Source organism: uncultured Cocleimonas sp., from assembly GCF_947495625.1.
GTDB lineage: Bacteria > Pseudomonadota > Gammaproteobacteria > Thiotrichales > Thiotrichaceae > Cocleimonas.
Genome location: NZ_CANLZW010000037.1, coordinates 1 through 48,995 on the forward strand (window position 1 = coordinate 1; position 48,995 = coordinate 48,995).

Consider the following 48,995-nt stretch of genomic DNA (forward strand, 5'->3'; position numbering starts at 1 on the left):
GAGAGATTCTAAAACCAGATCCTCCCAGACATAAGAAAAGCGAGCCTCAGATGAAGTTCGCTTTCTAATGGTAAACTATGGGACAGCAGTGAAGTCACCCCCCTACTTATAGGGCATTTTATAGAGCCGTTTGAATATAGTTATGTTGAAGAAGACAATAAAAACCCCCTGAAAGTAGGGGGGTGACTTTAACTATATAGAAGCAGTTATTCTTTGCTAAGAGTCGCGTCAATCACTTTTAATTGTTCAATTGCGCTATCTGTGAGTTGTACAAGATTAGTTTCATCCAATTCCTTAGACTCAGCTTCACTGTGTTCTCCAGCAATAAATACCGGCATCTTGAGGCTATCCGCAACGGCTTTGATAGAAACCATCATTTCAGTTGTTTGGGTTGATCCGCCCTGATCGGATTCGGGTGAAGCCTGTGAAACAGGCGCGGCAGAGTAAATTATCAAAGCATCGCTCCCTGCTCGAGACAGTGTCATTGGGATAGCATCAAATGGAATATCGCTACCCAGAACCACCACGCGATAACCGTGAGTGAGAAGAGGAAGTCCAAATAACATCAATTCAACATTGGCTTTACTGTCGCCATAAGCCATCAATAGAATCTTTTTGCCACGATTCTGCAAGGTGCTTTTTAGAAATAATCCACCTATCCGCTGTTGCAGGAATTGCCAGTAGAAATGATAGTTGCCAGATAGCGATTGAAGTTGCTCTGCCTGATTTCGAAGATCAGTTAATACCGGCCGTAATAAGCTACGACTTATAATTTCCAGGGGATAAAGTGAAAATATTTCGTGATGCAATCTTTCAAGCTGCTCTAAATCGTAGCTGTTAACTGCATCCAATAATTTTTCACTATAGGTTTTCCACTGATCTTCAGAAGGTGCTTCCTTAAATTGCTTTGTTAATTCGTTATCATTATTTTTATTATGACTGTTCTTATTTAGTGTTTTGCCGGAATTACTTTGCATGGTTATATCTGCAAGGTCTTCTAACTCGGTTTCATTTTTTAATGCATTAGAAACGCGACCAATAGACACGCCCTTTTCTAGTAACTGTAAAACCTGCTGAATGCGTAAAATATCTTGCTGGCTGTAGAGGCGATGACCTTTCGGTGTGCGCTCTGGTTTAAACAGACCGTAGCGTCTTTCCCATGCTCTAAGCGTAATGGCGTTTACGCCGGTTACTTCAGAAACCGTTCTAATCGGGTAGAAACCTTCTTCCGATGCGGGTAATAAGTTATCCAGATTTTCTTTCATGGTGTAAACCAGTTAATTCATCGTGTATAAAATTGCCGCCTATACTATCATGTTGTACAGATATTGTATAAGGAAGCATTTACTTGAGTTTAAGGTAAATGTTTTTCGATAAGCGAGACGATCTTGTTACTGTCTGGAGTGACCTGACTTTTAAAAGAACCAATCAAGTTACCTTTGGTATCCAGAAGATATTTATGAAAATTCCATTCTGGAAATTCACCTGCCAATCCGCCTAAGGTTTTGTATATAGGCGAAGCATTGCTTTCTGCAGCGTGTGTTTTCTGAAACATGGGAAACTTTACGCCATAAGTAAGACGACAGAATTTAGCGATGTTTTTTTCGTTCTCAGGGTCTTGATTAGCAAAGTCATTGGAAGGGAAGCCTAAAACTACCAAACCCTTATCTTTGTATTTGTTGTAGAGCGCTTCTAATCCGTCAAATTGACCGGTGAAACCGCATTTGCTGGCGGTGTTCACGATTAAAACTACTTTGCCTTTGTAAGTGTCACATAGATTTACTTCTTCGGACTTTGCCAATCTTCTCAGATTAAAATCCAAAGTTTGAGGGCAGCCATTTGCGTTCACTGGAGAGGGAACTGCCTCAGCTTTTGCAATTGAAAAGAAGGGTAAAAGCAGTGCAAAACCCATTGATAACGCCACTAGTGTAGATATTTTAAACAGCTTGGTTAAATTTTGGTTGTTGAGATCTTGTTCATTCATGTTTTTGTGCCTTATAAAAATGTTGCTAACTTGCTGTCAATCGTGATTTAAGAAAATTCATCAGTGGTCTTAGTATTCCCACTTTGCTATATATTTGTTCTGCTGGGTCCCAGTAATCAATGTGCTCTTGAACCTGATTGTTGTCATTGAAAGTCACCATGCTAGAGCCATCTATCAACCACATCGTTTTGTTCTTGCCGAAGCTAAATTGCCACTGGATAAAAAGTGTTTGCTGATTTGAGGCGTAATGTTTAATGCTGAATTTTGGTCGCTCGGTGGTGGCAAACATATGAGTAAATACGTTTTGAATCGCATCGATTCCGTTAACGTCGTTAAATGGGTCTTTGAAATGTGCATTAGGCGCGAATACATCATTAATCTGTTGTAGATTCTCAGCAGTTAACTCAGTAAAAAAGCGCATAAAGTTGTCATCTCTATCCATATCAGGCTTCTTTCACTTGATTCGTTTTAAGTGAGGATTTGGTTAAAGCAAAGTAGAGTTTGTAAGGGAGTACTCGAAACGTTTTCATGATGTAGGAGAAACGTTTTGGGAAAGTGATTTCAAAATTACTTTTTGGTAGCTCTTTAAAAATGTATTCAGCCGCTTTCTCAGGACTGATCATAAATGGCATTTTAAAATCATTTTTATCTGTCAGCGGGGATTTTACAAAACCAGGATTGATCAATCTTAAAGTAATATTTTGTTGCTTGAGTTCTAAGTGAAGCGATTCTGTCAGACTAATTACCGCAGCTTTACTGGCATTGTATGGCGCTGACTTGGGTAAACCACGATATCCGGCAAGACTTGCTGTGATATAGATTTCCCCAGAATTTTTGCTCTGCATATACGGCAGGATAGTATCCAGTCCGTTAACAACGCCAAGATAATTGATAGATATTAATTGTTCGAAAAGAGCTGGGTCGAATTCATCCAGTGGCATTGGGGTGTAATCCCCAGCGTTAAGAAACAGTGTATTTATAAAGCCTAGTTCTTGAATGATCGCATCTCTAGCCTTTGCCAGACTTTCTTTATCAGTAATATCTAAAGAGAATGGAAAAAGGTTGGGATGATCGTTTGCTATATCATCTAAAGCGTTCTGGTTACGGCTACTAATTGCGACCTGCCAACCATTTTTGGCTAAAAGCTCAGCCAGGCATTTGCCTATTCCTGAGCTTGCACCAATAATCCACGCTGTGTTTTTGTTATCCATAATGTATTTATACTAAAATTATACATAACTTGTACAGCTTTATTTTTTATTCATCGAGTTTTGCTTTGGCAATCGCTAATTCTTCTTCTAATGCAACGAAGCTACTGATGTCTTTTTGTACACCTATATAGTACATCACGCTTTCGACCTCATCGAAGTAAGGCGTGATAGTTAGGTCGTTCCAGAACAGTGTGCCATCTTTGCGGTAATTTCTAAGCACGACTCTGACGGGTTCTTCGTCTTCTATTGCTTTGTGAATCTTCTTGATTTCTTCCTGTTGCTTATCTTCGCCTTGTAGAAAACGGCAATCTTTGTATAGGCATTCATCAGGTGTATAGCCAGTCATTTTCTCAAATGCCTGATTCACATATAGCAGAATGGTGTCGTCACCTTCACGTTCTGCAATGGTTATACCGTGTTCAGCATGATCAATAAGGGCATGAAGTAAGTCAGGTCTTATCGGTGTCTGTTCAGGTCTTGCATTGTTTTCGTTCGTATCGGGATCATTGCTCATACGATTACTTCCATATCTCTTCATTTTTTTAGGTAAATATTGTCTCAGTCTATAACAAAATTGAGTGTTTATAGCTGTATTTTTAGGGTTTTTAGCCATTTTTTTGTTTTCAGGAATTAGTCATATTTTCACATACAAATTTTCTCATCCATTTCGCATTTATTTAACAGAAACATCAATAAAATGATTGATTATGAAAAATAGTTATACAAATAGATGGAAATACTATACATTATGTATAACTATTGTATAGATAAGCGGAGAGTGTGATTAAAATGAGTAAAACAAAACAATCAATATCGATTATCGGATCTGGCGTAACAGGATTGTCTGCGGCTTGGTTATTGAATGAAAAATACGATGTCACACTTTTTGAGAAGAACGATTACCTTGGTGGACATACCCATACTCATGATGTCTTAGAAAGTGATACAAAACTGGCTATTGATTCTGGTTTTATTGTCTACAACGAAAAAAATTATCCTAATCTGGTTGGTCTTTTCGAAGAGCTAGAGGTGAAGACGCAGGCTACCGATATGTCTTTTGCATTCTCTATGAATCAGGGAGAACTTGAATATGCGGGTTCTGGATTAAAGGGTATGTTTGCTCAGCGTGGCAACCTAGTGAGCATTAAACACTGGCGATTGATTCAAGAGATTATTCGTTTCAATAAAACAGCTCATGCCGAATTACCAACGTTAGAAAAAGATAAATCCAGTGAACTATCTCTGGGTGATTTCCTTAAACAGCATAATTTCTCCAAAGACCTGCAACAAAACTATCTACTTCCGATGGGAGCTGCAATATGGTCTTGCCCTGTAGAGATTATGAATACTTTCCCTGCTCATAGTTTCTTACGATTTTTTGCTAATCATGGATTGATTGATCTGCAAAACAGGCCTCAGTGGAGAAGCGTGGTTGGCGGTAGTCGTGAATATATTCGCAAGATGATGCCTACTTTAAGCACTGAAATCTGCATTAAGGGCGGTGCTGAATCAGTAAGTCGTACTACCAATAAGGATAAGGGTAATGTTGAGGTAATTAGTGACGGCAAGCGTTTCTATTTCGATCAAGTTATTTTTGCCTGTCATGCCGATGAAGCATTAAAACTGATTGATCAGCCTAGTGAAGATGAAATAGGAATATTAAGTTGTTTCAAATATCAGGAAAATATCACTTATCTACATACCGATGAAACGCTAATGCCCAAACGCAAAAACGCGTGGTGTTCCTGGAATTATTTAGCTCAGGCAGGCACTGATGCAGAAGATGGCTCAGAAGAAAGCAAGGTTACAGCAACCTACTGGATGAATAACTTACAGAAGATTAAAGCAGAAAAAAACTATCTGGTAACACTCAACCCTTATCAGCAGTTAGACGAGACCAAAGTCATTAAAAAAATGACCTATCACCATCCCGTTTTTGATCGTGATGCCATTTATGCACAGTCCCGATTGGAGGAGTTGCAGGGTGAAAATAATTGTTGGTTTTGTGGCAGTTACACGGGCTATGGTTTCCACGAAGATGCTTTAGCTTCATCGGTCAAAATCTGCGAAAAACTGGGTGTTATCGCTCCCTGGAAAGAATTAGCAACAGTAGACATCACTGAAGAAAAAGCAAAGATTGGGGGTTCTCAATGAGCTCATCCGTTTCTCTATATGCTTGCGATGTAATGCATAGAAGACATTTTCCACAGAACTATCGTTTTGATTACAAAGTGTTCAGTTTTCTGGTTGATATTGATGAGGTTAAGGGGAAAAACGTTAATCCTCTTCTATCATTTAATCGCTTTAATCTATATAGCGTGTACACCAAAGATCATGGGCCTAGAGATGGCTCAGATTGGAGGACCTGGATCGATACAGTTTTAGATGAGCACAATCTGGGCAAGGCAAAGCATCAGGTTAAATTACTGTGTTTTCCAAGAATCCTGGGTTACGCGTTTAATCCCTTAAGTCTGTGGTATTGCTTCGGTGAAGATGGGCAACTCTATGCGGTTGTCTGTGAAGTAAGCAATACCTTTGGAGAGCATCATCATTACGTTCTACATAACGATAATGAGCCGTACAAAGGCAGGGTAAAAGCACACAAGAAAAAGCATTTTCATGTATCTCCCTTTATCAGCATGGACGCAGTATATCGATTCACTATTGGGACACCTGGTGAAGATTTACTGATAGTGATTAATGAGTACCAAGATAACGAATTGATGTTAACTGCTACTCAAATGGGTGAACAGCAAGAAATTAACACCCCCCACCTTTTAGGCCAATTTTTCCGTTTGCCACTGATGACATTCAAAATCATGTGGTTGATTCATTGGCAGGCTTTAAAAATCTGGATGAGAGGTGGCGTTTTTCACAAGAAGCCACCAGCACCAAAAGAAGACTTTAGTTAATTTAGAACCGAATTTAAACGTAGCCATGTAGCCATAGCTTTAGAAATTAATAGTAACAAATTGATGCATTCTGAGATTACGAGGAGTAATTATGAATAATGAAATGACACTTAGTCGTGTTTTACCACCAAGTTTTGATCATTTGCCAGCATTTAAGCGCTGGTTGATGAAATCTCTGGCGAAAATACATCATGGAACATTGTACGTATATATTGATGGTCATTGTTACGCCTGCGGAAACGACGATTCTATTACAGCTACCTTACGCATTAACCAGCCTTTAAAAATGGCGTGGAGATGTCTGGCAAAAGGTGATTTAGGATTTGCCGAGAGTTTTCTAGAGGGTGATTGGAGCAGTGATGATGTGACCCAATTACTTAAACTATTCCTTAAAAACAGAAACAATCTAGGTAAAACCTACGGTGGCAAAAGCATGTTGCGTGCTACCGCTAATATCTATCACAAATTACGTAAAAACAGCATTAAAGGTAGTCGTAAGAACATTCAGTATCACTATGATCTGGGTAATGATTTTTACCAGTTGTGGTTAGATGAAAGTATGACGTATTCATCGGCGCTGTTTGCATCAAAAGTGACATCTAATGTAGCTCGCGAAGACCAGTCTTTATTGGAAGCTCAAGATAATAAATACCAAAGAATTCTAAATGAGATTGATGCAGAGGCAGGCCAATCAATCCTGGAAGTTGGTTTTGGATGGGGTGGTTTTGCAGAAAAGGCACTGGAAAAAGGTTGTCATCTACATGGTGTAACACTCTCTGATGAGCAGTTTGAGTTTGCACATAAGCGCCTGTCTCACTTTGGTGAAAAAGGGCAGTTAGAAATCAAAGATTATCGTGAAATAGATCAGCAATATGATCATATTGTTTCTATAGAAATGTTTGAGGCCGTAGGTGAGCAATACTGGCAAACATATTTTGAAATGTTAAAGCGAAGCCTGAAACCAGGTGGAAAAGCCGTATTACAAATCATCACGATCAAAGATCAATATTATGATTTGTACCAGAAGCGTGCAGATTTCATTCAGCGTTATATTTTCCCGGGCGGAATGTTGCCATCTGAAGGTATTCTGTCTGATTTGGTCAGTAAAAATGACTTGAAAATAAATAACCGCATCAGTTTTGGTCATGATTATGGTGAAACTTTAGCGCGATGGGAAAAGAGTTTTCTAAACGTGATACCAGAATTGGAAGCCTTAGGTTATGACAAACGTTTTCAACGTATGTGGCTTTATTACCTAGGTTACTGTCAAGCTGGTTTCGAAGAAGAGCGTATTGATGTGATTCAACTGACCTTAACGCATTCGGATTAAAATTGTGAGCGGAAAACTAAAATCACAATTGATATTTTTATATGGTTTGCCGGGATTGCCATTGGCAATGCTCGGCCTTCCGCTGTTCGTATATTTACCGAGTTATTATAGTCAAAATTTAGGCTTGTCTCTGACGGCAGTTGGTTTAGCCTTGCTATTAGCGCGTTCTTTAGACGTTATTACCGATCCATTAATTGGAATGTTAAACGATCGATATCCTAAGTTTCGATCGGTTTCATGGCGTAGAAAAAGCTTTATAATTTCTGGTATTCCTTTGTTGCTAGTTGGCCTGAATTTTTTACTCAGACCTGAAGAAACTGCCACAGCGTTTTATCTATTTTTCTGGTCGTTTGTCACTTACCTAGGTTGGACCTTAATCAATATTCCGTGGTTGGCTGTTGGTGCTGAAATTAGTGATGATTATCATGAGAAAAGCGCACTGGCATCCAGCCGTGAAATTTTCGCGGTGATAGGAACGATTGCAGTAATTAGTTTGCCAGTTTTAATGTCTATTGAATCTGACTTAAAGTCTATTCTGCAAGTATTAGCAAACTACCTGACTTTTTTAATACCACTGACTTTATTGCCGCTGCTGTGGAAATTGTCTCCTAATTTGCTACCTGCAAAGTCTACAAAGCAAAATAGAAATAAACTATTCAGCAAACAAACGTTTGTGGTAATTAAACATCCTGCTATCAAAAAGTTGTTACCTGCGTATTTTATTAACAGTATGGCAAATGCGTTTCCTGCAACCCTGTTTATCCTGTTTGTCAGTTATGTTTTACAAACACCGGATAAAGTCGGAATTTTGTTAATCAGCTATTTTTTATCAGCCATTATAGGCATCCCTTTCTGGCTATATCTGGCCAGAAAAACAGATAAGCACACCAGTTGGTCTATCGCTCTATACGGTTCTATAGCAAGTTTTATTTGGGTGCCTTTTCTTAATGCTGGAGATTTCCAACCCTTTTTAGTGATTTGTGTGGCGAGTGGTTTTTGTTTAGGTGCTGATGTTGTGATGCCTGCATCTATTCAGGCTGATATATCTCAGGATATTTCAAAGAAGAGATCGAATAGCATCGCTATCGATTCTGGGGAAAGTCTCTTATCCGAAGTAACTATTGGAAGTCAGCAACAGGATTCAACAGCATTGCTATTTGGAGTTTGGGGTTTACTGACAAAATTATCACTAGCACTTGCAGTGGGTATCGCATTTCCCCTGTTGGATCTAGTGGGGCTTAAGCCAGATGTTTTAGCAACACAGGAACCTAGTGAAATAGCAGTAATTTCATTAGTAATTTTGTATGCCTTAATTCCCATTATTTTTAAGTTATGGGTGTTATCTCAAATGTGGCATTTCCCATATGGACGAAGCTATTTTGCTTCCTCAGCGCCTTTAAACACATCAAGTGCACAATCTTCAAATGAGGATTCTGAAAATATACTTTCTTCAAATACATCTCCTGCAAATTCACTATCTTCAAAGCCAGTATCGTTAGAGGAAATGCCTCAAAAAGTCATTCTTTCTAAAGCAAAAAAAGCAGAATCATCACCAAAATCCATTCAAAAAGAAAATACAATAGTAGGTAAACACGATGAAAACACTCACTCAAAGGCTATTACTCACACTGTTTCTTTTGTTACCCATCATAAGCGGATGCAGTAGTACTATGAAAATACAAGATTATCAGCAGAATAAACCTAACTTCTCCTTGTTTGATTATTTCCAGGGAAAAACACGTGGTTGGGGAATGTTTCAGGATCGAGGCGGCAACCTTAAAAGACAGTTTGTTGTTGATATCAATGGTTATACCAACGATCAGGGACAGCTCGTTTTAGAAGAAGATTTCGTCTGGAGTGATGGTGAAAAATCCAGGCGCGTCTGGACTATTAGCAAAGATGGCAATAATCAATTCATAGGTAAAGCTGACGATGTCATCGGTGAGGCTAAAGGTGTTAGTGCTGGTAATGCGCTGAATTGGAAGTATGACTTGAGCCTACCAGTAGACGGTAAAACTTATAAGGTAAGATTTGATGACTGGATGTTCTTACAGCCGGATGGTGTTCTTCTCAATCGTGCAAAAATGAGTAAGTTTGGTTTTAATCTGGGTGAAGTTTTTATTAGTTTCAAGAAGTAATAACACTGATTTCTGGAGTCAAAGATGAGGATTTTTAAAACGATATTTCCACTGATTGTAATGATCATGGTAATGATATTGAGCACGATTTTTTCTTCAGCATTTGCTTACACAAAACAATGGCCATTACATAGTAAAGGCGAAGTCCGTTATTTAAAAATGATCAAGGTTTACGATATTAGTCTTTACAGCCCTAATGTAGTGAGAGCAGAAACCATACTAAACGCGAATGTGTCGAAGTGTTTAAAGTTAGATTATGCGGTTAACTTATCGGTGGACAAATTCAGGTTGGCAACAACAAAAATATTAAGTCGGCAGCACAGTGCTGAATACTTAGAGAAAATTAAAGAGCCACTAGATGCATTTCAACAAGCCTACAAGCCTGTAAAGAAGGGTGATAGCTATAGCCTTTGTTACAACGGCAGAAATCAGTTGATGCGTCTTGATTTAAACGGCAAAAATCTGATAGAAATTAAATCTGCAGAATTAGCAAAAGCCTATCTCGGAATTTGGCTGTCTAAAAATAAACCCATATCGAATCCTTTATATCGATCTTTTTTCCCTGTGAATAGGCAAGGTGCGTTGTGATAAAAGGGTTGGGATTAATACTAATGATGGTGCTTTCATTCAATGCATTAGCAACTGAGAAAATACAATCAGCCCTTAATGAGTACGCATGGGAGAAACGCCAACTCATAGTTTTTTCACCCAGTTATGAGCATCAGCAGTATCAACTATTTAAGCAAGTGCTGGCAGAATTCAGTGAAGAGTTTGAAGAGCGCAAATTACATACCTGGCATGTGATTGCGAAAGATTCTGTAAGATTAGATTCCAAAATAAGTAGCGATGTATCCAATCTGGGCTTTAGAGAAATGTATAAAGTAAGCGTAAATGAATTTCGATTGCTGCTAATTGGTTATGATCAGGGCGAAAAGCTCAGGCAGAAAAAAGTAAATATCGATTATCTGTTTTCTGAAATTGACCAGATGCCAATGCGCATTCAGGAAATGCAGTAAGATTATGATTAATTAATAGTAGAAAAATAAAAAAGTGCCTCCAGCTCTGCATAAATTCTATTTACGCTTTTAAAAAACAAAAACGTAATATCATTCAAAGTAGGGGGGTGTGTTCACTTTAAATAGTAATAAGACTATTTTGAGAGCCTAATAAACAAGGATGAAAATGAGTAAATTAAGTCCATTTATGCAACATTTTGACCAGCTACCAAATACGCTTCCCGTGTTTCCTCTTGGGAATGCCGTGGTTATGCCAGGTGGTCATTTGCCCTTAAATATTTTCGAGCCGCGTTATATTAATATGCTGCAAGACGCGATGGAGAGTCATCGCTTAATCGGTATGATTCAACCTCGTGACGACAGTCCCAAGCCAGAACTTTATAAAGTGGGCTGCGCCGCCAGAATTACCCGTTATGAAGAAACCAATGATGGGCGTCTTGAAATTTCACTAACTGGATTGTGTCGCTTTGAAATTAAAGATGAAATAGTGACTACTCGTGGTTATCGCTTAATTGTTCCAGAATGGTCTAAATTCGCTATCGACTATGAGGAACAATCTGAGCCAGATGCTGTTACTCAAAAATCATTTATTAATACGTTAAAGGTTTATTTCAACCAGACCGATATGAAATTAGATTGGGAGGTACTGGAAAAGCTGGATGCAGAAAATTTACTCAATGCTCTTTTCTACTTTCTTAATTTATCCAATGAAGATAAACAGATGTTGATTGAAATCGATACTATTGAACAACGGATTAAAGCGATAACGGCTATATTCGAAAGTAATAATAAAGTATCAGAAATCCGTCACTAATTGCTTATTTTGAAGAAGGCTATTTCCAGCCCATTAGCCATTCTTCGTTATTTTTTAGGCGCTGCCAATCGATATCGTATTGATTTTTATTAATAACAGCTTCTAATTTGCAGCCAATGATTCGTTCTTCCTCGTCCTTTAATAATTCAGAAACGATAAAGTGCCGTTCCTTGTTTTCTGGTGTTATTGCTGTCCATTTTGACAAGAGCAATTTTGCTGGGTTGATGCGATTAATGGCTTAGGCCTCTTTGTTTTGATGTTCAGATGGTTGCGATTTTTTGCCTGTGAGAGGCAAACGATATTTCGCAAATAAGGTGTAGATGCTTTCCAGAACAGGCAAGAGAAACGGAACATGCTCGATTACCGGAACGATTCTCCGGTAATAGGGTAAATGTTTCCACACGGTCATAAATCCTCGAACACCTGTTAGCATTTTTTGACTTTCATCCTGAACATGAATTCTTGCCATAGCTTGTTGGTAAGTTATGCCAGATTTTTCTAAAGCCTCTTTATCTTTGGTGATATCCACCCAGTAAATGGCATTAGCAATGTCTAGCTTCTGCATTGTCTTTACTTCGAATTTACACAATGGACACTCACCATCGTGATACATAATCACTTTAGACATTGTCGATTCTGATTTACTGTTTTCCATAGAACCTCACAGAAGCAACACACAAATCAGCATCAAAATTTTTGCCAATGGCGACTAATCCAATACGCTTGATATGATTCGCCTTAAACTGCTTGCTGGTTTTATATTGTGTCATAGTACTAAATGGTATTTTTACTATTCCCCATTCTGGCGATACTTTGAAACTGGCTCGATACGATTGCCACGGCATCCAGAGTCCGCTGGTACGATAATGTACATTATAAACTTCGTTGTTTCCTGCAACGACTAATTCAAGACCTTCAAAGTTACTGGCATCGAACGCTTTGCCGTCATTTAAATCCAATGCCATTTGCACGAAGCCGCCGTTATTTTCAGTGGACACTTCTCCTGTCATTCTTAAGCATTGTTTACCCTGATATTGCTCGGGAGATAGGCTGCCTTTTGAAACCCCTCCCATAACCCTATCGGTAAAGAGTCGCCAGTCAGATCCTATATTTGATCGAGTATTTCCGCTGCTGCGGTCATCAATAATTAAGTCTTCGGCGGATGCATTCATAAAGCAAAATAGGCTCGTTAGAATTATGAGTAGGAATTTTTTCATCGGTTTATTGTTTAGCAAGGTCATGATTAACGTAGATCAACTTTTCAACGGGAAACTTAAGGCTACGGGCTTTATTAATAAGGCGTTTTTGTACCGCTGGATCGAGTTTCGGAGTACGTGACAATATCCAGAAATAACTTCGATCATTACCAGCAATCATTACATATTGATAGTTCTGCTGATCCAATTCGATAATGTTGTAGCCACCGTAAAATGGTCCAAAGAAAGATACTTTTAAGCTCCCAATATCACTTGGGCCAGTAAATTTGGCTTTACCCTCTGCGTCTTGCCATTTCTTCTTTTTGATATTGTAACCACGATTAAGTACCCGTAAATTGCCATCTTCGCGAAGACTGTATTCCGCTGTTATATTACTCAGTCCGCGCTCAAATGAATGATCAAGACGCGCTATTTCATACCACTTACCAAAGTAGCGATTAACCTCAAAATCAGAAACTGGTTTAATGCCATCTGGAACACCTGCTGAGCAGCCGCTCAAGAAAATGGTTAATAGTAGTAAATATTTTTTTATCATTTTGTTAACCCTTGTTTATCTTCACTGCTTGCCTTCAGCGAATCTTGATTTTTAGTAAGAGTCACGAGAATGCCTTGTATCTCTTTATTTTTAATAGAAATATGCCAATCGAATTGATCGCATAATCTTTTAACAATAGCGAGACCAATACCTTCACCTGCCTGATGTAGACCTCTACCACGCACATGACGTTCAAATAACTTTGGTAATAATTCATTGGGTATACCAATTCCAGTATCGGAAACCATTATCTGATTGCCAGACACGGTTATTTCAATGGCTCCTTTTTCGGTGTATTTGATGGCATTGCCCAGAATGTTCCCAATGATTATTTCTAGTGCTTTTCTGTGTGTATTAACAATAAGTTCGTCTTGAATATTTATGGATAAATCTACATTTTTGGTATCAATCAAAGAACTCAATTTGATTACTTCATTTTCTATGATTTCAGTCACATTAGTATCTGGGTTGCCAAGTTCAGGCTTCTGTTCTCTAGCCATTAGGAAGAAGGCAGAGGTCAGGTCGTTTACATCGCTACAAGCGCGGCGAATCATTTTGACTCGATCAGCGCCTTTGTCACTGATGTTACTTTCAGTTTCAAGAAATTGAGCAGCACCATCAATGATAGTCATCGGTGTACGTAACTCGTGGCTAACGTCAGCAGTAAACTGGCGTTCTCTTTCGACAAAAACATCAATACGTTTAGCATATTCATCCAGCGCTTCAGCCAGTTCTTTGGTTTCGCCACTCAGGTTTTTAGTCGAAACTTTTAAGGCGAAACTATCAGGGCCAGATTTTCTCAGATTGCGCGCAATTTTTAATACAGGAGAAGCTGCTCGCCAGGTTAATTTGTAGGCTATCCAACTGCTGGTATAAATAAGAATGAGCAAAATACTCATCGGGATTAAACCGAAAACTCCCACTAGGCGGTCAATGTTCGCGCCTTCAAAAATCAGGTAAAGGCGATTGTTGTCAAAATCTCTGATATAGACAGGCACAGGTTTTTCACGACCAGATATCATTACTTTTGGGTACAGGCCGGCTTCAAGATTGCTGATTTCAGCGGGGGTGTCTGCAGTGGAGTCGGGCGTTGTGAGGTAACCAATGAGATTTCTGGTTCTAGGTAGTGGAAAGTTTTTATCTTGTTGGTAATGGCTTATAAAAGCATCGGCTTCTAATTCCATCGCCTGTTTTACCAGGCTTTTTTCTAAAATCCAGGTAATAGTTATAATGCTGATTAGTACCGCAAAGACGATAAATAGTGTTTGTAAAATCCATCGTTTAGAAAAAATATTGTTGAGGTCAAAGCCGTGCGCGATATTAAGTAAATTAAGCTGCTTGGTCATCATAAAGCCTATACCCCACGCTATGAATGGTGTGTAATAATTTATTCTCGTAGGGCTTATCAATCGCTTGTCTGATAGCGGACAAATGTGTTCTCAATGCATCGCTCTCAGTTGGGTCATCTCCCCAGACGTGTGTTTCCATTTCTCTGCGTGACACAACTCGGTGAGTATTTTCCATGAGCAAACGTAGAATTTTGAGTCTTATTGAATTTAATTTTATTGCGTTACCTTCTCTGGCCACTTCAAGTGTTTCGTAATTAAAGGCCAGATTAGAGACGTTTATGATGGTTTGGTTGTCGTTATTTGAACGTCTCCATAGTGCTTGAACTCTGGCATACACTTCCAGTAAATCAAATGGCTTTACCAGATAATCGTCTGCTCCAGCATCAAAACCAATCAGTTTTTCATCTAAAGAATCGCGTGCGGTTAGCATTAAAATTGGAGTCGAAGAGTGAAGTTCTTTACGTAGCTTTTGGCATAGGGTGATTCCATCGATCCCCGGCAGTGCTAAATCCAGCAAAATAACATCGTATTCATTAACGGTTACGAGATGTAATCCTGTTAAGCCATCACTTGCATAATCCGCAATGTGACCTTTATCAGTAAAAAAGTCGACCAATAAAGAGGCAATATCGGTATTGTCTTCGACGACCAAAATCCGCCCATGAAAATCATTTAAGCTACTCATATATCCTCTTTAAACTAAAAGAACCGGGAAGATTCAAAAAATACTCTTCCCGGTTTGAAGCTGGCTTCTTAAAAAAACTAATTAAGATCAGCAAGTAAAATCACACCAAAATCAGTAGATCCTGGAACAGGGTCAACGGCAAATGCAGTACGTATTTGTCCATCAGATAAACTGAGTGTGCCAGTATCAATTGCCACTGTTTTAGTCGTTGACAAAGTAATTCTCACTTGATAATCACCAGCAGGAACTTCCAGGTAATCTGAATTATCTTTGAACTCAAAATTGCTGATTGTGGGTGACATAGAATTGATATCAGCGCCCGGTGCGGTAATGTAAATATCTACTAAGCCAGCGCTTGGTGCAGCATGTATCAATCGTACTTTTACATTGCCGGCAGCTGGCGGGTAGTTGTCATCTGTTAAAACAATCGGCTCAATATTATTTAATGAATTCACTGCAGCAATGGTGTAATCCATTTGCGGATCAAATTGAAGGTCAGCATTGATAACGCTAGCTGAATTTGCGGCAGCAGCTACATCTATATTGTAAGTGTCACCTATTATTTCCAGGTAGTCAGATCCAGTTCCAAATGGAACATCACTCAGTACTTCAGAACCATCTACCGAAATATCTACCTCAGGAGCGTCTGCAGACGCATGTACCACGCGTAATCTTGCTCTAGCATCGTCCACATTAACAAAAGGAGTAGCATCTTGATCGGTAAGAATTGTTAATCCAATAGGTGATAGTCCTCCACTGGATTCTGCGGCAATGGCTACATATTCAACGCCTGACTCTAGTGATAATGTACCTGAGTCATAAATTACAGCGTTATCATCCGCCAATGTAACTCTCACTCTATAATCCCCCGCAGGGACTTCTAGTTCACCTGAATTTGCTTTAAAGGGAACATCTTCCAGAGTTGGAGTTAGACTTGAAAAATCATCTTCTGGTGCAGACACGTAAACATCAACTGGAGGAGCTGATGGCGCACCATGTACTACTGTAATAGCAGCGAAACCATTAGTAGGCTGGTCGATATCATCTGCAATCACAATAGGCTCAATGTTGGCAACGGTATTGACAGCCAGAACGGTATATTTCATATCCTCTTGCAAGTTGAGAGTTTCATCTATAACTGCGGTTGAAGTATCTGCTACTAAAATCTTTACATTGTTATTCCCTTCATCAACAAACAGAAAGCCACTGGCTTGTCGGTAATTTACATTTTCTAGAGCGACATCACCTTCAATACTGACATCAACGGCTGGTGCATCTGGTGATAAATGCACGGCTCTGAGTTGTGGGTCGTGTGAATTGTTGCTTGAACCTCCTCCACAACCGATGAGTAACAAAGAGCTAATTAAAAGAGTAAATAATGTTGTAAATCGTTTCATCTCTAATCTCCCGAATTTAGTTGTGAATAAGATGATTCACAATCGGTAGGTTCACATTGAAGACGTTAACTGAGTGCGAATTAAATGTGAAAATTATGCAAAATATTAAATTATGTATAGATATTGTATAATAAATTACATAATAGTCCTAACTTTAGGTTATTATTTCGAAGATATGTATAAGTATTTTATCTTTATTTAAAAGGAATCTTTAAAAATGCATCGAGTTCGTTTACAAGAAAAACTCCAGTTCAATAGCCAGATTAATGCAGATACTCATTGTTGGGAGTGGCAAGGGCAAGTTTCTAATAGTGGCCATGGGCGAATCACTATCAGAGATTTTTCGCAAGCAACCAATCAAAAGGTTAGTGCTGAGACAGCAAGCTACTTAGCCTTTATCGGTGGGCTTCCCGAGGGGATGATGGTCAACCAGACTTGTTCTAATAGGCTTTGTATAAACCCTGAGCATTTATGTATTAAAAAAATACCTACTCTTTGAATTGTTTCATCAATAATTAAAGAATTACCTATGAAGCCCTTACCCGTTTTCGTTAGAATACAAGGCTAGCGCCTGTAGCTCACTTGGATAGAGTGCAACCCTCCGAAGGTTGAGGCAGCTGGTTCGAATCCAGCCAGGCGCGCCATTTTCCTCTTTTTTCATTCGAATTTAAGAGCTGCTGCTTCCGCTGGCATGCGGTCACAGTAAATAATACCAGCAGTAAAAACGGTAAAAATTAATCTGAATACATCTACATATAACCATTCAAGGACTAGACGATTATGAGTAATTGGCAACAGAGCTATGATGATAAACTGCTAACGGCGACAGATGCCGCAGCTACTATCAAATCGGGCGACCATATCTGGCTGCCAGTTGGCGCTGGGGAGCCTGATGTGTTTTTAAAGGCATTAATAGATCGAAAAGAAAGCCTTAAGGATGTTGTTACTCACCAAATCTTACCTGCAAAACCTGGTTATTTTGATAAAGAGTCGTCAGCACATATTCGTCATGATTCTCTTTTCGTAAGCGGTGCATCTCGTGAAGCAGTGCATCAGGGTTGGGCAGACTTTACGCCGAGTCATTTTCACGAAATACCCCGACTAATTCGCGAATACTGGCCTGTCGATGTAGTTAGTACCGTTGTCTCACCTATGGATGAACATGGTTATTTTAGTTTAGGTTTAGGTGTCGATTACACGTGGGAAGCTTTGCACAAAGCAAAAACGGTGATTGTTGAAGTGAATCAAGATGCGCCTCGTTGCTATGGTAATTGTCAGGTGCATATCTCTCAGATTACTCATATCGTTGAATGTCCTAATCCCGTTCCAGAGCTAGCCTGTGCCCCTTTGACCGATCTGGATATAACGATTGGTGGCTATGTTGCAGAACTGATTGACGATGGCTCGACATTGCAAATTGGATTTGGTGGAGTTCCTAATGCAGTCTGTGAGGCACTTAAAAATAAGAAAGATCTGGGTATTCATACCGAAATGGTTACAGAGGGCATATTAGGGCTAGCCGAGTGTGGTGCTGTAAACAATTCTAAGAAAACATGGAATCGTGGAAAACTTATTGGCACCTTCGCCTGGGGATCAAAAAGCCTTTACGAGTTTATGCATGAAAACCCTATGATTGAAATGCACCCCGTGGATTACACAAATAACCCTTACAATATTGGTCGACATGACAATATGGTTGCTATCAATGCCACTATCGAAGTAGATTTATTCGGTCAATGTTGTTCAGAATCAATGGGACCAAAACAATGGAGTGGCACTGGCGGACAGGTTGATTTTTTCCGTGGGGCTAATATCTCTAAAGGCGGTAAAGGTTTCGTTACGATGCCATCCACCGCAAAAAGTGGAACGATCTCAAGAATTGTACCTATGCTAAAGCAGGGTGCAGTCGTAACGACCAGTAAGAATGACGTGGATCATGTTGTTACCGAATACGGCGTCGCTAAATTGCGTGGAAAGTGTATTCGGGAGCGTGCATTAGCTTTGATATCGATTGCACACCCCGATTTTCGTGATGAACTTCGCGAGTATGCTGAAAAGATGCATATTATATAAATTTGAGATTTATTATGGGTAGCACAACCAATATTTCCGTTCAATACGACTTTATAAATCGAAATGTGAGTAAATTGACTAATATATAATCGTTCATGATCATTTGTTTCATGATCCACATCAACTATTACAAGGATTAAAAAATCAATCACACAAAAAAGTAGAGTATATTAGCGTAGTTGAATATAATCCTGCCACTATTTATTACCGATGGCAGTTGGAGAGATCATGGCAAGTCAAGCACCTAAGATGGACAATGTATCTAAGTTAATGCTTTTACTTAGTGCAGTAGCGATTTTAGCAGTGGTTTATGTGTTAATTTCAAGCTTAATTAACACCTATCAAAGAAACTCACTTAAAGGTGAGGTGGATAATACCCAGTTAGTTCTTAATGCTGAAAATAACATAAAGCCAATTGGTTTCGCTGCTGAAGCAGGTGCTGTTGTTGCAAATGCTGCAGGACGACCTCCGAAAGAAATTTATACCGGCGTTTGTGCTGCATGTCATGCAACAGGCGTTCTTGAAGCACCTAAGTTTGGTGATAAGGCTGCCTGGGAAGCACGTGCCGGTGTTGGTATTGCAGGCTTACTAAAGTCAGCGGCTGAGGGTAAAGGCGCTATGCCTGCTAAAGGTGGCGATCCTTCAATTACAGATGGCGAGCTAGAAGCTGTGATTCTGTATATGACTAAAGAAGCAGGCTTAGATCTTGGTGGAGCAGAAGAAGCACCTAAAGCTGCAGCAGCGGAAGAGGCTCCAAAAGCAGAAGCCGCAACTGAAGCAGCACCAGCAACTGAAGTAGCTGAGGCTAAATCAGAAGAGAAACAAGAAGCTGCTAAAGAGACAGTGACTGCTGAAGCGCCAAAAGTAGAAGCAGCACCCGTTGCACCAACAACTCCAGAGGCGCCAAAAGCAGAAGAAGCTCCCGCAGCAGTAGAGGCACCAGCTGCTCCAGTAGCGGCAGCAGCACCAGTTGTAGCCGCAGCTCCAGCAGTAGCCGCTGCACCAGCTAAAGATAATGCCGAAGGCAAGAAAGTATACGATACAGCATGTTTTGCTTGTCATGCTTCAGGTGTTGCAGGTTCTCCAATATTGGGTAACAAAGAACAATGGGCACCAAGAATTGCTCAAGGCATGGATGTTTTATACAAAACAGCTATCGCAGGTAAAGGCGCGATGCCACCAAAAGGCGGTAATATGTCACTTGAAGATTCAGCGATTAAAGCTGCAGTTGATTATATGGTTAGCCAATCACAGTAATCTATACCCAACAAGCTTAATGAAAAGGCACCTTGATGGTGCCTTTTTTGTGCCTGCCATATTGTCTTAATAAATTGAAAACTATCTGTTGAAATTAGTTTATTTAACCCAATTATTTTAAGATTAGCTCAAAATAAAGGTTATCTAGAAAAAACCTCCTAAAGTAGGGGGGTGACCTTAAACTAAATCTAAAACAAATTAATCTGGACTGAAAATGGAACAATATCGAGGAACAACCATACTATCCGTACGTCGCGATGGAAAAGTAGTGATTGGTGGAGATGGTCAAGTCTCATTAGGTAATACCATTATGAAAGGTAACGCGCGTAAAGTGCGTCGTCTATATAACGACAAAGTCATCGCGGGTTTCGCTGGCGGAACAGCAGACGCATTTACTCTGTTTGAAAAGTTCGAAGCTAAACTACACGAGCACAATGGCAACCTAACGCGTGCCGCCATCGAGCTCGCAAAAGACTGGCGTACCGATAGAGGTATGCGTCAATTGGAAGCATTGCTCGCAGTAGCAGACAAAGAAACATCATTGATCATTACGGGTAATGGTGATGTCATCGATCCAGAAGATAACTTAATCGCGATAGGTTCAGGCGGACCATTCGCGCAATCAGCAGCGCGTGCGTTACTTGATAATACAGAGTTGTCGGCGCGTGAGATTGTTGAGAAGGGGTTGGGTATTGCGGGTGATATATGCATATACACAAACCAGAACCGCACAATCGAAGAATTATAATTTAGAGCATTAACCTTTCGCCCTAGCTCGGCGTTAACATCGTGCTCGAATGGTCACGTATTTAACATACGCTCACATTCTCCGCTCGATGTTGCCTTGATCTAGAACGAAATCTAAACGCTCTAAAAGATAATTACAGTATTTTATAAAAAACCTCCTAAAAGTAGGGGGGTGTGTTTTAAATAGACACATAATCAATAAATAGAAAATAGTAGTAAAAAACGAGAATTATTATGTCAATGACACCTAGAGAAATTGTTCAAGAATTAGATAAGCACGTTGTAGGGCAGCATGATGCCAAGCGTGCTGTTGCGATAGCTTTGCGTAATCGCTGGCGTAGACAGCAGCTTGATGCAGATTTGCGCCAAGAAGTAACGCCGAAAAATATTCTAATGATCGGCCCAACGGGTGTGGGTAAAACTGAGATTGCCCGTCGTTTGGCGAAATTGGCGAATGCGCCTTTTATCAAGGTTGAAGCGACTAAATTCACGGAAGTGGGTTATGTCGGTAAAGAAGTTGATTCGATAATACGCGATCTTGTCGATGTGGCGATTAAAGTGACACGCGAGCAAGAAGTTGAGAAGGTCAAGAACCGTGCAGAAGATGCTGCAGAAGATCGAGTGTTGGATATTCTAATACCACGACCAAAAGCAGAAGAAGATGCGAACTGGTTCGGTATGGATAGTGACGGCAACGAAACAGATAAGAAGCCTGTAGAAGATAGTTCGACACGCCAGAAATTCCGTAAGAAATTACGCGAAGGTGATCTTGACGATAAAGAAATCGAAATTGAAGTTTCTGCCAGCCCATTAGGTGTAGAAATCATGACGCCTCCTGGAATGGAAGATATGGCGAGTCAGTTGCAAGGCATGTTCCAGAACTTGGGTAACAACAAGACCAAGAAGCGTAAGCTGAAGATTAAAGATGCGCTGAAAGAGTTGGCTGAAGAAGAAGCGCATAAGCTGGTTAATACCGAAGATCTAAAGCTTAAAGCACTGGAAAATGTAGAGCAAAACGGCATCGTATTCCTTGATGAAATCGACAAAGTGATTCAAAAAGGTGAAATGGGTGGCGCGGGAGTTTCTCGTGAGGGTGTGCAACGTGACCTACTACCTCTTATTGAAGGTAGCACGGTAACGACCAAGCACGGTATTATCAAAACAGATCATATTTTGTTTATTGCTTCAGGCGCTTTCCACATGGCTAAGCCTTCTGATTTGATTCCTGAATTACAAGGTCGTTTACCGATTCGCGTAGAACTTGGTGCATTAACGGCGGATGACTTTAAGCGTATTTTGACTGAGCCAAATGCATCACTGACTGAGCAATACCAGGGGCTTCTACTAACAGAAGGCGTTAAAATAGAGTTTACTGAAGACGGCATTCAACGAATCGCAGAAACGGCGTTTCAGGTGAATGCACAAACTGAAAACATTGGCGCTAGACGCTTGCATACCATCGTAGAAAGATTGCTCGAAGAAGTGCTATTTTGCGCACCTGATTGCACAGAGGCAGTTACTGTCGATGCGAAGATGGTTGACGATGTTCTGGGCGAATTGATTGAAGATGAGGATTTAAGCCGCTACATTCTGTAGGCTGTAAATAATCTACAGATAATCAAGATATGATGAAAGTATAAGCAATTGCTAATAAACGACATAAAAATAGTGTTGAATTTATCTAACTGCAGCTGATTAGTATAGACTAGCGACCACTGAAATATTGAAACAGGATTTACAATGACACCAACAAATATAGCACTACACCAGAAATCACGTGTTCTGGAACTTACATGGCCTGATGGTGTGGTTCAGAATCTACCTTGTGAGTATTTGCGTGTTTACTCTCCATCAGCAGAAGTGCGTGGCCATGGGCCAGGCCAGGAAGTATTGCAGCTTGGTAAGGAAAACGTCAATATCAAAGAGATCGAGCCTATCGGTCATTACGCCGTTAAACTTGGTTTCGACGACAATCACGACAGTGGCCTCTACGATTGGGGCTTGTTGCGCGAACTTGGCGACAATTACGAAGAATACTGGGCTGATTATCTTGCGCGATGCGAGAAAGCCAAATACGTAAGAAAAGAACCAGGGCAGGTAATCTAATTACCCAACGCTACTATACTACTATGAAATTTATCGACGACTTAAAATTCAACGAAGACGGGTTAATCCCTGCCGTTGCTCAGCAATTCGATACGAATGAAGTATTAATGATGGCGTGGATGAATAAAGCGTCGATTGAAGAATCATTAGAAACCGGTCGCGTTTGCTATTGGTCGCGTTCGCGTCAGGCATTTTGGCGCAAAGGTGAAAGCTCGGGGCAGGTTCAAATGCTCAAAGAGTTCAGAGTCGATTGTGATGGCGATACCTTATTGTTAATGGTCGATCAAACTGGCCCAGCGTGTCATACAGGCCGAAGAACATGTTTCTATCAAGTAGCTCAGGATGGTGAATTAAAAATCGATTCTGATCCGTTAATCGATCCTGAAGAACTTTACAAAAAATAAACAGCTATGAGATGGTTTCTTCTCAAGCTCATACGCGGCTATCAACTTTTCCTAAGTCCCGTTCTAGGTAGTAGTTGTCGTTTCGAGCCCACTTGTTCTTGTTACACGCATCAAGCGATTGAAAAGCATGGCGCTATCAAAGGCGTATGGTTAGGGCTTAAACGTATCGGTAAATGCCACCCCTGGAATGAGGGTGGCTACGACCCGGTTCCTGATAAGAAACAGGCAACTCAAAAGTCACCCCCCCACTTTTAGGCGCTTTTTTACTTTAGAGTTCCTACAGAGAATTAAATGCATTTTAATTTTCTCGCTTCTCAAATATCTCTTCGGCAAATTGCGCGAACTTACCACGTACAGATCTCTCCAGTTCAATCGCATACATCGAGACTTCTTCATGCTTGTTGGTAGTTTGCTTAAGTAGGGTGGTTAAACCATTGTTGTAGCGATTCAGGTAGATATTATCTATCTGGCGGTTCGAGCCAATGATGATTGCTTTACAGCTTTGATCGAGTCGCGATAAAACCAGTTGAGTCGTATTGTTCGAGCTGTTCTGCCACTCATCAAGTATCACGATAGCGTTACTCAGGGTTCGTCCACGTGCTTCGCCCGGCCAGAGCTTTTCAATATTGTATTTGTTCACCAAATACTCGACCTTCATTTCAAGTGCTTCTTGTTGAAGAACGCTTTCACGACGTTTCAACTGGGTCTTGGCAATAAATTCCAACGTGTCATACAAAGCCATATTATAGACTCGGAATTTTTCATCATTGCCTGAGAGAAAGCCAACTTCGGCACCCTTGTCGACACTTTCGATGGAGTTTCTAACGTAAACAATTTTTTCATAATGCCCCAAATCAATCAGGCGCATGGCTGCGGCAAAGGCCAGTAAGGTTTTACCACTGCCTGCCTTGGCATCCACAACTGTGATATCAAAATAGTCACTAAGCATCGCTTTCAGAAGAAACATCTGCTTCATATTCATCGGTTTTATACTGAGACCGTTGAAGTCTTCTTTTTCATTGACGATGTCTATCTTTCCGCCTTTGCTGACAATTCCGTATTGGCGATTACCATCTTTAGAGACGAATTCGTAATTAAAGTTGTCGTTCTGGTAGTTATCATCGTAATCGGTGATATCGCTATTCTGCATGCCATTGAATAAGCTTGAATCTACCTCGATGGATTTGAAAAAGTGAAATGGCGGTAAGTCTGATCTATCTTCGTAAAGCGTCTGAACCTTAATACCGCTGAATAAGCCAAACATGCGCGCATAAATATCGAGTGATAGGAAAATGATTTTATGGCCTTTGTAATAGCTTTGTGCAGCTTCAGCGACTTCGACGATTCGTTTATCGTTGGATTCTGCAATGTGTGCAGCGTCGAGATCTGATTCGTATTTGTTTTTAGAGAAAAGGTGGATGGAAGCGGAATCATTAAAACGTAGTTTGACGACTCTACATTCTTTTTTCTGATCTATTTTATCAACTTTGCAGGCGGCTAGCATTCGAGCGAAGCTTCTTGCCTGATAGCTCAATTCTCCTGAGCCTTTTTTAAATTCTTCTAATTCAACCAGGACGGTTTCTGGTATTACCACGATATTGTTGTTGTCTTGTGAAAGTTGTTTGATGCCCTGTGGATTATGCAAAATGATGTTGGTATCGATTACATAAATCTTATCTGCCATATATTAACGCTCCTGAAATGATTGTTATTAGTTAATTGCCAAAGGATTTTACGTTCTATAAATGAGTATAGTAAGAACCTGTGAAAAGTGGGGGGGTGACCTTCATTTGATATCAATTAAGTGATTAATTTTGTATAGGTCTGCTTAGATTGTTGCAAAGCAATAGCAGGCTTACAACGAATGATGTCAATGTCATTAAACATTAATTTTTTAGTCATCTTTTTTTAACACATCTTAATTAAGCTTTGTTGCCATGATTATTAATGGAAACTAAAGGCTTTACAACAGTGATTAATTTAGAAAAGAAATTGTTAGAGGTGAATCCAGCTCTGGCGGATAAGCCGGGTTCGAATCTGTTCTTTAAAACAATGAGGCGTTTATTCCGAGAGAAAGAAATCAATAAATTTATCGATAAGAATCAACACTTAAGAGGTTTTGCATTTTTAGATAAGGTACTGCAATACTTCAATTTTACTTTTGAAGCTACAGCAAAGTCTTACGATAATATTCCTGCGGAAGGCAAAGTGATTATTGTTGCGAATCACCCCATTGGTTCACTGGATGGTTTAGCCTTATTAAAAATGGTTCGTTCTGTTCGGCATGATGTAAAAGTCGTCGCCAATGAAGTGCTGTCACAGGTTAAGCCTTTGCAGTCGTTACTTCTTCCTGTAGAGGTAATGTCAGGTAGAGCGGCTTTCAGATCACAGCTAGAAAGCATGATTCAAGTACTGGAAAATGAACACGCTTTGATTATTTTCCCATCTGCTGAGGTCTCTCGAATTAAGCCTAATGGTGTTAGAGACGGAAAGTGGAAAACTGGATTCCTGAAACTGGCAAGACGTACTGGTTCTCCAGTACTTCCTGTATTTGTCGAAGCGAAAAATTCAGCACTATTTTACAGCATGTCGACTATTTATAAGCCGTTAGGAACAGCCATGCTAGTCCATGAAATGTTCAATAAGGAAAACAAGCAGCTAAAAATTCACGTTGGCAGTCCTATTCCTGTTTCTGAGTTTACCGGTACAGGGTTGGCAGACAAGCGCATTGCTAAGCTACTAAAAAAACAGTTATATCGACTATCAGGCAAAAACAAATTGCCGATGTTTAACACCGTACAGACAATCGCTCATCCAGCGAGAAGAAAAGCATTAAAGGACGCTTTGTATCAAGCCCAGCAATTAGGCGAAACAGACGATGGCAAAAAGATATTTCTCTATGATTATGAGCCAGACTCGCCAGTAATTCATGAAATTGGCAGGCTTCGAGAACTGAGTTTCCGTTCTGTAGAAGAGGGTACAGGTGATTCAATGGATATCGATAAATACGATAGTTATTACCGTCATCTAGTACTTTGGGATGAAAATGATCTTGAAATTGTAGGTGCTTATCGCATTGGCGAATGTGCCACTATCGTAAAAGAAAAAGGATTGGATGGCCTGTATTCGAGCACATTATTTACATTCGAAGAAGCGTTTGTGGATCATTTACCCAAAGCGATTGAGCTAGGCCGTAGCTTTGTGCAACCGCGCTATTGGGGTAAACGAAGTCTTGATTATCTGTGGTTTGGAATAGGTGCTTATTTACGTCATAACCCAGAGATTAAATATTTATTTGGTCCTCTGAGTTTGTCGCAAGCTTATTCGCGACCACCCACTGAATTAATATTATCTTTTTATAATCAGCAGTTTTCAGCAAATCCAAAAATGGCTTCGGCGCTCAAGCCTTTTGAGTTAACGCCACAAGTATTGGCGATAGCGAATGAGGATTTTGCTGATGACTATAAATCAAGTTACAAACGTTTGAATAAAAAGCTTAAGCACTATGGAGTAAAAGTGCCAACCTTATACAAACAATATTCAGAAGTTTGTAAGCCTGGAGGCTGTCAGTTTATTGCTTTTAATATCGATGCAGAATTTAACTATTGCATAGACAGTTTAATTCTTGTCGACCTTGAGCAAATCAAAGAAAAACGTAAGAAACGTTATTTTGGGGAAATATCTAATGAAAATAAAAGTATTGAAGAAAAGAAAACCGCTTAAACGCGTTAATAAAAATAAATATCGATTCTGGAATGAATTAATGAGTACTCACTTAAAGCAGTCAAAAGAATCAGCGGTTCGCGAACAAGCTCGTTAGAAATTTTTTCTGATTATTTCTATCGTTATTGATAACTCACATTGATTCAGAGTCGAACAGGCGTTATCTTCATATAATGACAAAATCAAGTAATGCTGAGCATAGAAAATACCCAGAAATGATTGCGGCTGTAGATTTGGGTTCGAACAGTTTTCATTTAATCGTAGCCAGAGTTGATGAGCATGGTAATTTTTCCATGGTTGATCAAATGAAAGAAATGGTGAGATTGCGAGGTGGCCTCGACGAATACAACAATATGGATGAGGCTGTTGCGCAAAATGCGCTTGAGTGTCTGCAGCGTTTTGGAGATCGAATAAGGCATTTAAAGTCCTCTGCAGTCAAAGCAGCAGGTACCAATACATTACGCACGATGAATAGCTCTTCAGAGTTTTTGCGCAAAGCAAACAAAGCACTTGGGCATCGTATTGATATTATCCCGGGTCGTGAAGAAGCACGTCTTGTTTATTTAGGTGTATCACATACGCTGTCTGATGATAAAGGCAAACAACTGGTTGTTGATATCGGTGGCGGTAGTACAGAGTTTATTGTCGGTAAAAAGTTTGAGCCCATACGCCTCGAGAGTTTAAATTTCGGTTCGGTAAGTGTGACTAAACGATTTTTTCCCAATGGGGATTTAAGCCCAGCTAATTGGCAGACTGCTAATACCGTTTTACGACTTGAAATAATGCCGATCCAGCGTGACTACTCGCAAAAAAACTGGAAGCGGGCGATTGGCTCTTCGGGAACAATCAAGGCAACGTTATCTATTATCCAGGAACTCGAGATTGATCGATTTGCCATAACGCTAGATGCTCTTTATGAGATTCGAGACAAGCTGATCGCAATTGGAAATATAGACGATATTATCTTGCCGGGGTTAAATCAAAATCGCGCGCCGGTTTATGCTGGTGGGCTTGCAGTGATAATAGCGGTGTTCGAAGCATTAAATATAGAGATAATGACAGTATCAGAAGGGGCGCTGCGCGAAGGGTTGCTCTACGATATGTTGGGGCGAATAAACCATGAGGATGCTCGCGATCGCTCTGTTAAAGATCTAATGAAACGTTTCAATATAGATGTGAAGCAGGCTAATAGAGTAAAGAAAACGGCCTTGCATTGTTTTACTCAGATTAGAAAAGACTGGGGCTTGAACAAGAAACGCAGTCATACACTCGCCTGGGCCGCTGATCTGCATGAGTTGGGAATGAGTATCACGCATGATAAACACCATCTTCAGGGAGCACATATTCTTGATCATGCAGATATTCCAGGTTTTAACCAGCGTCGGCAGCACTGGTTAGCGGTGCTGGTGCAAACACACCGTAAAAAAATTGAAAGTGAAATATTTGATTCTCTATTAGAGGATGATCGTCAGACTATTGTTTATCTATGTGTGTTGTTGCGTATTGCCGTGTTATTGCATCGTTCGAGACAAGACAAAGATATTTTGCCGGATGTCACAGGTGCAGAAAATAGCATGCATATTAACAGTTCAAAATCACTTAAAGATCAGGCGCTGTTAGAAGCAGATTTGACTCAAGAGAAAGTCTGGTTAGAGAAACTGGGATTCACTTTAACCTTTTAAGAGCAATTGCTCTGTTTTATAGACGCTTTGATCGCTAATTTCATCAGCTCGTCTACAATAAATACCATTTCATTGATTTTTACTGAATAATTGAGCGCTGATTGTCTACATAGAAATACAGACAACATAACAGGGGCAATTTCATGAAAAAAATCGCAATCGTTATTGCAGACCTAGATTTAGGCGGCGGGCAACGTGTGGCAATCAATCTTGCTAATGCATTGGCGAAAGATAATGACGTAAGCATTGTTATTTTTCAGGATAACGATATCCACTACCATGTTCCCGGTAAATTGATTAATTTAGATTGTCCCCAAAAAACCAGTGTTATTGGGAAAGCATTCAATGTTTTAAAGCGTGCTTATCGATTAAGGAAACTACTCAAAAAAGAAAAATTTGATCATGTGTATGGTTTTATGGAGACGGCTAACTTTCCTACTGCCTTAGTATTTCATGATGCCGCATTGTCCGTGCACTGTAACCCTCGTGAGTTAAGCTTTTTCGAATCTACACTTGTTAAGATAACCTATCCTCGTGTTAAAAACATCATTGCAGTTTCAGAAGATGTTGCCTCAATACTCAAAACGGATTATTCATTGAATAACGTTTCTCGTATTTATAATCCGGTTGATGTGGAAGATATTGTTGCGCAGGTCGAAAAGCCTTATGAGCATCCCAAGCCTTATATTGTTGCACTAGGCAGATTCCATGAAGTAAAACGTTATGACTTACTGATCAATGCCTATGCTAACAGTAAGATGAAGGATGACTGTGACCTAATTATTGTTGGTGATGGCGAGCTGCGGGAAGATCTGGAGCGTCAGGTAAATTCTTTACAAATTCATCATAAAGTCCATTTTGTAGGAACTCAGACGAATCCTTTTCCTTATCTGGCGGGAGCTAAGTTCTTAACATTGACCAGTCGTACTGAAGCATTTCCAATGGTTTTGATTGAAGCGTTAGCACTAAAAACGCCAGTGGTTGCGACTGATTGCCCGACAGGGCCAAGAGAAATTGTGCGACATGGAGAGAACGGTCTTTTGGTAGAAAATGAGAATACCGAAGCTTTTACAACAGCAATCGATGACTTGTTCTACAACGAATTGATGTTACGTAAATTTAGAAATAATGCGATAGATTCCATTCAACATCTATCTGGTGGTGTCATTGCAAAAGAGTGGTTGGCGCTTTAACTACTTTTTATTAGCTTGATCCGTCTTAATAGCACCTTATCAAACTTCTTCTGATCAGGTGATTGTGCTACATTAATTAAAAAATAATGGAGCATTTCATGAGAAAAAAAAGTCACCCCCCCACTTTAAAGTCTTTTTTCACGTTGTTCATAGCACTGCTATTAACAAATACAGTCGTATTTGCGAGTGATCTTGATAAAGAAAAACGCTGGGCCGAGCAAATTACTGACTCACTATTTGATGGTGAAGCCATCGAACTGAATGATGGTACAAATGATTTTCTAGCCATAGATACTCGTGCAGATGAGCCTAAAGACGTTGGAGTGATTGTAATTCATGGCATTGGGATTCACCCAAATTGGGAAACCGTGGTTAAACCGTTACGTGTTCAACTAGCAGCTAAAGGTTGGAACACTCTCGCTTTACAGATGCCTGTTCTAGCAAATGATGCTGATGGCAAAGACTACGAGCCTTTGATGAAAGAAGTACCTGCCAGAATAGATTCAGGTATTCGTTATTTAGCCAAAGAAGGGGCCAAAAAGGTTGTGATAGTTTCGCATAGTTTAGGTGCCCGAATGACTAATTACTATTTAGCGCATAAAAAAGTCTATAAAGAAGCACAAACAGAAACCCCGATAATTGCTTATGTGGGTATCGGGATGAATACTGATAATGAACAGTTTTTGGAAAAGATTAATATTCCTATACTGGATTTGTATGGAGAAAAAGATTTAGAAGGCGTACTAAAATCGGCAGAATCTAGAAAAAAAGCAGGGTCGCATAATAAAGACTACAAACAACAAAAGGTAGCTGGTGCAAACCACTTTTTTGAAGGTCAAGATGATGACTTGGTAAACGCAGTAGCTGCTGCCTTGGAAAAGTTTTAGACCTTTATTTGTAGTACTGAAACATAAGTATAGTAATGAAAACAAGAAACAAAAAAGCCGACGATAACGTCGGCTTTTTTTAATTTCTAAAAGTGTGCTTATAACTTAAATATATAAACAAATATCTGAATCGCCAGCAAAATCGAAGAATGTCGCTGCGCCAACATACTCCAGCCCATCCATGAAGTCCTTTTCAGCGTCGAATCCGAATAGCTCAACCGTCATTTGGCAAGCTAGGAATCTAACTTCTGCTTCCTGACAAAGCTCGCGTAATTCAGCGATTGAAGCAACACCATTATTAGCGATGGTTTTCTTCATTAACGTTGTCGCAATTGCTTCATAACCAGGTAGGTTAGACTGAATAATGTTTGGGATATTCCAGTTAATTCCCTGGAACCACTTTGGGCCAACCGGCATTTTCATCGGCATGCCAGGGTTTCCAAGAGGGCTAACTTGTAGATCACTCACGTCTTTCTTTAAAAGTTGTAAGCCATAAAAAGTACAAAATACTTCTACTTCATAACCTAATGCAGCAGCCGTAGATGCCAGGATAAAGGGAGGGTAAGCCCAGTCCAACGTACCTTTAGTGGCAATGATTGCTAGTTTCTTCTGCTCCATTTTTCTACCTCTTAGCTTATTTGTTTGGGTTAATAATCGCCCGACTATAACAGAAAACAATAATATACTGAAATACTATAATTTATTGTCTTTATAGGTTCCATTAATCAACAAATGGGTCTCTATAAATTTAACGGACAAAATTTCTTACTAGATGCATAATTTAAAACTTATTAATGCGATCAGGGTAATAAGAAAGAATGAGAGTCTCACGGTTTTATCAAGAAGGCGATATCCAAGAAGGGGAAGAAATGGATTTAAGTCAGGCTAATCATCGGCATGCAGTGCAAGTACTTCGTCTAAAAAAAGGCGATAACCTGATTCTTTTTAATGGACGTGGTGGAGAGTATCAGGCATCCGTTATAGCGACAGATAAACGCCAATCCCAGGTACTTATTGAAAACCATATTCAAATTGATCGAGAGTCTTCATTAGAACTCACTTTAATACTGGCTAATATTAAACCCGATAAAATGGATTACGCGATTCAAAAAGCAGTTGAACTGGGTGTCTCAACGATTCAACCCATGTACACAAAACGCAGTGTAATAAAACTGAAAAGTAATCGTCTCGAAAAAAAGATGCAACATTGGCAAGGGGTAATAATTGCCGCTTGTGAACAATCAGGCCGAACCTCGATTCCAGAGATAAAGAAACCTTGTGACTTTAACGAGATTTTCAGCCTTTATGCAGAGACAACACAAATATCAATGCTGCCTGGCTCAGAAAATAAAATACAACAAATGAAACTTGATGAGAGCCATAACGGAGTATCGTTAATTATCGGGCCAGAAGGTGGCTTTAGTGATGATGAAGAGAAGATTATGCAAACTAACAAGGTGCACTCTGTAAATTTTGGGAAACGTATTTTACGCGCAGAAACTGCTGTAGTGGCTGGTATTACCGCGTGTCAGATGACGTGGGGTGATTTGAGCTAGAAATAATTTATTATAAAGTTCATCCTGTTAATTCAATTAGTAAATGCAATTAGCATTATATATTGAGAGATATCCTTAATGCTTATGGGATAAGGAATTTTATTTTTAGCTCTGGTAAAGTAGCGCAACATTTTGATTTTATGCTTAGTATTAGTCTTTAATCGCTGAAGCATTTAATAGTAAAGGGGAAAATTCAATGCCGCTGAAATTAGGTATACCACGCGAAACAGCGAAAGGTGAGCGTCGCGTGGCTATCGATCCTACAGTTATTACAAAACTAACTAAGTTGGGTGTCGAAGTCTATGTGGAAAAGGGAGCTGGCGAATCTGCATTGATATCAGATTCGCAGTTTAAAGGAGCAATTTTAGTCTCTGATTTTGCAGAGTTATGCGAAAGCTCAGATATTATCTGGCGCGTTCAAGCTCCAACTCCTGATGAAGTAAAGCAAATGCGTGATGGCACTGTTTTGATCAGTACCTTAATGGCACATAACAATATTGCTATGCTAAAGAGTCTGCAAGACAAGAAGATAACCAGTTTTGGCATGGAATTGATTCCTCGCATCTCACGTGCGCAGTCCATGGATGTGTTGTCATCACAGGCAGCGATTGCTGGTTATAAAGCAGCGATTATGGGCGCTGACATTGCTCCACGATTCTTCCCTATGTTAACAACCGCAGCAGGCACTATCAGACCATCAAAAGTCATCGTAATTGGTGTGGGTGTTGCTGGTCTTCAAGCAATCGCTACGGCTAAGCGTCTTGGTGCAGTAGTTGAAGCGTATGATGTTCGCCCTGAGACGAAAGAACAAATCGAATCATTGGGTGCAAAAGCGATTGTGCTTAAAATATCAGCAGTTGGTAAAGGCGGCTATGCGCGTGAGCTTTCTGCGGAAGAGCGAGAACAGCAACAACAAGAGTTAGCAGATTACATCGCTCTGGCGGATGTGCTTATTACCACTGCTCAAGTCCCAGGTAAGCCGGCACCGAAAATCATTCCTCAAAGCACAGTTGAAGGTATGAAAGAAGGTGCCGTAATTATAGATTTAGCTGCTGAGGGTGGTGGAAACTGTAGCTTAACAAAGCCGGGTGAAACAATTAAGCATGGCAGTGTAGTAATACATGGTCCACTTGATGTGGCGAGCCAGGTGCCAATTCATGCGAGTGAAATGTACGCCAAAAACTTATTTAACTTTACCCAGTTACTCATCGATGAAAGTGGCAATTATGTTCCAAATTATGAAGATGAAATCGTCATAGGGGCTTTGCTAACCAAAGATGGTGAAGTGATGCACGAAGGTACGGTAGAACTACTAAATAAAACCTTAGGGGAAAGATAATGGAAGGGTTTGTTGCACTTTATATTTTTATGCTGGCAGCTGTGACTGGATATGAAATCATTTCAAAAGTACCAGTAATATTGCACACGCCATTAATGTCAGGTTCTAACTTTATTCACGGCATTGTTCTGGTAGGAGCGATGGTTGCTATGGGGCATGCAGAAACCACCACACAAACTGTTATAGGGTTTATTGCAGTAGTTTTAGCTGCGGGAAATGCTGTCGGTGGTTACGTAGTAACCGAGCGAATGCTAGAGATGTTTAAATCTAGTAACTCCAATAACAAAGATAAGAAGGAGGGTTAAGTCATGCCAGATCTTGTTATCCAAGCAACTTACTTCCTGGGTGCATTGTTATTCATTCTTGGATTGAAACAGATGAGCTCTCCGGTTACTGCCCGAAGAGGTATTGTCTGGGCCGGTGTGGGTATGGTTCTTGCTACTCTAATCACTTATTTCCATCATGAAATAAATCACAATTATATTTTGATGACCGTGGCTATCGCCATAGGTGGAATTATTGCTTATGTCAGTGGCAAGAAAGTTGCGATGACTGATATGCCGCAAATGATCGCGTTATATAACGGTATGGGTGGTGGAGCAGCAGCAGCTATAGCTGCAGTTGTACTTATTCAGCAACAACCTATGAGTTTGACTGTGCAGACGTTAGCCGTTGTAGGTGCGTTGATAGGAACTGTGGCATTTTCTGGCTCTTTGATTGCTTTCTTTAAGCTTCAAGGAATTATGAAGGGTGTTATTCGCTTTCCGATGCAACAATGGATGAATGCATTGGTCTTTGTCATTACCTTAACGTTTGGCCTTGCCATCATACTTAGCGGCACTCAATATGAAATGAGTTCGCTTGCTATTTTCTTTGTTCTAGCGCTAGTTTTTGGTGTGTTGATGACAGTGCCTATTGGCGGCGCTGATATGCCAGTGGTGATTTCTTTATACAATGCTTTAACTGGCCTGGCTGTGGGCTTTGAAGGATTTGTGCTGGAAAATCCGGCAATGATGATAGCAGGTATCGTCGTAGGTTCTGCAGGTACTCTGCTCACTCAGTTAATGGCAAAAGCGATGAATCGCCCGATCACGAATGTTCTTTTCAGTAACTTTGGTGATGGCGGAAGTGGCGAGTCTTCTGACGTTTCTGGCAGTATGAAAGAAATAGACAGTACGGACGTTGCTGTAATGATGGCATTTGCAGAGAAAGTAATTGTAATTCCAGGTTATGGCATGGCGGTTGCGCAGGCTCAGCACAAAGTTTGGGAAATGACTAAGCAACTTCAGGAAAGAGGCGTTAGTGTAAAGTTCGCTATTCATCCTGTTGCTGGACGTATGCCTGGACACATGAATGTACTATTGGCAGAAGCTGGAGTACCTTACGATATTATTTATGATCTTGATGAGATTAATGACGAGTTTGCGACAACTGATGTGGTGTTAGTTATTGGTGCAAATGATGTTGTTAACCCTGCCGCAAGAACTGATGCTAACAGTCCAATTTATGGCATGCCTATCTTAAATGCTGATTACGCCAAGAATGTCATTGTGGTCAAACGTGGTAAAGGAGCTGGATTCTCGGGTATTGAAAACCATCTGTTTTTTGCAGATAACACACGTATGTTATACGGAGATGGTCAAGCAGTAGCCAGTGAATTGGTATCAAATATTAAAGAACTTTAGCCGTTTTCTGATCTCTAATATTTAAATATTAGAGAGTATATGTCATAAAAGCCTCTTGCAAAAGAGGCTTTTATTTTGTTTGTTATGCACAGTTAAGAGACACTTGGACTAAATATTTTTTGATAAAAGTTTGAACGTAGTTCAAATAATCTAACTTATTGATATTAAATAATTATTAGTTTTTTCTAATATTCTTATGATTAGTAATCGTTGTAGTTAATGGGATTTTTACCTTCAAAAGCTGGCCTTTATCCACAAAGTTATCCACAGGGTTTTTATAATTTTAAAAAATACACTTAAAAAGATTAACTATCATTCTATTTTATGATTTCATTTATGATTCAATCTTAGTCTATTATTTTTTTCATTTAAAAATAGTTTAAAACTATTCCTTTAAATCCCAAGCTAGGATCTTTGTTTGTCACAAGAGAGTTTTACTAATGTCGTCCGAGTAGCAATTCAGAGGCCTTTATACATGCTTCTGGATTACTCATGTGATTCTGAACTTCATCCTGAACCAGGTTGTCGAGTTAGAGTGTCGCTTGGAAACTCTGTCATCACAGGAATCGTTGTAGAGACTGGTGTAGAGAGTGAATTTAAAACACTGAAACCTATTATTGAAATATTAGATCAATCTCCTCTCATTGATGAGAAATTACTGAGTTTGCTGCACTGGTCGAGTAGTTACTATTTTCACCCGTTGGGTGAAGTGTTATTCCACGCATTACCTGTCGATCTCAGGAAAGGTAAAAACGTTCCCAAAATAGAAATCTGGAATGTTACAAAAGCAGGTTTGGAGTTGCTTGAGGGTGAATTAAAAAGAGCGCCTAAACAACAGGCCATGCTTGATTATGTGATTCAGAAGGTAGGGGCGGACGCAAATGGCCTTAAGCAATTGTTAGGGGATAACTGGAGAAGTACGTCACGTGAACTAATCAAAAAAGAGTTAGTTACGATTGAAGAAATAGATCCACAAAAAATAACTACTCCTGCTAATCATGTATTCTCAGTAAATCCTCCACATCATTTAACCGAAGAGCAGCAGCAATGTTTAACAGATATTGATACACACTTTAAAGAACCTAAACTGCTTCCTATTTTACTCCATGGCATTACCGGTAGCGGAAAAACAGAAGTCTATCTGAGTGTCATAGCTCCAATATTAAAAGCTAAAAAACAGGTGCTAGTGCTAATCCCTGAGATTGGTTTGACTCCCCAATTGCTTTCTCGATTTAGGCAATATTTTCCTGATAGTAATATTGATTGTTTGCATTCCGGTCTAGCTGATGGAGAGCGTACTAGGGTCTGGTTGGGGGCAAAATCAGGCAGTATCGATATTGTAATAGGCACTCGCTCCGCTGTGTTCACGCCGCTTCTAAATCCTGGAATGATCCTGATAGATGAAGAGCATGATGCTTCGTTCAAGCAACAGGAAGGTTTCCTGTATCAAGGTCGTGATATGGCGATTAAGCGCGCTCATGATCTAAGTATTCCTATATTACTTGGCAGCGCTACTCCATCTTTGGAATCTTTATATAATGTAGAGAAAGAACGCTATCACTATTTGCGATTAAATAATCGGCCGGGTGCTAGTAATCCTCCAGATATCGCATTGCAGGATATTCGCACGTTACCGTTGGATGCCGGTATTAGTAGTTTGATGATGACTGATATTAGACAGCATCTGGATAATAACAATCAGGTCATGTTGTTTTTAAATCGGCGTGGCTTTGCCCCAGTTTTGATGTGCCAGGATTGTGGTTGGCATGCTGTTTGTAGCCATTGTGATATGGGTATGACTTACCATGCATCGATGGGCAAGATCATCTGTCATCATTGTGGCTATGAAGAGCGTGTAAAATCCACTTGCCCTGATTGCAGCAGCACGAAACTAACAACACAAGGTCAAGGCACAGAGCGTATCGAAGAAGTCCTCAATACGCATTTTCCAGAAACTCCGGTTATAAGGATTGATCGTGATAGCACCTCAAGAAAAGGCTCATTAGAAGAAAAGCTAGAGCTGGTTAATAGTGGAGAGCCAGTAATATTGATTGGTACTCAAATGTTAACTAAGGGACATGATTTTCCAAAACTGACTCTGGTTGGCATTCTGGATGTGGATCAGGCCTTGTTTAGCATGGACTATCGCGCTCATGAGCGGTTAGCCCAGCAGGTTTTGCAAGTCGCTGGACGAGCAGGTAGAGGAGAGGCAAAAGGCAAAGTAATATTGCAAACATCTCAACCACAACATCCTATGTTGTTGAGTTTATTATCACAAGGCTATGCAAGTACAGCACAACAAATATTGAACGAAAGAAAGCTATGGAACTACCCACCCCTAGGGTGTCAGGCACTAGTTCGGGTTAACGCTCTGGATTTACAGCTCGCGCATAATTTTATTAGTACCTTAGGTGCCGACTTAGCAGCGATTAACAGTGAAAAAGTCATGCTGCTTGGACCCATGCCTTCTCCCTTAGCGAGAAGGGCAAAAAGATACCGTTTTCAACTATTAATCTCTGCTGAAAAAAGAGGAGATTTACATGGTTTTTTACATAGTGTATTGAGTATTATTAGCAAAATTAGAAAAACGGGTGGTGTTCGCTGGATGATAGATGTTGACCCGGTAGATTTTTTATAAAATTGTAAAAAACAGATAAAAACGTAGTAAATGCAAGTTTTTTACTGCCAAGTCTCATGAGAAGGTTCTTGTAAGTGTACGAAAATAATGGCATTATTGATGCTGGGGATTTCTTGCTCTAAAAAGAATTTAAATAATTATAGCTGGCTTTTAAAAGCTAAAGAGTGAATTAAATGTATAAGGATTTTAAGCAAAGCGAATCACTGGACACAGGATTCGTGGGCGGAAGCGGTATTATCTGGATGTTCTCAGGAATCGTTCTTGGTTTGTTAGTAGGTATGGGGATGTACTACTTTTCAAACGATAAAGATTCAAGAATTCGAATAGTTGATTCTTTGCAAAAGAAAATAGAGAGTACTCAGTCAGCAGATAAGTCTGCGCCATCGCTGAATAACTTCTCACAACGAACAATACCTCCTGCAAATAGAATTGAGCCAGCTAAAGCAAAACAAAGTAATGAAAGCAAATTTAGTTACTATGCCGTTTTGCCAACACTTGATGTGCCAGTAAACTCTTCTCGCCCAATCGATACGCGCAAGCAGGTTGTCAATAAGGTAGAAGATCTTAATGCTCAGCCACAAGCTGAATTAGTTGCTCAAGTTGATACCACTCATGAAGAGGCTCAGGCAGAAACTCATAATATCGGTGATTATTTGTTACAAGTAGCATCCTTTAAAAAAGAGAGCATGGCAGACAAAACCCGTGGACGTTTAAACAACCAAGGTATTGATGCTTACGTACAAAAGAAGAAAGTTAAAGGTAGATATTGGTACCGTGTCGTAGCTGGTCCAGTTGATCAGATGAGTGTTGATAATTGGAAACTTACCGCTGAAAAATTAGGGCATAAACCCCTCGTTATCTCAGTTAGATAAGTTTGGAGTGAGTTTTGGCAAAGGTTGAATCAGTTTTGGAAAATACTGCTTTAGACACGAGTCAGGATAAAGCTGAAGCGGCAAGCTTAATGCAGGGACAAATCGAGTACCTGTACAAAAATAAAACGCTCGGCATCTGGAGTAATATCTTACTTGCAGGTGTATTGTTAGTTTTTTTCTGGTTACATTTTTCAAATAAACAGGTTTCTCTTTTAATCTGGTTTGGCCTCGTTGTCACAGTTAGCCTTGTCAGATATTTGATGGGTAAAAGCTTCAAGCCAAAACGTCAATATACACAGCAAGAATTAACCAGTTGGGCTAATAGACACGTCTTTTTCACAACCTTATTGAGCACTATCTGGGGTTTGACTGGAATTGTGTTTTTCCCTAATGATTTAGCCCATCTAGGTTTATTGGTTTTTATACTCTTCAGTGTATTACTCTCTGCAATCCCCACATTAGCTGCATCAAGAATTGCCTACTACTTTCAGATAATCGTTACATTAGTACCCACCACGCTGTTACTTTTCCTGAGTAAAGATATTGGACATGACTTATTTGCCCTTTCGATAATTGTAATGGCAGGTACATTGGTTTTAGTTTCAGGTTACATCTACAGCCTTTTATTTGAATTACAAAATGCGCAAATAGCATTGCAAGCGCTGGCAGATACAGATCAATTAACGGGTATTGCCAACCGTAGACATTTTGACAGAAAGTTTAAAGTGGAATGGCGCAGAGCAATGCGTGAGCAAACACCTATCTCTTTATTGTTGATAGATGTCGATCATTTCAAAAAGTATAACGATACCTATGGTCATCAAGCAGGTGACAGATGTTTGCAGCAAATTGCTAAAGCATTGGAATCTGTTTCACACCGTCCCGCTGATTTGGCATCACGTTATGGTGGTGAAGAATTTGCAGTATTACTACCGGTTACATCTCAGGAAAATGCAGCAATGCTCGCTGAGCGATTGCGTAAGAAGATAGAATCACTGAAAATTGAACACTCAAAGTCTGAATTCGGTATTGTCACTATTAGTGTTGGTGTTTCGTGTTGTAAACCAGTTTGGGACTTCACAGGTAATACGCCAGATGAAGAGCAGAAGGTTACCTTCCCAGCCATGTTGCTAACGGCTTCTGATAACGCTTTGTATGTATCCAAAGAACAGGGTAGAAACCAGATTTCAGAACAGGGATGTGGCGATCAAAAAATGTCCAAAGTGTTGCAAAAGCAGAAAGAAGAAAATATTCCGATCGCTTAATCAGATCTTCTCTAACGAAAACATCAAGTTTTTGTTAAAATCACTGTAATGTTTAATCTTAAAGTCACCCCCCCACTTTTAGCCCTTTTTCTTGCGAACAGGATATTGCCACTCAATATGCAATTTATCGCAGAAAAGATCTGTTGCGACCTGATATGAAATCCTCTGAACAGTCTAAGTCAAATCACTCAAAAAAAGAGCAATCGAGTGGAGCACAGCGTCGTGCCATGCAAAAACATCTGTTTGATTTACTCAGCAAGTGCCGAGGGTCTCAGCGTTTTTTCCTGTCTAATAAAATCAGACAATTATCTAGATTAAAGGCCGGTGATAAATCTTACGATTCTCGTTTGAAAAAGTTAGAAGCCGATATCAATACTTCCATAGAAAAAAGAAAACTTCGTCTACAACGTTTACCAAAAGTAGATTATCCAGAAGAATTACCGGTTGCAGAACGTCGCGATGAAATAATAAAGACCATCAAAGAAAATCAAGTCACTATCATTTGTGGTGAGACAGGTTCGGGTAAAACGACCCAGTTACCAAAAATGTGTCTGGAACTTGGGCGAGGTATCGATGGAATTATTGGACATACTCAACCACGCCGAATTGCAGCAAGAAGCGTTGCTGCTCGTATTGCCGAAGAGCTAAAAACTGAATTAGGCTCGGTAATTGGTTACAAAGTTCGTTTTCATGATCAGCTGCAAGATGACAGTTACGTTAAATTGATGACAGATGGCATTCTGCTGGCTGAAATTCGTAATGATCGCTATCTTAATCAGTACGATACCTTGATTATTGATGAGGCTCACGAGCGAAGTCTCAATATTGATTTTCTGCTGGGTTATTTACGCTGGTTATTGCCACGTCGTAAAGATCTAAAAATCATTATTACTTCAGCAACAATTGATCCTGAGCGCTTTGCAAAGCATTTTAACTTCACCGGTAAAGAAGATGGTGATGCACCGATTATCAATGTGTCTGGTAGAACCTTCCCCGTTGAAATTCGTTACAATCCGTTAATTCCTGATGTAAAGAAATCTAATTCAAAAAGTGATGAGGAGAATCAGGAAGAAGCTAAAGAAAAAGACATGCTACAAGCAATTGTCGATGCGACCGATGAGCTGATGTTAGAGAAGCCCGGTGGGATTTTAATCTTCTTGTCTGGCGAACGAGAAATTCGACAAACAACCGAAGCATTAACCAAGCATCACAAAGCCAGTGTTGAGATACTGCCGTTATTTGCTCGATTGTCAGCGGCTGAGCAAAATAAGATATTCCATCCTACGGGTGCTCGTAGAATCGTACTTGCAACCAACGTTGCTGAGACTTCGTTGACTGTACCGGGTATTAAATACGTGATTGATGCCGGAATGGCTCGTATATCGCGTTATTCGTGGCGCTCACGTGTTCAAAGACTTCCAATAGAGAAAGTGTCGCAAGCATCCGCAAATCAGCGCTCAGGGCGTTGTGGGCGTACCAGTAGTGGTATCGCTATCAGACTCTATTCAGAAGATGATTTTGAATCAAGGCCAGAGTTTACCCTGCCAGAAATTCAACGTACCAATCTTGCTTCTGTGATCTTGCAATTAACGTCTCTTAATTTGGGGGATGTTTACGATTTCCCTTATTTAGAAGCGCCTGACACCGGCATGATTCGTGATGGCTACAAGCTGCTGTTTGAACTTGGGGCAGTTAATAAAGGCACAGGTGACCATATAAAAATCACCGATGTTGGTCGTAAGCTAGCAAGGCTTCCAACCGATCCAAGATTGGGCAGAATGTTAGTGGCAGCTCAAGAGTTGGGTGTACTACAAGAGGTGCTAGTGATAGTTAGTGCTTTGTCGATACAAGATGTTCGAGAACGCCCTATGGATAAGCAGCAGGCGTCTGATCAAAAGCATAGTCGCTTCAAGGATGAGAGTTCTGATTTTATCAGCCTACTAAAGTTATGGGATTACTATCACGATAAAAATGGTGAGTTGTCACAGGGGCAATTACGAAAGCTTTGTCGTAAAGAGTTCTTATCTTTTATGCGTTTACGTGAGTGGAACGAAACGTATCGACAACTCAAAATGAGTCTGAAAGAAACTGATTTAAATATAGCTAAACCAGACAGGTCAAAAAAAGCGAAGCTTCAGCAATTAAGCAAGCATCAAAAAAATAATAAATCAGTCAAAAACAAACAAACACAAAATGCTGATGAAGACGAAGATAAGTACAGCGCAAGTTACAACGTCATCCATCAGAGTCTGTTAACTGGGCTACTGAGCAATATTGGTTTCAAAGAAGATAACAACGAATTTCAGGGCGTTAATAACCGCAAGTTTTTCGTCTTTCCAGGGTCTGCGCTTTATAAAAAGCCACCAAAGTGGATCATGTCTGCTGAGATTGTCGATACCTCTCGCCTTTTCGCCAGAACGGTTGCCAAAATACAGCCTGAGTGGGTGGAATACTCAGCGAAACATTTATTAAGTCACCATTACAGCGAACCACGTTGGGAGAAAAAAGCAGCACAGGTAGTTGCCGATCAAAAAACGTCTTTATATGGGTTGACGATTACACCCAAGAAGCGCGTCAGCTTCGGCCCCATAGATGCAGTAATTTCTAGGCAGTTATTTATTCGTCATGCGTTAGTCTATGGGGAGTATTCGTGTAATGCGGCATTCTTCAAACACAATCGACAATTAATTGAAGAAGTTGAAAATCTGGAAGCAAAATCGCGTCGACGAGATATTCTTGTTGATGAAGAAATTCTGTTCGATTTTTATGACCAGATTATCCCAGAGAATATTTACAACGGACCTGCGTTTGAGAAGTGGCGAAAGAGCTACGAAAAAGGTAATGAAGACGCTTTAAAGCTTACGCGCGATTACTTAATGAAACGTGATGATTCTCACGTGCACGGTGAGTTGTATCCAGACCATCTTGATGTGGCGGATATGATTTTGCCGCTAAGCTATCATTTTGAGCCGGGTGCAAGTGATGATGGTGTTACGGTGAGAATTCCAGCGGCTGCGCTTAATCAACTATCTAGTTCGGACTTTGATTATTTAGTACCCGGTATGCTCGAAGAGAAAATCACAGAATTTATCCGAAGCCTGCCCAAGCAAGTCAGAAAGCAATTTGTACCCGCACCTGAGTATGCAAAAGCCTGTTTAGAATCATTAAACGCGAGTATTAATGCACAGGAAACTAAGCCAGAGAAAGATCAGGAAAAATTGTCCATAGTGAGAGCAATCAGTACTGCGTTGCATAGAATCACTGGACACAGAATCAGCGAAGAACTACTCGAAAACTACCAGTTTAGTGATCACATGCTGATGCGTTTTGAAGTGATGGATGAAGCCGGTAAAGTTATCGGGTCTGGTCGCAATATCGAAAAGCTAAAGAAAACAGTCGCCTATAAAGGCTCTGGAAAAGTGGTCACTAAAGCTAAAGGAGCAACCAGCAAGATAGAACGAAGCGGTATTGAAAAATGGGATTTTGATACGCTTCCAGAAAGCGTCGTTATGGATGTTTCCGGGATGAAAATTAAAGCGTGGCCAGCGCTTGTAGACAAGGGTGATTCGGTAGACATCAAGTTGTTTGATTCGCCGCAAAAAGCCCAACAGCAAAGTGGCTTATTACGTTTAATACTTCTCGAATACAAAGATAAGCAAAGAGAGCTTTCGAAGCAAATACCAGACATTCAGAAAATGTGTTTATTCTATGCATCAACGGGAAAATGTGATGAATTAACTAACAGTATTATTGAGAACACTTTCAGGCTTACGTTTGTTACCAATGAATTGCTGGATAAAAAACATGGCAGTGAGCTTTCTGAGAAACAGTTTACTGATCAATTAAAAACTCAAGAACCCAAACTGAAACAAAATTTAGAAGAGTTGTGTCAGCAGTTATTGACGGTTTTGTCGTTAAATCATGATATCCGTAAGCAGTTAAAAGGCAATATAGATTTCAGTCTATTAGAGACGCTGAATGATGTGACAGACCAACTCAATTCGTTAGTTTATCCAGGTTTTCTTGATACGCTTAATATAGAAGAAATTCGTCAATATCCGCGTTATCTCAAAGCCATTGTAAAACGTTTAGATAAACTGGCAGGTGATGCGCATAAAGATCGTGGTTTACGTTTGCAGATACAATCGCTGTGGGATGATTATAAAGCACTGTTGAAAAAGCATGGATCAAGTCAGGACTTGGTTGAATTTAGATGGATGCTTGAAGAGTTCAGGGTATCTTTATTTGCTCAGGATTTGGGAACGGCATATCCGGTATCTGAGAAAAGACTTAGAAAACGGTTTAATGAAATAAAGAGCCAATTTTCTTAATAGGCTTAATCAAAGTAAATGGTCTTGAAAAAAGTGCCCAAAAGTAGGGGGGTGACTTTTCCTTATTATATGTTCGAGTTATATGTACAAGCTAACATTCAAACGTAAAAAAGCAGGCGAGGGAAGGCCTGCTTTTTTACATAAGTTGTTTTGTATTTGGTAGTTTATTACATAACTATTTTCTGGATAGCGTCTGCCGCACGTTTAACATCAAGGAAGATTAATCCAAGTCGTGCTTCTGGTTTTGTTAACACTGTGACAACTGCTTCAGGGCCCGCATAGGTCATTAATATATAACCATGATCGCCTTTGATTAGCACTTGTTCTAATTTACCCCGTGCTAACTCTTCAGCGGTTCGATCACCGAGTGATAACATTGCTGCACTCATTGCGCCGACACGGTCTTCATCCATTCCCGAAGGAAGTAGTGAATCCATCATTAAACCATCTGTAGATAAAACAGCAGATGCTTCAATATCAGCACTTGAGCCGTTTAAGTCGCTCAATATTGAACTAAGCATTTCAGAACGCATGTTGTGTACCCCTCGTAAATATTATATTTGTTATTATATGTGTCATTGCTTAATTTATCGTTCTCTTGCATGCACACTATAAATTAGTTAGTAAAATAAATCCTATTAGTCCGATAGACTGCTATGTGCGGCCTATTGTATTTGTTTATTGAATTGATCTGATTGTTAAGTAGTCGCCCCATAACGTCTCATCAGCGACCACACAAGTTGCTTGAAAGCAGGTCTATTGAGTTGTGGCATGCCGTGAATGACTAAGGCAAATTGGTTAAAACCAATATACAAAGGCCAGAAACCTACTTCGCTATTGCCAGCAGCATCAATCAAACCCCAGGCGTGTTGGTTGAAACGTAAGTTACCGTGTAATAATCGCTTATGTCTTTGATAAACCTCAGAAAGATTTGCGCTTATGGCCGCTAACTCTTCTGCTGCCTCATGTGGAAATCCAGAAGCACCGAGGTAAAGTCCGCTGTGTTCAGCCAGTAATACCTTTTTAGAATCTGATAACGCCCCAAGTAATTCTTCAAGTGCATCTTCCAGGTTTTTTTCTGGCGCTGTTTCGATTTCTTGTTGGCCAGAAATTAAACCTAAAGTCTGCATTCTGTGAATAAGATTCGAGGCATCTTCAAGTTCCATCTCGCATAACTCAATCACTGAGTTATCAGTAAGTTCTGGGCTATCGTCCATCATCAGCAACTTAAGTAAGATGCTACGTGTTACATCACTGGCATTATCTTGCACTGCGTAATAGGCACCTCGCGGTGTTATGTTGATGTATAAATTACTATTAAGTGAAAAACTACTCATTAAGCCGCGATCCCTGGGTCAAGTGAATAAAGTAAAGCTTGTATTAATGATGAGACATCTTGGCGTTCACGCGCATCAACAGTAAATACAGGTGCTGATACAGAAAACTCGCTAAGCCACTGTCTATAATCATCTATGCTTGGTGTTTTTTGCTCATCCATTCGGGTTATGCCGATAACTAAATCGCCCTGCTGAATGAATTTGCTAAAAGAATGTAGATAAAATTTTAAGTCTTGCTGAGGATTGTCTCTGGAATTATCCAGTAACAAAATCAAACCAAGCGCTCCTTTAGTGAGAATATCCCACATAAAACTAAAACGTTCCTGTCCGGGTGTTCCATATAAGTGAATTTTTTCTTTGCTACCAATATTGATGCGCCCGTAGTCCATCGCAACCGTTGTTTGTGGTTTGCGATCTTTTGTCATGTCACTGGCTTCTTCATTGGTACTGACAATAGGAATGTCACTCATTGTTTGAATCGCAGTAGTTTTTCCTGCGCCAACTGGCCCAGTAAATATTATTTTTTTGTTTGTAATAGCCGTATTAGTTTTAGACATATCAGTAATTACCTAGTTAAGACTTTAATCTTTTAAGGAGTCTTCCAAAGAAACCACGTTCTTTCTTTTGCTCGTTAGAAGAAGCATTCAATTTGAAAGCAAACTTAGATGTTTTAAGTTTGCTGCTATTAAATTCGATCATATCTAAAGCCATTGCAGCATTGTAAAAAGCAAATACATAACATTCAGGTATATTCAACCACTTGGGTATATCGCTCAGGCTGCCCGGATGTTTGCTGAATACAGCAGCAATATTCATGACATGTGGAAATGATTCATTTCGAGTGAGGTTAGGCCAGGTTTTCAAGCCTATTTTCTTTTTAAGATCTGTGTGAGCTAAAAGTCTACCGCGAGAGGTGAGCAAGCTAACAGTCCATATAAATGCTTCAAACGAATGCGCATTCTTTGGATTCTCTATCGATTTAGTTTGGTAAAGTTTGATTTCGCTGTAATCTAATTCATGAATTTTAAAATTATCAGGATTTACAGTATTGAAGCAAAAGTTAACGAATGCTTCGTTATCGACTGGGTAATTGCAATAGATCGAATCATCTTTAGCATTAATCACAATCATGATGTCATTATGTTTAAGTCTTATTATCTTTTCATTGTGTTCTTTGGCCACTTCAATTTGATCGAGTAAAATGGATAACATATGTTGATTAAGATTGTAATAATCATCTTTTGGATCTTTGTTCTTTAGGTTTTTTTCTTTATAGCCACACAACTGGGTCCAGCGTGTCTCTGCTTTTGTTTGGTCAGTTTCGATATTTGATGTTTGAGCTGTATTTGTTTTTGTATCAGCTTCTTGTCTGATTTCGTTTAATAAAGATTGAAGTTCGGTTTCTGCAGATTTAGTTTTATCTTCACTTGGTTTTGCTTTTTTACCGATTAATGCATCAGTCGCCAATCCAATGTCGGTTATCTCACCCATTTGAATATCTATAAGCGTCTTTTCTGCCTTGGCTGCTGATTTTTTAACGGTTTCATCAATATTGATATTCAAGTTATTAGGCAAATCTTCTTCATCTAATTCATCAACATGAACATCCATTAAATTGATCGCTGATCCATCATCTTCTATAGAAACTTTCTTTTTAGATTCATCTAGCTGTAAAGATTCCAGGTCAAAATTAAACAAATCCTGTTCCAGTTTTGCTTCCATCTCTTCTTCACTGGGAGGGAGAGTCTCTGTTTCAATGGTGTGGATGTCGGCAATGATATCTTTGGATTCTATTTCCAGTGTTTCTACGAACGTTACTTCATCTGGATCGAGAACCGGAGCATCTTGCATCAACACATCTTCAATAATTAAAGATTTTTTATCAGGCGTTTCTGTTTTTTTGGTTTCACTTGTTGAATCTATAGTCAGATTATCAATAGTTGTTAATGACTCGGGAGCCAGTAAAGTGTCTTCTATGATAAATGGCTCTTCAATATCCATCGAATCATCATGTGCAAGAAAATCCTTAACTTCGACAGTCTTCTTGTCCGTTTTAGTATCGTCTTTTGTTAATAATTCTTCTTTAATTGAAGGTTTTTTAGATGATAATTGCGCTTCCAAGGATAGAGAGTCATTAACTGGTAAAGAGTCATTAACTGGTAAAGAGTCATCAGCCAGAAAAGAGTCATCAGCCTTTTCATTCGTTATTTCAGCTTCTTCAGCAATAGAAAGAGACTCTTCAACGGTTAGCAAGCTGTCTTCAAAGCTCTCTTCTTTTTTGGCTTTTGGTTTTTCTGGACTAACTTCGTCCTTGGTTTCTAAATTGATGAGTTCTATCGAAGCATCTAAATCAGTAGATGTTTCTGTATTTGATTTATCTGCAGTAATTTCAAGATCTGTAGTGTCAACGAACCCATCTGACAAGATCTCTTGATGCTCAGCGCTTTCATCTTGAATCAGTGAAGCTAATAAAGCGTCTATTTCATCACTATCAGAATTTTCTAAAATTTCTATAGTTTTGTTTATGGCCTCATTAACTTCAGGTTTCTTTTCATCGAAAGAGTTCTCCGCAATCGAGAGTTCTTCCTCAAAAGATGGCTCTTTAGTAGATAAAGAATCTTCAGACGCAAAAGGCTTTTCCCCCGCTTTAATAACTTCGTTGAAAATATCGAAATCTATTTCGTCTTTTTCAATTGTTTTATTTTTCTCATCCGCTGCATCTTCAATACTGTCTTCAACAATGACACTTGCTTTATTATTAAAACTTTCATCAAGCTCCTGAAGTGCATCTTCGTCAGAATTTAAAAGTTCTGCATCATTTAATATTTCATTATCTGATTCAGTCTCTGTGTCAGCATCTTTATCTAAAAGAGAGTTGAATTCAAAACCCGCGACAGAACCGGTCATAGCTAGTTCTTTAATGGAGATAGATTCTGATTTTCGACTTTTTAGTTGTTCGTTTGATACCGATAGTGTTTGCGGTTGAATTTGCGGACTAAATTCTGATTTACTTTCCTGATTTTCAAATTTTAATGACTCGATGAGTAAATTTTCTGCTGTCTCTTCTTCAGGTTCTTTAAAAACATCCAGAGCTAAATCTACAGCACTTTCATCTTGTTCAACCATATCCAGAAGAATTTCATCTTGAACAGACTCAACAGACTCAACAGACTCAACAGACTCAACAGACTCAACAGACTCAACAGACTCAACAGACTCAACAGATTCAACAGACTCAACAGATTCAACAGATTCAACAGATTCAACAGATTCAACAGATTCAACAGATTCAACAGATTCAACAGATTCAAC

At 39.7% G+C, this 48,995-nt stretch carries 47 protein-coding genes and 1 tRNA gene; 30 read left to right on the plus strand and 18 right to left on the minus strand.

The window, feature by feature from the left end; all coding sequences use genetic code 11:
• Positions 1-206: 206 nt before the first annotated feature.
• From Q1A31_RS17335 to Q1A31_RS17355, 5 genes are all read right to left on the minus strand, one after another.
• Positions 207-1,265 carry a MerR family transcriptional regulator gene (locus Q1A31_RS17335; protein WP_299879715.1) on the minus strand — a complete coding sequence of 353 codons (1,059 nt, stop codon included), beginning with the start codon at positions 1,263-1,265 and terminating at the stop codon, positions 207-209.
• A gap of 89 nt (positions 1,266-1,354) precedes the next feature.
• Positions 1,355-1,984, minus strand: coding sequence for a glutathione peroxidase (locus Q1A31_RS17340; protein ID WP_299879718.1), 630 nt, complete (start codon positions 1,982-1,984; stop codon positions 1,355-1,357).
• Positions 1,985-2,009: 25 nt separating this feature from the next.
• Complete coding sequence (locus tag Q1A31_RS17345) at positions 2,010-2,426, minus strand: nuclear transport factor 2 family protein (protein WP_299879721.1); 417 nt, start codon at positions 2,424-2,426, stop codon at positions 2,010-2,012.
• A 1-nt stretch (position 2,427) separates the two neighbouring features.
• Complete coding sequence (locus Q1A31_RS17350) at positions 2,428-3,195, minus strand: SDR family NAD(P)-dependent oxidoreductase (RefSeq protein ID WP_299879724.1); 768 nt, start codon at positions 3,193-3,195, stop codon at positions 2,428-2,430.
• A gap of 46 nt (positions 3,196-3,241) precedes the next feature.
• Positions 3,242-3,709, minus strand: a complete 468-nt coding sequence (locus tag Q1A31_RS17355; RefSeq protein WP_299879726.1) for a PAS domain-containing protein — start codon at positions 3,707-3,709, stop codon at positions 3,242-3,244.
• Between the two features lie 275 nt (positions 3,710-3,984).
• Between Q1A31_RS17355 and Q1A31_RS17360 the strand changes: the two genes are divergently transcribed.
• From Q1A31_RS17360 to Q1A31_RS17395, 8 genes are all read left to right on the plus strand, one after another.
• Complete coding sequence (locus Q1A31_RS17360; RefSeq protein ID WP_299879729.1) at positions 3,985-5,349, plus strand: NAD(P)/FAD-dependent oxidoreductase; 1,365 nt, start codon at positions 3,985-3,987, stop codon at positions 5,347-5,349.
• Positions 5,346-6,107 carry a DUF1365 domain-containing protein gene (locus Q1A31_RS17365; RefSeq protein WP_299879732.1) on the plus strand — a complete coding sequence of 254 codons (762 nt, stop codon included), beginning with the start codon at positions 5,346-5,348 and terminating at the stop codon, positions 6,105-6,107. The genes Q1A31_RS17360 and Q1A31_RS17365 overlap by 4 nt, the downstream gene beginning before the upstream one ends.
• Before the next feature lie 91 nt (positions 6,108-6,198).
• Positions 6,199-7,437: a cyclopropane-fatty-acyl-phospholipid synthase family protein gene (locus tag Q1A31_RS17370; RefSeq protein ID WP_299879735.1), complete on the plus strand. Its 1,239-nt coding sequence runs from the start codon at positions 6,199-6,201 to the stop codon at positions 7,435-7,437.
• Between the two features lie 4 nt (positions 7,438-7,441).
• Complete coding sequence (locus Q1A31_RS17375) at positions 7,442-9,103, plus strand: MFS transporter (RefSeq protein ID WP_299879738.1); 1,662 nt, start codon at positions 7,442-7,444, stop codon at positions 9,101-9,103.
• A gap of 4 nt (positions 9,104-9,107) precedes the next feature.
• Positions 9,108-9,575 (plus strand): DUF3833 domain-containing protein, encoded by a 468-nt coding sequence (locus Q1A31_RS17380; RefSeq protein ID WP_299879740.1) that lies wholly within the window; start codon positions 9,108-9,110, stop codon positions 9,573-9,575.
• Positions 9,576-9,599: 24 nt separating this feature from the next.
• The gene (locus tag Q1A31_RS17385; protein ID WP_299879742.1) at positions 9,600-10,163 is read left to right on the plus strand and encodes a chalcone isomerase family protein; all 564 of its coding nucleotides are present in this window, start codon (positions 9,600-9,602) and stop codon (positions 10,161-10,163) included.
• 23 nt (positions 10,164-10,186) lie between these two features.
• Positions 10,187-10,591, plus strand: a complete 405-nt coding sequence (locus Q1A31_RS17390; RefSeq protein WP_299879745.1) for a DUF4174 domain-containing protein — start codon at positions 10,187-10,189, stop codon at positions 10,589-10,591.
• A 166-nt stretch (positions 10,592-10,757) separates the two neighbouring features.
• Positions 10,758-11,405 (plus strand): LON peptidase substrate-binding domain-containing protein, encoded by a 648-nt coding sequence (locus Q1A31_RS17395; RefSeq protein ID WP_299879748.1) that lies wholly within the window; start codon positions 10,758-10,760, stop codon positions 11,403-11,405.
• A 19-nt stretch (positions 11,406-11,424) separates the two neighbouring features.
• On the opposite strand, the gene Q1A31_RS17400 is transcribed toward Q1A31_RS17395, so the two are convergent.
• The 7 genes from Q1A31_RS17400 to Q1A31_RS17430 all read right to left on the minus strand — a co-directional run bounded on the left by Q1A31_RS17400 (position 11,425) and on the right by Q1A31_RS17430 (position 16,588).
• Positions 11,425-11,610 carry a TIGR02450 family Trp-rich protein gene (locus Q1A31_RS17400; protein ID WP_299879751.1) on the minus strand — a complete coding sequence of 62 codons (186 nt, stop codon included), beginning with the start codon at positions 11,608-11,610 and terminating at the stop codon, positions 11,425-11,427.
• Between the two features lie 33 nt (positions 11,611-11,643).
• The gene (locus tag Q1A31_RS17405) at positions 11,644-12,060 is read right to left on the minus strand and encodes a thiol-disulfide oxidoreductase DCC family protein (protein WP_299879754.1); all 417 of its coding nucleotides are present in this window, start codon (positions 12,058-12,060) and stop codon (positions 11,644-11,646) included.
• Positions 12,047-12,577 (minus strand): CIA30 family protein, encoded by a 531-nt coding sequence (locus Q1A31_RS17410; RefSeq protein WP_299879757.1) that lies wholly within the window; start codon positions 12,575-12,577, stop codon positions 12,047-12,049. The genes Q1A31_RS17405 and Q1A31_RS17410 overlap by 14 nt, the downstream gene beginning before the upstream one ends.
• A 49-nt stretch (positions 12,578-12,626) precedes the next feature.
• A complete protein-coding gene (locus Q1A31_RS17415; RefSeq protein ID WP_299879760.1) occupies positions 12,627-13,157 on the minus strand; it encodes a lipocalin family protein in 531 nt (176 codons plus the stop codon).
• Positions 13,154-14,506 carry a HAMP domain-containing sensor histidine kinase gene (locus Q1A31_RS17420; RefSeq protein ID WP_299879763.1) on the minus strand — a complete coding sequence of 451 codons (1,353 nt, stop codon included), beginning with the start codon at positions 14,504-14,506 and terminating at the stop codon, positions 13,154-13,156. The genes Q1A31_RS17415 and Q1A31_RS17420 overlap by 4 nt, the downstream gene beginning before the upstream one ends.
• Entirely contained in the window at positions 14,487-15,191 is a 705-nt protein-coding gene (locus Q1A31_RS17425; RefSeq protein WP_299879766.1) for a response regulator transcription factor, read from the minus strand. The genes Q1A31_RS17420 and Q1A31_RS17425 overlap by 20 nt, the downstream gene beginning before the upstream one ends.
• Positions 15,192-15,268: 77 nt before the next feature.
• On the minus strand, positions 15,269-16,588 hold the full coding sequence (locus tag Q1A31_RS17430; RefSeq protein ID WP_299879769.1) for a DUF4397 domain-containing protein: 1,320 nt from the start codon (positions 16,586-16,588) through the stop codon (positions 15,269-15,271).
• Positions 16,589-16,805: 217 nt separating this feature from the next.
• On the opposite strand from Q1A31_RS17430, the gene Q1A31_RS17435 reads away from it, so the two are divergent.
• From Q1A31_RS17435 to yidD, 9 genes are all read left to right on the plus strand, one after another.
• Positions 16,806-17,087, plus strand: coding sequence for a hypothetical protein (locus tag Q1A31_RS17435; protein ID WP_299879772.1), 282 nt, complete (start codon positions 16,806-16,808; stop codon positions 17,085-17,087).
• A gap of 68 nt (positions 17,088-17,155) precedes the next feature.
• Positions 17,156-17,232, plus strand: a tRNA-Arg gene (locus Q1A31_RS17440).
• A 136-nt stretch (positions 17,233-17,368) separates the two neighbouring features.
• Entirely contained in the window at positions 17,369-18,661 is a 1,293-nt protein-coding gene (locus tag Q1A31_RS17445; RefSeq protein ID WP_299879775.1) for an acetyl-CoA hydrolase/transferase family protein, read from the plus strand.
• Between the two features lie 228 nt (positions 18,662-18,889).
• Positions 18,890-19,918, plus strand: a complete 1,029-nt coding sequence (locus Q1A31_RS17450) for a cytochrome c5 family protein (RefSeq protein ID WP_299879778.1) — start codon at positions 18,890-18,892, stop codon at positions 19,916-19,918.
• Positions 19,919-20,132: 214 nt separating this feature from the next.
• Entirely contained in the window at positions 20,133-20,666 is a 534-nt protein-coding gene (gene hslV / locus Q1A31_RS17455) for an ATP-dependent protease subunit HslV (RefSeq protein ID WP_299879781.1), read from the plus strand.
• 233 nt (positions 20,667-20,899) lie between these two features.
• A complete protein-coding gene (gene hslU / locus Q1A31_RS17460; protein WP_299879784.1) occupies positions 20,900-22,261 on the plus strand; it encodes an ATP-dependent protease ATPase subunit HslU in 1,362 nt (453 codons plus the stop codon).
• Positions 22,262-22,405: 144 nt separating this feature from the next.
• Entirely contained in the window at positions 22,406-22,771 is a 366-nt protein-coding gene (locus Q1A31_RS17465) for a DUF971 domain-containing protein (protein ID WP_299879787.1), read from the plus strand.
• A 23-nt stretch (positions 22,772-22,794) separates the two neighbouring features.
• Positions 22,795-23,175 carry a phosphoribosyl-AMP cyclohydrolase gene (gene hisI, locus Q1A31_RS17470; RefSeq protein ID WP_299879790.1) on the plus strand — a complete coding sequence of 127 codons (381 nt, stop codon included), beginning with the start codon at positions 22,795-22,797 and terminating at the stop codon, positions 23,173-23,175.
• A 6-nt stretch (positions 23,176-23,181) separates the two neighbouring features.
• Positions 23,182-23,430, plus strand: a complete 249-nt coding sequence (gene yidD / locus Q1A31_RS17475) for a membrane protein insertion efficiency factor YidD (protein WP_299879793.1) — start codon at positions 23,182-23,184, stop codon at positions 23,428-23,430.
• Between the two features lie 43 nt (positions 23,431-23,473).
• On the opposite strand, the gene Q1A31_RS17480 is transcribed toward yidD, so the two are convergent.
• A complete protein-coding gene (locus Q1A31_RS17480) occupies positions 23,474-24,859 on the minus strand; it encodes a PhoH family protein (protein WP_299879796.1) in 1,386 nt (461 codons plus the stop codon).
• A gap of 263 nt (positions 24,860-25,122) precedes the next feature.
• Here Q1A31_RS17480 and Q1A31_RS17485 point away from each other — a divergent pair, with 263 nt between their 5' ends.
• The 5 genes from Q1A31_RS17485 to Q1A31_RS17505 all read left to right on the plus strand — a co-directional run bounded on the left by Q1A31_RS17485 (position 25,123) and on the right by Q1A31_RS17505 (position 30,660).
• Positions 25,123-26,898, plus strand: a complete 1,776-nt coding sequence (locus Q1A31_RS17485) for a GNAT family N-acyltransferase (protein ID WP_299879798.1) — start codon at positions 25,123-25,125, stop codon at positions 26,896-26,898.
• Complete coding sequence (locus Q1A31_RS17490) at positions 26,861-26,995, plus strand: hypothetical protein (RefSeq protein ID WP_299879801.1); 135 nt, start codon at positions 26,861-26,863, stop codon at positions 26,993-26,995. The genes Q1A31_RS17485 and Q1A31_RS17490 overlap by 38 nt, the downstream gene beginning before the upstream one ends.
• A gap of 76 nt (positions 26,996-27,071) precedes the next feature.
• A complete protein-coding gene (locus Q1A31_RS17495) occupies positions 27,072-28,580 on the plus strand; it encodes a Ppx/GppA phosphatase family protein (RefSeq protein WP_299879804.1) in 1,509 nt (502 codons plus the stop codon).
• A 143-nt stretch (positions 28,581-28,723) separates the two neighbouring features.
• Positions 28,724-29,773, plus strand: a complete 1,050-nt coding sequence (locus Q1A31_RS17500) for a glycosyltransferase (protein ID WP_299879807.1) — start codon at positions 28,724-28,726, stop codon at positions 29,771-29,773.
• A gap of 98 nt (positions 29,774-29,871) precedes the next feature.
• The gene (locus Q1A31_RS17505; RefSeq protein WP_299879809.1) at positions 29,872-30,660 is read left to right on the plus strand and encodes a DUF3530 family protein; all 789 of its coding nucleotides are present in this window, start codon (positions 29,872-29,874) and stop codon (positions 30,658-30,660) included.
• A gap of 105 nt (positions 30,661-30,765) precedes the next feature.
• Here Q1A31_RS17505 and Q1A31_RS17510 read toward each other — a convergent pair whose 3' ends face one another.
• Positions 30,766-31,278, minus strand: coding sequence for a DsrE/DsrF/DrsH-like family protein (locus tag Q1A31_RS17510; RefSeq protein ID WP_299879812.1), 513 nt, complete (start codon positions 31,276-31,278; stop codon positions 30,766-30,768).
• 200 nt (positions 31,279-31,478) lie between these two features.
• On the opposite strand from Q1A31_RS17510, the gene Q1A31_RS17515 reads away from it, so the two are divergent.
• The 8 genes from Q1A31_RS17515 to hrpA all read left to right on the plus strand — a co-directional run bounded on the left by Q1A31_RS17515 (position 31,479) and on the right by hrpA (position 44,346).
• The gene (locus Q1A31_RS17515) at positions 31,479-32,216 is read left to right on the plus strand and encodes a 16S rRNA (uracil(1498)-N(3))-methyltransferase (RefSeq protein ID WP_299879815.1); all 738 of its coding nucleotides are present in this window, start codon (positions 31,479-31,481) and stop codon (positions 32,214-32,216) included.
• A gap of 196 nt (positions 32,217-32,412) precedes the next feature.
• Positions 32,413-33,555: an NAD(P) transhydrogenase subunit alpha gene (locus Q1A31_RS17520; protein WP_299879818.1), complete on the plus strand. Its 1,143-nt coding sequence runs from the start codon at positions 32,413-32,415 to the stop codon at positions 33,553-33,555.
• Positions 33,552-33,860: an NAD(P) transhydrogenase subunit alpha gene (locus Q1A31_RS17525; RefSeq protein WP_366943045.1), complete on the plus strand. Its 309-nt coding sequence runs from the start codon at positions 33,552-33,554 to the stop codon at positions 33,858-33,860. The genes Q1A31_RS17520 and Q1A31_RS17525 overlap by 4 nt, the downstream gene beginning before the upstream one ends.
• Positions 33,861-33,863: 3 nt before the next feature.
• On the plus strand, positions 33,864-35,240 hold the full coding sequence (locus Q1A31_RS17530; RefSeq protein WP_299879824.1) for an NAD(P)(+) transhydrogenase (Re/Si-specific) subunit beta: 1,377 nt from the start codon (positions 33,864-33,866) through the stop codon (positions 35,238-35,240).
• Positions 35,241-35,658: 418 nt separating this feature from the next.
• Positions 35,659-37,878 (plus strand): primosomal protein N', encoded by a 2,220-nt coding sequence (locus tag Q1A31_RS17535; protein ID WP_299879828.1) that lies wholly within the window; start codon positions 35,659-35,661, stop codon positions 37,876-37,878.
• A gap of 173 nt (positions 37,879-38,051) precedes the next feature.
• The gene (locus Q1A31_RS17540; RefSeq protein ID WP_299879831.1) at positions 38,052-38,750 is read left to right on the plus strand and encodes an SPOR domain-containing protein; all 699 of its coding nucleotides are present in this window, start codon (positions 38,052-38,054) and stop codon (positions 38,748-38,750) included.
• Between the two features lie 14 nt (positions 38,751-38,764).
• On the plus strand, positions 38,765-40,015 hold the full coding sequence (locus Q1A31_RS17545) for a GGDEF domain-containing protein (RefSeq protein ID WP_299879834.1): 1,251 nt from the start codon (positions 38,765-38,767) through the stop codon (positions 40,013-40,015).
• A gap of 155 nt (positions 40,016-40,170) precedes the next feature.
• Complete coding sequence (gene hrpA / locus Q1A31_RS17550) at positions 40,171-44,346, plus strand: ATP-dependent RNA helicase HrpA (protein ID WP_299879836.1); 4,176 nt, start codon at positions 40,171-40,173, stop codon at positions 44,344-44,346.
• 167 nt (positions 44,347-44,513) lie between these two features.
• Here the strand turns inward: hrpA and Q1A31_RS17555 are convergent, their stop codons facing one another.
• The 4 genes from Q1A31_RS17555 to Q1A31_RS17570 all read right to left on the minus strand — a co-directional run.
• Positions 44,514-44,879: a roadblock/LC7 domain-containing protein gene (locus tag Q1A31_RS17555; RefSeq protein WP_299879839.1), complete on the minus strand. Its 366-nt coding sequence runs from the start codon at positions 44,877-44,879 to the stop codon at positions 44,514-44,516.
• Between the two features lie 165 nt (positions 44,880-45,044).
• Entirely contained in the window at positions 45,045-45,683 is a 639-nt protein-coding gene (locus Q1A31_RS17560) for a hypothetical protein (protein ID WP_299879842.1), read from the minus strand.
• Complete coding sequence (locus tag Q1A31_RS17565) at positions 45,683-46,240, minus strand: ATP/GTP-binding protein (RefSeq protein WP_299879844.1); 558 nt, start codon at positions 46,238-46,240, stop codon at positions 45,683-45,685. The genes Q1A31_RS17560 and Q1A31_RS17565 overlap by 1 nt, the downstream gene beginning before the upstream one ends.
• Before the next feature lie 16 nt (positions 46,241-46,256).
• Positions 46,257-48,995: hypothetical protein (locus tag Q1A31_RS17570; protein WP_299879847.1), on the minus strand; the 2,739-nt coding region annotated here is incomplete at its 5' end.

Bases quoted from the DNA above. Each gene is read 5' to 3' on its own strand.
- Q1A31_RS17335 (WP_299879715.1), bottom strand. From the start codon at position 1,265: ATGAAAGAAAATCTGGATAACTTATTACCCGCATCGGAAGAAGGTTTC.
- Q1A31_RS17340 (WP_299879718.1), bottom strand. From the start codon at position 1,984: ATGAATGAACAAGATCTCAACAACCAAAATTTAACCAAGCTGTTTAAA.
- Q1A31_RS17345 (WP_299879721.1), bottom strand. From the start codon at position 2,426: ATGGATAGAGATGACAACTTTATGCGCTTTTTTACTGAGTTAACTGCT.
- Q1A31_RS17350 (WP_299879724.1), bottom strand. From the start codon at position 3,195: ATGGATAACAAAAACACAGCGTGGATTATTGGTGCAAGCTCAGGAATA.
- Q1A31_RS17355 (WP_299879726.1), bottom strand. From the start codon at position 3,709: ATGAGCAATGATCCCGATACGAACGAAAACAATGCAAGACCTGAACAG.
- Q1A31_RS17360 (WP_299879729.1), top strand. From the start codon at position 3,985: ATGAGTAAAACAAAACAATCAATATCGATTATCGGATCTGGCGTAACA.
- Q1A31_RS17365 (WP_299879732.1), top strand. From the start codon at position 5,346: ATGAGCTCATCCGTTTCTCTATATGCTTGCGATGTAATGCATAGAAGA.
- Q1A31_RS17370 (WP_299879735.1), top strand. From the start codon at position 6,199: ATGAATAATGAAATGACACTTAGTCGTGTTTTACCACCAAGTTTTGAT.
- Q1A31_RS17380 (WP_299879740.1), top strand. From the start codon at position 9,108: ATGAAAATACAAGATTATCAGCAGAATAAACCTAACTTCTCCTTGTTT.
- Q1A31_RS17385 (WP_299879742.1), top strand. From the start codon at position 9,600: ATGAGGATTTTTAAAACGATATTTCCACTGATTGTAATGATCATGGTA.
- Q1A31_RS17390 (WP_299879745.1), top strand. From the start codon at position 10,187: ATGATGGTGCTTTCATTCAATGCATTAGCAACTGAGAAAATACAATCA.
- Q1A31_RS17395 (WP_299879748.1), top strand. From the start codon at position 10,758: ATGAGTAAATTAAGTCCATTTATGCAACATTTTGACCAGCTACCAAAT.
- Q1A31_RS17405 (WP_299879754.1), bottom strand. From the start codon at position 12,060: ATGGAAAACAGTAAATCAGAATCGACAATGTCTAAAGTGATTATGTAT.
- Q1A31_RS17410 (WP_299879757.1), bottom strand. From the start codon at position 12,577: ATGAATGCATCCGCCGAAGACTTAATTATTGATGACCGCAGCAGCGGA.
- Q1A31_RS17415 (WP_299879760.1), bottom strand. From the start codon at position 13,157: ATGATAAAAAAATATTTACTACTATTAACCATTTTCTTGAGCGGCTGC.
- Q1A31_RS17420 (WP_299879763.1), bottom strand. From the start codon at position 14,506: ATGATGACCAAGCAGCTTAATTTACTTAATATCGCGCACGGCTTTGAC.
- Q1A31_RS17425 (WP_299879766.1), bottom strand. From the start codon at position 15,191: ATGAGTAGCTTAAATGATTTTCATGGGCGGATTTTGGTCGTCGAAGAC.
- Q1A31_RS17430 (WP_299879769.1), bottom strand. From the start codon at position 16,588: ATGAAACGATTTACAACATTATTTACTCTTTTAATTAGCTCTTTGTTA.
- Q1A31_RS17435 (WP_299879772.1), top strand. From the start codon at position 16,806: ATGCATCGAGTTCGTTTACAAGAAAAACTCCAGTTCAATAGCCAGATT.
- Q1A31_RS17445 (WP_299879775.1), top strand. From the start codon at position 17,369: ATGAGTAATTGGCAACAGAGCTATGATGATAAACTGCTAACGGCGACA.
- Q1A31_RS17450 (WP_299879778.1), top strand. From the start codon at position 18,890: ATGGCAAGTCAAGCACCTAAGATGGACAATGTATCTAAGTTAATGCTT.
- hslV (WP_299879781.1), top strand. From the start codon at position 20,133: ATGGAACAATATCGAGGAACAACCATACTATCCGTACGTCGCGATGGA.
- hslU (WP_299879784.1), top strand. From the start codon at position 20,900: ATGTCAATGACACCTAGAGAAATTGTTCAAGAATTAGATAAGCACGTT.
- Q1A31_RS17465 (WP_299879787.1), top strand. From the start codon at position 22,406: ATGACACCAACAAATATAGCACTACACCAGAAATCACGTGTTCTGGAA.
- hisI (WP_299879790.1), top strand. From the start codon at position 22,795: ATGAAATTTATCGACGACTTAAAATTCAACGAAGACGGGTTAATCCCT.
- yidD (WP_299879793.1), top strand. From the start codon at position 23,182: ATGAGATGGTTTCTTCTCAAGCTCATACGCGGCTATCAACTTTTCCTA.
- Q1A31_RS17480 (WP_299879796.1), bottom strand. From the start codon at position 24,859: ATGGCAGATAAGATTTATGTAATCGATACCAACATCATTTTGCATAAT.
- Q1A31_RS17485 (WP_299879798.1), top strand. From the start codon at position 25,123: ATGGAAACTAAAGGCTTTACAACAGTGATTAATTTAGAAAAGAAATTG.
- Q1A31_RS17490 (WP_299879801.1), top strand. From the start codon at position 26,861: ATGAAAATAAAAGTATTGAAGAAAAGAAAACCGCTTAAACGCGTTAAT.
- Q1A31_RS17495 (WP_299879804.1), top strand. From the start codon at position 27,072: ATGACAAAATCAAGTAATGCTGAGCATAGAAAATACCCAGAAATGATT.
- Q1A31_RS17500 (WP_299879807.1), top strand. From the start codon at position 28,724: ATGAAAAAAATCGCAATCGTTATTGCAGACCTAGATTTAGGCGGCGGG.
- Q1A31_RS17505 (WP_299879809.1), top strand. From the start codon at position 29,872: ATGAGAAAAAAAAGTCACCCCCCCACTTTAAAGTCTTTTTTCACGTTG.
- Q1A31_RS17510 (WP_299879812.1), bottom strand. From the start codon at position 31,278: ATGGAGCAGAAGAAACTAGCAATCATTGCCACTAAAGGTACGTTGGAC.
- Q1A31_RS17515 (WP_299879815.1), top strand. From the start codon at position 31,479: ATGAGAGTCTCACGGTTTTATCAAGAAGGCGATATCCAAGAAGGGGAA.
- Q1A31_RS17520 (WP_299879818.1), top strand. From the start codon at position 32,413: ATGCCGCTGAAATTAGGTATACCACGCGAAACAGCGAAAGGTGAGCGT.
- Q1A31_RS17530 (WP_299879824.1), top strand. From the start codon at position 33,864: ATGCCAGATCTTGTTATCCAAGCAACTTACTTCCTGGGTGCATTGTTA.
- Q1A31_RS17540 (WP_299879831.1), top strand. From the start codon at position 38,052: ATGTATAAGGATTTTAAGCAAAGCGAATCACTGGACACAGGATTCGTG.
- hrpA (WP_299879836.1), top strand. From the start codon at position 40,171: ATGAAATCCTCTGAACAGTCTAAGTCAAATCACTCAAAAAAAGAGCAA.
- Q1A31_RS17555 (WP_299879839.1), bottom strand. From the start codon at position 44,879: ATGCGTTCTGAAATGCTTAGTTCAATATTGAGCGACTTAAACGGCTCA.
- Q1A31_RS17560 (WP_299879842.1), bottom strand. From the start codon at position 45,683: ATGAGTAGTTTTTCACTTAATAGTAATTTATACATCAACATAACACCG.
- Q1A31_RS17565 (WP_299879844.1), bottom strand. From the start codon at position 46,240: ATGTCTAAAACTAATACGGCTATTACAAACAAAAAAATAATATTTACT.